This is a genomic window from Bordetella genomosp. 8, from assembly GCF_002119685.1.
In the GTDB taxonomy this organism is placed as follows: domain Bacteria; phylum Pseudomonadota; class Gammaproteobacteria; order Burkholderiales; family Burkholderiaceae_B; genus Bordetella_C.
Map to the genome: position 1 here is coordinate 4,040,547 of NZ_CP021108.1, position 55,788 is coordinate 4,096,334.

Consider the following 55,788-nt stretch of genomic DNA (forward strand, 5'->3'; position numbering starts at 1 on the left):
CCCGAGTTCATCTGTGAGGTATCTCGCCAATATGCGCGCCAATCCGTCCGTACCTCCGCCTGGCGTGAAGCCAATGACCAGGGTAACGGGACGCTCTGGATACGCACCCGGTGGTTCGGCGGCAAGCCCCGCCATTGGTAGTACACCGCCTACCAAAGAGAGAGCTGCCAATTCCCGTTTGCAAAAGTTCATGTCTGTCTCCATTTGCTCTCGTAGTCCTGCAATAGCTGAACGCGATCTTGCCGAAGGGGCTGGATCAGTGTCCTGTTAGGTACAGGCGTTCCTTTTGGAACGACATATGGCACAGACGTGTGTCCCTTACGCCGCCTATGGCGGGGGACGCGAAAAAAAAGCCTGCCGAGAGGCAGGCTTTGGGGAGCGAGGCGGCGCCGTTCAGGCAGCCGCGCGGGACATGCGCTTGCGCTCGTTTTCCGTCAGATAGCGCTTGCGCAGGCGGATCGACTTGGGGGTGACTTCCACCAGTTCGTCATCGTCGATGAACTCCACCGCGTATTCCAGCGACATCTGGATCGGCGGAACCAGGCGGACGGCTTCGTCGGTGCCCGACGCGCGGATATTGGTCAGCTGCTTGCCCTTGATGGGGTTGACGACCAGATCGTTGTCGCGGCTGTGGATGCCGATGATCATGCCTTCGTACAGCGCGTCGCCGGGGTTGACGAACATGCGGCCGCGGTCCTGCAGCTTCCACAGCGCGTAGGCCACGGCTTCGCCGTTGTCCTGGCTGATCAGCACGCCGTTGCGGCGTTCGCCGATGCTGCCTTCGCGGGCCGGCGCGTACTCGTCGAAGATGTGGCTCATCAGCCCCGTGCCGCGCGTCATCGTCAGGAACTCGTTCTGGAAGCCGATCAGGCCGCGCGCCGGAATGCGGTACTCCAGGCGGGTGCGGCCGCGTCCGTCGGGTTGCATGTCCAGCAGGTCGCCCTTGCGGCGGCCCAGTTCTTCCATGACGCCGCCCTGGTGCGCGTCTTCCACGTCCACGGTCAGCAGTTCGAAGGGCTCGTGGCGCACGCCGTCGATTTCCTTGAACACCACGCGCGGCCGCGAAACGGCCAGCTCGTAGCCTTCGCGGCGCATCGTTTCCAGCAGGATGGTCAGGTGCAGTTCGCCGCGGCCCGACACCTCGAATACGGTATCGTCGCCGGTATCGCGCACGCGCAGCGCGACGTTGGACTTCAGTTCGCGATCCAGGCGATCACGCAACTGGCGGCTGGTGACGAACTTGCCTTCCCGGCCGGCCAGCGGCGAGGTATTGACCATGAAGTTCATGGTCAGCGTGGGCTCGTCGATACGCAGCATGGGCAGCGCGTCTTCGGCGGGCGAGGACGCATCCATGACCGTGGCGCCGATACCGATGCCTTCGATGCCGTTGATCAGGACGATGTCGCCGGCTTCCGCCTCGCTGACCACTTCGCGCTCCAGGCCCTTGAATTTCAGAACCTGGTTGATGCGGCCCTTGCCGCTTTCGCCATCGGGGCCGAAACGGTACTGCACGTCCATGCCGCTGCGGATGCGGCCGCGGTTGACGCGGCCCACGCCGATCTTGCCGACGTAGCTGCTGTAGTCCAGCGAAATGATCTGCAGCTGCAAGGCGCCGTTGGGGTCATCGTTACGCTGCGGCACATGCTGCAGGATGGCTTCGAACAGCGGGCGCATATCGCCTTCGCGCACGTCGGCCGTCATGCCGGCATAGCCCGACAGGCCCGACGCGTAGATCACCGGGAAATCCAGCTGTTCCTCGGTCGCGCCCAGCTTGTCGAACAGTTCGAACGTCGCGTTGATGACGAAGTCCGGGCGCGCGCCCGGGCGGTCGATCTTGTTGACCACCACGATGGGCTTCAGTCCCAGGGCCAGGGCCTTGCGCGTGACGAAGATCGTCTGCGGCATCGGGCCTTCCACCGCATCGACCAGCAGCAGCACGCCGTCGACCATGGACAGCACGCGTTCGACCTCGCCGCCGAAGTCGGCGTGTCCCGGGGTATCCACGATATTGATGTGGGTGCCCTGGTATTCCACGGCGCAGTTCTTGGCCAGGATGGTGATGCCGCGTTCCTTTTCCAGGTCGTTCGAGTCCATGACGCGTTCGGTCAGGGCCTGGTTTTCGCGGAAGGTGCCCGATTGGCGCAGCAGCTGGTCGACCAGCGTGGTCTTGCCGTGGTCGACGTGGGCGATGATGGCGACGTTGCGCAAGGCGCGAGTCATAGAAGATCCTTTAAGGTGAGGCGGGCGCCAGGCCCGCCGGCAATTCATTCAGGGGCAGCAAGGCCCGCTTGGGGTCGGCCATGGCCTGCAGCGCATCCAGCGTGACCGCGCCATCCAGCGCGAACGGACCCACCTGGGTACGGCGCAGGGCCACCAGATGCGCATGGCAGCCCAGCGCCCGGCCGATGTCCTGGGCCAGGGTACGTATATAGGTGCCCTTGCTGCACAACACATCTATTTCCGCCGTCATGCCGTCGCAGCTCAGCAAGTCGACGCGATGCAAGGTCACCTGTCGGGCCTCGCGTTCCACTTCCACGCCGGCGCGCGCGTACTCGTACAAAGGCTTGCCGTCGCGTTTCAGGGCGGAATACATGGGCGGAATCTGCGTGATGGTGCCCAGGAAACGTGACAGCACATCGCGCAAGGCGGTCTCGTCCACCCCCGTGAAACCTTCCGGGGCCCGCGCCACGACGTTACCCGTCAGGTCGCCGGAGTCGGTTTCCTCTCCGAAGCGCAGCGTGGCCCGATAGCCCTTGTCCGCGCCCAGCATCACGCCGCACAGCTTGGTGCCCTTGCCCATGCAGCACACCAGCAGGCCCGTGGCGAACGGATCCAGCGTACCGGTATGGCCGGCCTTGGCGGCGTCCAGCGTGCGGCGCGCGCGCTGCAAGGCATGATTGCTCGACAAGCCTTCGGGCTTATCCAGCAGCAGGACACCGTCGAGCATCAGCCCGCGTCGTTTGGCCATCGTCTTATCCGAGAAAAACGCCGTGACGACAGCCCCTCAGGACTGGTCTTCCGGTTCGTCGGGCTCTGCCCGGTAGGAACCGGGCTGGTTAGCACGATCGATCAACTGCGACATTTCGATGCCGCGCGCGACCTGCTCGTCATGGAAGAACCGCAGCGTCGGCACGGTATGGATATGCAGCATGCGGTACAGCTGCGAATGCAGCCAGCCCGCCTTGTCATTGAGCAAGCCTTCGGCGACGGCCGGTTCGGCGCCCAGCACGGTGAAGTACACCTTGGCGTGCGCGTAATCGGGCGACAGCTCGACACCGGACAGCGTGATCAGCCCTGCCCGCGCGACGTCGAGTTCGCGCTGGATCAGTCCGGCCAGATCCTTCTGGATCTGGTCGGCCAGCCGCAGGTTGCGGCCGGGGATCGCTTTGGATTTATGACGGCTCATACTGAGCGCGCGATGCCTACAGCGTCCGCGCGATTTCCTTGATCTCGAAGACTTCCAGCTGGTCGCCCACCTGGATGTCGTTGTTGCCACGCAGCGTCAGGCCGCAATCGAAGCCGGCCTTGACTTCGCGCACGTCATCCTTGAAGCGGCGCAGCGAATCCAGGTGGCCGGTCCAGGTGACGACGTTGTTGCGCAACAGCCGTACCTGCGAATCGCGACGCACCACACCGTCGAGCACCATGCAGCCGGCGATGTTGCCGACGCGGGAAACCGTGTAGATCTCGCGGATTTCCACCAGGCCGATGATCTCTTCGCGCTTTTCCGGCGCCAGCATGCCCGACATGGCCGCCTTAACCTCATCCACGGCGTCGTAGATGATGTTGTAGTAGCGCAGGTCGATGCCGTTGCCTTCCGCCAGCTTCTTGGCGCTCTGGTCGGCGCGCACGTTGAAGCCGATGACGACCGCATTGGACGCGATGGCGAGGTTGACGTCGCTTTCCGAGATACCGCCGACCGCGGCGTGCACGACCTGCACGCGCACTTCTTCGGTGGACAGCTTCTGCAAGGCGTTGACCAGCGCTTCCTGCGAACCCTGCACGTCGGTCTTGACGATCAGCGCCAGGGTCTGCGTGCCTTCGCCCATGTTGTCGAACATGGATTCCAGCTTGGCGGCCTGCTGGCGAGCCAGCTTGACGTCGCGGAACTTGCCCTGGCGGAACAGGGCGATTTCGCGCGCCTTGCGTTCGTCGGTCAGCACCATGAGTTCGTCGCCGGCGGCCGGCACATCCGTCAGGCCCTGGATTTCGACAGGGATGGACGGACCCGCGGTCTGCACCTGCTTGGCGTTTTCGTCCAGCATGGCGCGCACGCGGCCGAAGCTGGCACCCGCCAGCACGACGTCGCCGCGCTTGAGCGTACCGCTCTGCACCAGGATGGTGGCCACCGGACCGCGGCCCTTGTCGAGGCGGGCTTCGATGACCAGGCCCTTGGCGTGGGCGTTGACGGGCGCCTTGAGCTCCAGGATTTCGGCCTGCAGCAGGACGTTTTCCAGCAGATCGTCGATGCCCGCGCCGGTCTTGGCCGACACGTTCACGAAAGGCACGTCGCCGCCGTATTCTTCCGGCACGACCTCTTCCGCGACCAGTTCCTGCTTGACGCGTTCCGGATTGGCGTCGGGCTTGTCGATCTTGTTCACCGCCACGACCAGCGGCACGCCGGCGGCCTTGGCATGGTGGATGGCTTCACGCGTCTGCGGCATCACGCCGTCGTCCGCGGCCACCACCAGGATGACGATGTCGGTGGCCTTGGCGCCGCGCGCACGCATGGCGGTAAAGGCCTCGTGACCCGGGGTGTCCAGGAAGGTGACCATGCCGCGATCGGTTTCGACGTGATAGGCGCCGATGTGCTGCGTGATCCCGCCGGCTTCCCCCGCGGCGACCTTGGCGCGGCGGATGTAATCCAGCAGCGAGGTCTTGCCGTGGTCGACGTGGCCCATGACGGTGACCACGGGCGCGCGCGGCAGCAGTTCAGCTTCCTCGCCTTCGGGCGCGGTCTCGTCCAGAAAGGCTTCCGGGTCGTCCAGCTTGGCGGCGATGGCCTTGTGGCCGAGCTCTTCGACCACGATCATGGCCGTTTCCTGGTCCAGCACCTGGTTGATGGTGACCATCTGGCCCAGCTTCATCAATTGCTTGATGACTTCCGCGGCCTTGACGGACATCTTGTGCGCCAGGTCGGCCACGGTGATGGTTTCGGGCACGTGGACTTCGCGCGCGATGAATTCCTGCGGCGTTTGTTCCACCGAGCCGCCGCGACGGTCGGATTGCTGGTTGCGGCCACCACGGCCGCCCGACTTGCCACCGGCCTTGCCACCCGCGCGCCAGCCATCACGGCTGGGCGCGCCAGCAGGCTTGTCGGCCGGCTTCTTGCGCGCGCTGTCGTCGGTCCAGGTGGACGAGACTTCGGCAGTCTTGATGGTCTTCTTGGTGCCGGTACCGGGCGCCGGCTTGGCGTCCTTCTTGGCGCCGACACCGGGCTTGGCCGCGGGCTTGTGCAGCGTGCCCGACAAGGCGGCAGCGGCCGCGGCGGGCTGTTCCGGCTCGGGCGCACGCAGCACCTTGCGCGGACGGTTCAGCATTTCGCGCAGCGCGGCGGCTTCGGCCTCGGCGGTACGGCGGGCTTCGTCGCGTTGTGCCGTGCTCATCGTCTGGGCGGGCGAGGCGGAGGGCGGCGGCCCACGGCGGGCGTCGCCAGGGCGCGGGCCCTTCGACACGGTGGGCTTCGGGGCGACGGGCATGCCCGGACGCTGGCGATCGTCCTGGCCGGCCGGCGACGGCGCGGCAGCGGGCGATGCCTTGGATGCAACGGGACTTTCGGTTTCGGGCTTTTCGGAAACCGCGGTGATATCTGACGTGTTCACGGACTCTTGCGGGACAGCTTCGACCGGCGGCTCGGCGGCGGGGCCGGCGGCGGCTGCCACGGGTGCCTCGTGTTCGGGTTCCGGCTGGATGGATACGGGCGCGGCCTGCGGTTCCTGCGCGGTCGCGGTTTGCTCGGCGACGTCCGGCTTGGCGGCGGAATCGTCCGCCGGCGCCGGCGTTGCCGCTTCGGCGACAGGCGCGGGCGCCTGGGGTTCGGTCGCGGCGGGCGCGCTGGCTTCGACGACCGGCTCGCTGGCTACGGGTTCCTGCGTCGCCACCGGCGTCTCGACGGTGGGCGCCGTCGGAGCGTCCGCCGTGGAAGCGGCCGCCGTGGAAACGGGCGCGGCATTGGCGGCCGGCGCGGCCGTTTCAGGCACGGGCGTGGCAGCGGGTGCGGTGGCCGAGGCGGGTTGCTCGGCCGCATCGCCCTGGCCGCGCGCGGCGGCGGCTTCGGCGGCGAGTTCGGCCGGATCGCGTTTCACGAACACACGCTTCTTGCGCACCTCGACCTGGATTGTGCGCGAACGCCCGGTGGCATCCGCCTGGCGGATTTCCGACGTCTGGCGACGCGTCAGCGTGATTTTCTTGCCCTCGGCGGCCCCGCCATGCGCGCGGCGCAGCGAGTCGAGCAGTTTCGCCTTGTCGCTGTCGGTGACGGCATCGTCCACCGATTTGAGGTCAACACCGGCCGAGCGCAGCTGGTCCAGCAGCACATTGGCAGGCATTTTCAGCTCGGTAGCGAACTGGGCGACGGTATTGCTCGACATTAGGCTTTCTTCCTGTGTACGGCGATATAACAATATGACTCGGCGCAATCCAAAAAAACAAGTTCGGGAAGGCCTCCTGGCTGGATCGCCAGGATGGGGCCTTCCCCCGGTACCACTACTTTTCCTCGTCGAACCAGTGCGCGCGTGCTCGCATGATGAGCTCGCTGGCCTGGCTTTCGTCGAGGCCCGAGATTTCGGCCAGCTCATCCGTGGAGAGCTCGGCCAGGTCGTCGCGGGTATGCACCTTACGCTCCGCCAGGCTCGCGGCCAGTTCGGGCGTCATGCCTTCAAGTTCGAGCAGGTCCTGGGCGGTTTCAATACGCTCTTCCTGGGCGATGGCTTCGGTCAGGAGGGCATTGCGCGCGCGGGTGCGCAACTCGTTGATGGTGTCTTCGTCGAACGCTTCGATTTCCAGCAGTTCCTGCATGGGCACGTAGGCGATTTCTTCGAGACCCGTAAAGCCTTCATCGATCAGGATGTCGGCCACTTCTTCGTCCACGTCCAGCTTGCTCATGAAAGTGCCACGCAAGGCGGAACGTTCGACTTCCTGCCGGTTCTGGCTTTCTTCCGGCGTCATGATGTTGATCTGCCAGCCTGTCAGCTCGGAAGCCAGGCGTACGTTCTGGCCCTTCGCGCCGATGGCCTTCGGCAGGTTTTCCTCGTCGACCACCACGTCCATGGCGTGCTTGTCTTCGTCCACCACAATGGACTCGACATTCGCCGGCGCCAGCGCGCCGATGACGAACTGCGCGGGATCCTCGGACCACAACACGATGTCCACCTGTTCGCCGCCGAGCTCATTGCGCACGGCGGTCACGCGCGAACCGCGCATGCCGACGCAGGTGCCGATCGGATCGATGCGCTTGTCGTAGGCGACGACGGCGATCTTGGCGCGCACACCGGGATCGCGCGCGGCGGCCTTGATCTCCAGCAGGCCCTGTTCGATTTCCGGCACTTCGTTTTCGAAGAGCTGGCGGATGAATTCCGGCGACGTGCGCGACAGGATCACCTGCTGGCCACGCGCCGCATGGTCGATGCGCAGCACGTAAGCCCGCACGCGATCACCCACGCGCATGTTTTCCTTCGGGATCATTTCCGAGCGCGGCAGGCGGGCTTCGATCTTGCCCGTTTCGATGATGGCGTCGCCCTTGTCCATGCGCTTGACGGTGCCGGACACGATGGTTTCGCCACGTTCCAGGAAGTCGTTCAGCACCTGTTCGCGTTCGGCATCGCGGATTTTCTGCAGGATCGCCTGCTTGGCCGCCTGCGCGCCGATACGACCGAACTCGATGGGTTCCAGTGGTTCTTCGATGTACTCGCCGACCTGGATATTGGGCACGGCTTCCCGCGCGTCGGAATACATTTCCTGCTTGTCGGGTTCCTGCAGCCCCGCTTCATCGGGCACGACGAGCCAGCGACGGAAACCTTCATGGCTGCCGCTGTCACGATCGATGGAAACACGGATGTCCGCGTCTTCCTTGAAGCGCTTTTTCATGGCCGAAGCCAGCGCGCTTTCCAGCGCTCCGAACACCACTTCGCGCGACACGTTCTTTTCGCGCGCCAGAGCGTCGACCAACAGAAGAATTTCGCGACTCATCGCTTTTTGCCTTTGAAATCCAGGACCGGATCCAGCTTGGCGCGCTCGACTTCGTCGAACGTAAAGTTCACCACCTGGATATCGTCCTTCTTTGCCTCAAATTCCACGCCGAAAACCGCCTTGCCCTGATCCTGCTCCGGCGCTTGCGCGGACGCGACCAGGGTGCCGGTAAAGACCTTGCGGTTTTCCACGGCCTGCCGCAGCTTGACTTCCACGCGCTGCCCCGCGAAGCGATTGAAATCGGCTTCGCTGCGCAATGGGCGATCCACGCCGGGCGAACCGACCTCCAATCGCTTGTAATCGATGTTTTCGACTTCGTAGACCCGCGACAACTGACGCGAAACCTGTTCGCAATCTTCGATGCGCACGCCTTCCGGGCGGTCGATCGTGACGCGCAGCAGGCCGAGCGCGGCCCGCTCGACGTCGACGAGTTCGACGTCCATGCCGGATAGCGCTTCCTGGGTCAATGCGAATAAATCAGCCATATACTCGAAAAAAATGGGCTGCAAGCCCAGCCCATTCTTGTTAATACTCTCGCGAAGATTTTCGCAAACACGTTCGCAAACGCGTTCACGAACACTCTCGCCGATGCTGTGATCACTTCTTTATTGCTTTTATCGCGCGGCGCGGTCGCCCCACGAAACCAGCAATCTTACCACAAATTGGGCAAAATTGCCTGATGCGTCCAGGGTTTACGTATTCGGGGCCGGACTGCTACCTACCTTGATCCGCGACCGCCCCTTCCACCGATGACGCCCAGGCGCGACTCGTGGGCCGCCGCGCCACGCGGCTGCCAGTCGTCGCCGCGGCCGCCGCCGCCGCCGCCGCCGCTACCGCTACCGCCGCCACCGCCGGGACGCGGCCCCTTGGCGTTGCCATTGCCCCGCTTCTTGCCGGGAGCGGCATTCTTTCCGGGTGCGGCATTCTTGCCCGGGCGGCCGCGCTGCGGCCCCTTGCCTGGCGCGCCAGGATGGCCCTGCCCGGCCTGCCCTTGTCCTGCGTGGTTGCCAGGATTCGCTCCCGCGGCATTCGCCGCCGCGCCGTTGCCGCCGCCTGGCTTGCCCTTGCGCCCGGACTTCCCGCGCGCCTGATGTTGCCCGCCGGGAGCATGGCCCGCGGCCTGCCCCGGCCCCTGGCCCTGCCCTTGTCCCGGACGCTTGCCCGGCCCGCGCCGTTGCTTGCCGCCGCGTGGCGCGCCATCATTGCCCATGGGATGTCCATTGGCATAGCCGCCGGTCACCAGCAGTCCGGTGCCGAAGGGATCGGATGGGTAGGACATGCCGCCCAGCGGATTCTTGGCCGCGCGGCCTCCGCCCTGAAGCTTGCCGCGGCGGCCGATGCGGGCGCCGTTCATGCCATTGTTCTGCAAGGTGCCGAAGCCGGGCGGCAACGCGCTGTCGTGCGATTGCGGCTGCTTGGGGCGCCGGCCGCTTTCGTCGTCGTCGCGCAGGAGGCCGAGCTGCACCATGAGCGCGGTGACCAGATTGGGATCGAGTTCTTCCCAGCGGCCGCGCCGCAGGTTGCGCGGCAGGACGACATCGCCGAAACGCGTCCGGATGAGCCGGCTGACCGTCACGCCTATCGCCTCGAACATGCGGCGCACTTCACGGTTGCGGCCTTCGTTCAGCGTGACGCGATACCAGCGGTTGCTGCCCTCGCCGCCCAGGTAGTCCAGCGATCCGAATGCGGCCTTGCCGTCATCCAGGTCTATGCCTTCGACCAGGGACGCGCGCTGCGCGGCGTCCATTTCACCCAGGACACGGACGGCGTATTCGCGTTCCGCGCCATAACGGGGGTGCATGATGCGATTCGCCATATCGCCCGACGTGGTGAAAATCAGCAGGCCTTCCGTATTCAGGTCCAGGCGACCCACCGACAGCCATTTGCCGGTGCGCAGCTTGGGCAGGCGCGCAAACACGCTGGCGCGTCCGCCCGGATCGTCATGGCTGACGATTTCGCCAGCGGGCTTGTGATACAGGATCACGCGCGGCGGCTTGCGGGTATTGACGCGCGTGATCAGCTTGCCGTTGACGCGCACCTGGTCGCCGGCGGCGACGCGCTGCCCGATATGGGCAGGCTCGCCGTTCACGGACACGCGTCCGGCGACGATCAGCTCTTCCATTTCGCGCCGCGAGCCCACGCCGGCGTCGGCCAGCACCTTGTGCAGCTTGGGCATCACGGCTTCGCTGTTCAGGTACTTGTTCAGGCGCTGCTCCATGCGGGCAGTCTTTTCGAGGTAGGCCAGGGCCTGTTCGGCTTCCCGTTCGTTACCCGGAGACACGGCTTCGGTATCTGCGGCGGAGCCATGGGGCTGCGTTGACGCGCCGGCCTCCGCCGTTGATTCCGCGCCCGACACGGCGTCGCCACGACGGCGACGGAAAGGCGTGCGCAGCTTGCGACCCTTGCCGCGGTTGCCCGGCACGGATGCGTCGCCATCCGGCGCGACGCTCATATTGGCCGATGCGGCGTCGGGCTGGCCTGATTGCGGCGCGGCATCATCATTGAAAGAAGCCGGCGCGTTGAAAGCAGCAGCCGACCCGCTTTCGGACCTGTAGGGCGCCAGGGCATCGTCGCGGGAGGTGGGCGGCGTGCCCGAAGGGGCGGCCGCGGCGCCGGCCGTGGAGGCCTGGAAGCCATCCCCGGCTTCGGCGGCTTCCGCTGTCTTGCGCCTGCGGGGCCGCTTGGGCGGCTCGGCTACCAACTGCTGCGCGGTCGCGGACGGCGCGGCGGTTTCGGCCGGAACGTCCAACGGCAGCGCGGCCTGGTCGGCGCCTGTCGAAGCACGCGGTTTGCGGGCCCGGACGCGGGGCGATCGCGTGGCAGCGGCATCGCCGGCGGCCTGCTCGGCCGCTGCGCCATGCGAGGCACCCTCGGCCGACGCTTGGGGCGCATCGCTGGGGATACCGGCGGCCGCATCGTCGGCCTTTGCGGCGCGCGGGGTCCGCGTGGAGACGCGGGTTGCCGTCTTGCGCGGGGTTTTCCGCGCGGGTGCCGTGGATTGCGCCTCACCCGCGGCTTCCAGCGGGGCGCCGGCCGGCTCCGCGCTGCCTGCCGCGTCGGCGACCGGCGTGGCCTCGTGAGGGGTGGCGGCGGGATCGGTCTTGGCGCGCGCCGGGCGGCGAGCGCGGGGACGCGGCGCCGGCGTGGCGTCCGCGGTGGCCGCGCCAGCGCCGGCATCCTGCGTGGGTGCGCCGGGCGTCGTAGCGCCGGGCGTCGTAACGCCGGGCGTGACTGCCCCGCCTTTATCACGCTGATCCATGACATCGTCCTGCACGTTCTTATTGATACTCACTGGGACTACTCCAGAATTCACTCTTTACGCGGCGCGCCGGGCGCGTCGTCATTGTCTTTGTCGGTCTGCCCAGGAGGGATCTCGGGCATCTGGCCGGGCACGGGCGGTTCGATTTCGGGCTTCGGATCGGTGGGTTCGATCTCGGGGCTTCCACCGGGCGGCTCGATTTCGGGGTGCTGGCCGGGCGGCGTGATTTCCGGGCGATGGCTGCCAGGCTCGATGGTGTCGTGGTCGGGGACGGGAATTTCGGGCTCCTCCGGCGTGGGGCCGGTGGCGGCCTGCACATCGGCCGCGGCGGTTTGCAGGCCTTCCGTATCAGCGTCGGCTTGAACAGGATCGGCTTGAGTTTCGGTTTCCGCGTCCGCTTGGGCAGCGTCCGCTTCGGTTTCGGTTTCGGTTTCGGCGTCGGCTTGGACGCCGTCCGCTTGGGTTTCGGCTGCAGCGTCGGCCTGGACAGCGTCCGCTTGGGTTTCAGGTTCGGCGTCGGCTTGCGCAGTGTCCGCTTGCGCTTTGGCCTGAGGGGCGGCCTGGTCATCCGCCTCGCCGTCGGCGGACTGTTGAACATCGGCCGCGACGGCGATGCCGCCGGTCAGGTCCAGCCCTTCCAGCGCGGCCATGGCGCCGCCCGGCTCCAGCGGCGGCAGCTCATCCAGCGCGCGCAGCCCGAGATCGTCGAGGAACTGGCGCGTCGTGCCGAACAGCGCCGGACGCCCCGGGGCGTCGCGGTGGCCGATGACTTCGATCCAGCCGCGGTCTTCCAGGGCCTTCACGATTTGCGACGACACCGTCACGCCGCGGATATCTTCGATATCGCCCCGCGTCACCGGCTGCCGCCATGCCACGATGGCCAGGGTTTCCAGTACGGCACGAGAATATTTGGGAGGCTTCTCAGGGCTGAGGCGTTCGAGATAGCGTTGCATGGCGGGACGGCTCTGGAAACGCCAGCCGCCGGCCAGCGATATCAATTCCAGTCCACGATCTCTCCACGCGGCTTGCAGGCTTTCCAGCAGGCTATCCAGACGGTCGTTATCGATGCCGTCATCGTCGGTAAACAGTCTGCGCAACTCGCCACGCGGCATGGGTTGCGGCGCGCACAACAGCGCCGTTTCTATCACCAGGGTTGCCTCGCTATCGTTCATCGATATGTCAATTCATCGTGGTTGGAAAGGCCTTCGACTTGCCAAGGCTGAAAAACTGAAGTAATATTTCTTTCTCCAGACGCGGGGTGGAGCAGTCTGGCAGCTCGTCGGGCTCATAACCCGAAGGTCGTAGGTTCAAATCCTGCCCCCGCAACCAAACAGTACGCAGACAAGGCTTGGCAAATCCGCCAAGCCTTTTTTGCTTTGCGGACCGAGTAAGCATTTCGGCATGCACAGCGGTTTCAGCACGCACGGCGCCGCCGGAATGGGCTTGACCATGGACGTGTCCATGACCACGGGCATATGCATGGGAAGAGTCGCGCGCGCTACTCTGCCATGTGGCACGAGCCTGCGCGACACCGATACACGTCTGTGCGTAAGCAGCCGCTGACCGCGGCTTGAACCTGAAAAACGCTAGCAAGAAAACCTCGGCCAAGAAGGCTGGTTTGCGATACCAAGCGGTGCCGAGGAATGCAAACGCAACCCCGAACCGGAAATGCCGAAAGGAACGAATTGGCAACGGAGACGGACGGACAGTATCCGCGTAGCCCTTGCGGGGATACCTGGTGCGGCATCTAAGAAGTGAACTGAGCCGTCCGGCATTACCCCGATTGTCGGAGCGTCTTTTTATTGCCGTTTTAACCCTGCGTGTCGACGGAGTGGCGAAAGCGGGGCGTGATACATGCGAAACACGCGAAACACCGCAACAGTCTACCGGGGCATGCCCATCTTTGGCCGTCTGTGATCAAGCCAACCGCCTGCAGGAACCCACAAATTATACCCGCATTAACGATTTCATAGGAGAAAAATCCCCGGGACCAGATGCTGTTGGATGCGCGCATCGAGCGCGGCGCCAGCGAGCCCCCGGGCGATGAAAACCAGGCGCGCGTCCTCCCTGCCCTCGGGCCATCCGGACAGGGGCACGATGGGATAGAGCTGGTCATGCACGCCATGCACCGCGCTAGGAGCGACATCGCCATCGAAGCGGACCAGCCCCTTCATGCGCAGCAGCGATTGGCCGAGTTCTGCTTGCAGGGCCGAGATCCCGCGCACGAACGCCGCGCGCGGCACCGATGGCCGCAGCGCCAGCGTCGCCACCGCGACATTGTGGGGCGTCCGCGCGGACATGGCGCCACCGCGCCGCTGGCCGCCGAAACCATGCCCCGCCAGCCACGACGCGCCCCCTGCCCCGCCAGCGGCTGGCGGACGCACGCGGTACGGGCGCTCCGCCAGCAATCCGTCAGGCAAGGCGCCGCCGGCGTCCAGCACGTGCACCCGGGCTGTCGGATTGACCTGCGACACGGCCAGGCGGGCCGCCTCCAGTTCGGCAGCGGACGCCAGGTCGGCCTTGCTGATGGTCACCTCGTCCGCCAGCGCAAGCTGTTGCGCGGCCTCGGCTTCATCGTCGATCTGCGCGGCGACCCGCTGCGCGTCCGCCACGGCGATGGTGCCGTTGTAGACGTACCGTTCAGCCAGGAATGGCTCGTGACGCAGCGTGAACAGGATGGGCGCGGGGCTGGCCAGGCCGCTGGTTTCGATCAGCACGTGCGGGAAAGGCCGGATGGCGCGACGCAGCGCCAGCAGGAACAGGTCGCGCAAGGTATCGACCAGGCCGCCGCGAACCACGCAGCAGATGCAGCCACCCGCCACGACCCGGACGTTGTCGCTCACATGGCGTACCAGGTGATGGTCCACGCCTATGCTGCCGAATTCATTGATGATCACGGCCGCCTGTGCGTACCGCGGGTCGCGCAGCATGCGGTTCAGCAGCGTAGTCTTGCCACTACCCAGGAACCCGGTCAAGACGGTGACGCCTATACGGGCGTCGGGCGTGCCCGCAGATGTCAAGGACAGACCGCGACCGCGTTCACTTCGATCAGCGCGCCGTAGTGCAGCGCCGTAGTGGGGACCACCGTACGCGCCGGCCGAGCGTCGCCCATCACCGACTCGTACACGGCATTGACCTCGCCCCAGAGCGAGACATCGGGAATGAAGACCTGCACGCTGACCAGATTGGACAGCGACGTGCCGGCCGCCTCCAGGATCGCGCGCACGTTTTCCAGGCACTGCCTGGCCTGGGCCGCGATGCCATCCGGCAGGATGCGTTCGCCGCCAGGCGCGTAGGGCAACTGGCCGGAGACGAAGACAAAGCCATTGGCCTTGATGGCTTGCGAGTAATGCCCGGCGGGCAGCGGCGCGTCGATGGTCTGGATGCGTTCGATCATGGTGGGTGACGGGTAGGGAAAGGGGCGTACCGCAGTGGATGTACCGCAGGGTGTATGGCCATCATACCGGGTTCACCCGTATGGATGGCCGCAACCGCGCGGCACCATCGCGGATCGCGATGGTGGTTTTCCCAAAAACCACGCCACGGCCCCGACGCAGCATGCATCATTACTCGCCGCGATGCCTGGCGTCGACGAGCAAATAAAAAACAGAAAGGAGACATACATGAAGAGCCTGTTGGCAGTGGCGCTGTGCGCCGCGATCGCCTGCGGCACGGCCGCCGCCCAGACGAAGACGCCCCCGGAAAAGAAGGAAATCAAGATAGGCGCGGCATCCACGGGCATTACCTACCTGCCCGCCATCATCGCCAGGCAGCTCGGTTACTTCCGCGATGAAGGACTGGATGTGACCATCGCGGCGTTCTCCGGCGGCTCCAAGGCGCTGGAAGCCATGCTGGGCGGCAGCACGGACATGACGGCGGGCGCCTACTCCAACACGCTGACGATGGCGGCCAAGGGCCAGAAACTGGTGACCATCGCGGCGCAGGTGGTCTGCCCCGGCTGGGTCTTCGGCGCATCGAAGAAGAACGTCGACAAAGTGAAGACGCCCGCCGACCTGAAAGGCATGCGGGTAGGCGTTAGCGCGCCCGGCTCCAGCACGCACATGGTCGTCAACTACATCCTGCACAAGGCCGGCCTGAAGCCCGACGACGTGTCCATCATAGGTGTGGGCCAGGCCGCCGGCGCGGTCGCGGCGGTGCGCGCGGGCCAGATCGACGCGCTGATCGTCAACGACCCCGTCGCCACGGTGCTGGTCGATGGCGGCGATCTCAAGCCTCTGGCGGAGATGCGCAGCGCCGACGGCAACAAGCAGGTCTTCGGCGCCGACTATCCGGAATCCAGCATCTACGCCACCAGATCCTTCGTCGACAAGAACCCGCGCACCGTGCAGGCGGTCGCCAACGCCATCGTGCGCGCCGAGCACTGGATGGCCAAGGCCACGCCGCAGCAGCTGGTGGAGACGGTGCCGGCCGAGTATGTCGTCGGCGACAAGGACCTGTATGCCAGGTCGTTCCAGAACAGCCGCCGCTGCCTGTCGACGGATGGCGTCATCACGGATGAAGGCGCGCGCACCGTGCGCGACGTACTGGCGGCCTTCGATCCGTCCATCGGCGCCGCGCATATCGACCTGGCGGCCACCTACGACAACCGCTACGTGAAGAAGGCCGGGGAAACACAGCAATGAGAGGAGCCATGCTGCGCAGTATCGACACATCCATGCATGCGACGTCCCGACAAGCGGCTCCCGTGCGCCAGGCGCTGCATTTCGATGGCGTGACCTGCACCTTCGCCAGCAACGAAGGCCGCGGCCAGACCTACACCGCGGTACGCGACGTCAACCTGGCAATACGCGACGGCGAGTTCGTTTCCGTGGTCGGTCCCACCGGCTGCGGCAAATCCACGTTGTTGAATGTCGCCGCCGGACTGATGCGGCCTTCGTCGGGCACCCTGAGCATCTTCGGCGAGCCCTTGGCGCAGGGGCTGAACAAGGACGCATCCTACCTGTTCCAGGTGGATGCCCTGATGCCCTGGAAAACCGCGGAAGACAACATCGCCGCGGGCCTGGTCTTTCACGGCACGCCGAAGGCGCAGGCGCTCCAGTCCGCGCGCGAATGGCTGGAGCGCGTCGGGCTCGCGGGCCACGGCAGGAAGTATCCCCACCAGATGTCCGGTGGCATGCGCAAGCGCGCCGGCCTGGCGCAGGCCTTGATACTGAACCCGCGCATCCTGCTGATGGACGAGCCCTTCAGCGCCCTGGATATCCAGACCCGCCACCTGATGGAGGACGAGCTGCTGCGCCTGTGGTCGGCCGACCGCAAGTCCGTGGTGTTCGTCACGCATGACCTGGAAGAAGCGATTTCGCTGTCCGACCGGGTCGTCGTGCTGTCGGCCGGCCCCGGCACACGCCCCATCGCGGAATTCGAGATCGACCTGGAGCGTCCGCGCGAAGTCGCCGAGATCCGCATGACGCAGCGCTTCCTGCAGCTGCATACCGAGATATGGGAAGTACTCAGAGGGGAGGTCCTGAAAAGCTATGCCAGCGCTCGCTCTTGATCCGAACAACCGTGTCCTGGTGCTCGCCACCCGGCTGTTGCTGCTGGCGGGCGCGGTCTTCCTGTGGTGGTTGGGGACCAGCCAGCAATGGCTGTCGCCCTTCTTCTTCGGCGATCCGCTGGGCGTGGCGCAGCGCATCGTGACCTGGTTCGCCAGCGGCTCGATCTTCATCCATCTGTACACCACGCTGATCGAAACGCTGCTGGCCTTCGCCATCGGGACGATACTCGGCCTGGGATGCGGATTGTGGCTGGCGCTGAACCCCTTCCTGGCGGTGGTGACCGACCCGTTCATCAAGGCCTTCAATTCCATGCCGCGGCTGATCTTCGCGCCCATTTTCGCCCTGTGGTTCGGCCTGGGCATCTGGTCCAAGATCGCGCTGGGCGTCACGCTGGTGTTCTTCGTCGTGTTCTTCAATGTGTTCCAGGGCGTGCGCGAAGTCAGCCCGGCGGTGTTGTCGAACACCCGCATGCTGGGCGCCAGCTCGCGGCAACTGATGCGGCACGTCTATATGCCGTCGGCGATGAGCTGGGTGTTCTCCAGCCTGCACAACGCCGTGGGCATCGCGTTTGTCGGCAGCGTCGTCGGCGAATACCTGGGATCGGAAAAAGGCGTCGGCTACCTGATCCTGCTGGCCGAAGGCGTCTTCGACATCAACTCCGTGATCGCCGGCATCCTGCTGTTGACCGTGTTCGCGCTGGTGCTGGACACCACGGTCTCGCTGTTCGAAGACCACTTCATGCGCTGGCGCCCCGTCGCTGGCCAGACCGTGGCCGCCAGCGCCTGACAGCCGCGCCGGGGCCACCTGCCCTCGCATTGGACATCCGTGGCGTAGCCCGCCGGGAACTATGTAAAACACAACAAAGGAAACGTATCTTGCAAACGAACTCGATCGCTTTGACCGGCCGCGTGGCCGTGGTGACCGGCGGCGCACAGGGCATAGGACTGACGGTGGTGCGTCGCTTCCTTGAGTCGGGCGCGCGCGTCGCCATCTGGGACGTCAACGCCGACGCGCTGGCCAAGGTGAAGCAGGAATTGGGCGGTGCCGGCCGCGAGGTGCACACCGAGCACGTGGACATCGCCGACTATGCCAGCGTGGAAGCCGGCGTGGCCAACACGCTGCGCGCGCTGGGCAAGCTGGAGATCCTGATCAACAACGCCGCCATCGTCGGGCCCAACACCACGCTGGCCGAGTATCCGCTGGACCAGTGGCGCAAGGTCATCGACATCGACATCAACGGCACGTTTTATTGCTGCCGTGCCGTGACCCCCATCATGATCGCGCAGAAGTACGGCCGCATCATCAACGTGGCGTCGATCGCCGGCAAGGAAGGCAATCCGAATGCGGCGGCCTACAGCTCGGCCAAGGCCGCGGTCATCGCCATGACCAAGTCGCTGGGCAAGGAACTGGCCGCGCACGACATCGCCGTCAATTGCGTGACACCGGCCGTGGCGCGCACGCCGGGCGCCATGGAACAGCAGTCGCCCGAGCACATCGCCTACATGCTGAGCCGCATCCCCCGCGGCCGCTTCCTGGAGCTGAACGAAGCCGCGGCGATGATCGCCTGGCTGGCCAGCGAGGAGAACTCCTTCACCACCGGCGCGGTCTTCGACCTGTCCGGCGGCCGCGCCACTTATTGAGCGGCCACCGCGCCGTACCGTGTTCTTCGCCGGCGGCACCTGGCCGCCAGGCGCTTTCCACGCACACAGGAGTTGAGAATGAAGTTGCTACGCTACGGCGCCAAGGGACAGGAAAAGCCGGGCCTGCTGGATGGGCAGGGCCGCATACGCGACCTGTCCGGGCACATCGCCGACGTCGGCGCCGCCGCGCTGTTGCCCGACACCCTGGATCGCTTGAAGAAGATCGACGCCGAATCCCTGCCCCTGGTGCCGGGCAAGCCGCGCTTCGGGCCCTGCGTCAGCGGCACGGGCAAGTTCATCTGCATAGGGCTGAACTACTCCGACCATGCGGCCGAGACCGGCGCGACGGTGCCGCCCGAGCCCATCATTTTCATGAAGGCGACCAGCGCCATCAGCGGGCCCGACGATCCCATCGAGATCCCCCGCAATTCGGAAAAGACCGACTGGGAAGTGGAACTGGGGGTGGTCATCGGCAAGCCGGCCAAATACGTGCCGGAAAGCGAGGCCATGGCGCACGTGGCCGGGTATTGCCTGATCAACGACGTATCGGAACGCGCCTTCCAGGCGGAACGCCAGGGTCAATGGACCAAGGGCAAGTCGGCCGACACCTTCGGCCCCATCGGTCCCTGGCTGGTCACGCCCGACGAGATCGCCGACCCGCAGGCCTTGCCGATGTGGCTGGAGGTGAACGGGCATCGATACCAGAACGGCAGCACGGCCACCATGGTGTACGGCGTGCGCTACCTGGTGTCGTACCTGTCGCAGTTCATGTCGCTGCAGCCGGGCGACATCATATCCACCGGCACGCCGCCGGGTGTCGGCCTGGGCCAGAATCCGCAGGTGTACCTGAAGGCCGGCGACGTGGTGACGTTGGGTATCGAAGGACTGGGCACGCAACGGCAGGACGTGATTCAAGGATAGGGAGAACGACATGATGATGCGCTACGCCGCGGCCGCCGTTTCGCTGGCATTGCTGGCCGGTACGCCACTGGCCGCCCAGGCCCAGAACGCACCGGAGAAGCCCAAGCTGCACCTGGCGGCGGCCGGCGTGGGCTTTCCCTATCTGCCCTTCGTCATCGCCAGCAGTCGCGGCTACTTCAAGCAGGCGGGGCTGGATGTCGATATCGGCGTGTATAGCGGCGGCGCCAAGGCGCTGCAGGCCCTGATGGGCGGCAGCGCGGATTTCGTCGCCGGTGCGTATTCGAACACCATCACGATGGCGGTCAAGGGCCAGAAGCTGGTGTCCTTCGCCATCCAGGCGAATTGTCCCGGCTTCGTCTTCGGCGTCACCAAGGGCAGCCGCGACAAGATCAAGTCCTATGCGGACCTGAAGGGCAAGCGCATCGGTGTCAGCTCGCCGGGATCCAGCTTTCACATGGGCGTGAACTACCTGCTGAGCCGCGCCGGCGTGAAGCCTGACGAGGTCTCCATCATCGGCGTCGGCTCGTCTTCCGGCGCGGTGGCGGCGGCCCGCGGTGGCCAGGTGGACGCCATGATGTCCAACGATCCGGTGGCCACCATCCTGCAGGACAGCGGCGATTTGTTTCCCCTGGCGGCGATGCGCAGCCCGGAGGCCACGCAAAAGACGCTGGGCGGCAACTATCCCGAAGCCGCCGTCTACGCGACCAAGGATTTCGTCGATAAGTATCCGAACACCGTGCAGGCGATCGCCACCGCCATCGTGCGCGCCGAACAATGGCTGGCGCAGGCCACGCCCGAACAGGTGGCAGCCGCCGTGCCGCCGGAATATGCCCTGGCGGACAAGGAGGTCTTCGCGCAGGCTTACACCAATATGCGCGCCTGCCTGTCGCAGGACGGCGTGATGACGGACGAAGCCGCGCGCACGGTACGCAATGTCCTGGCCGCCTTCGATCCCGCCATCGCATCGGCCAGGATCGACCTGGACGCGACCTACACCAATCGTTTCGTGCAGCAGGTGCCCAAGCAATGAGCCCGGCGACCGACGACTTCACGGTGATGGCCAGCGGGCTGATGTTTCCCGAAGGCCCGGTGGCGCGCGACGACGGTTCCGTGGTGCTGGTGGAAATCCAGCGCGAAACGATCAGCCGCGTCACGCCCGACGGCGATGTCCAAGTGCTGATCGAGACGGGCGGCGGCCCCAACGGCCTGGCCGTGGGCCCGGACGGGGCCTACTACATCGCCAACAACGGCGGCTTCCTGTTCCAGACCATCGCCGGCTACAACCGCACGCGGGCGGGCGTGCATCCCGGCTATACCAGCGGTCGCATCGAACGCTACGACCCGGATACGGGCGAGCTGCGCACGCTGTACGATCGCTGCGGCGATGCGCCGTTGTGCGGGCCGAACGACCTGGTGTTCGACAGCCAGGGCGGCTTCTATTTCACCGACTTCGGCAAGAACCGCAAGCGCGACCGGGACCATGCCGGGCTTTACTACGCGCTGGCCGACGGCTCCATGATCGTGGAAGTCGCGTATCCGCTGACCACCGCCAACGGCGTCGGCCTGTCCCCGGACGAACAGGTGGTGTACGTATCGGAGACCGAGACCGGCCGCGTCTGGGCATTCGACCTGGACGGACCGGGCCGGCCGCGCAAGCATCCCTACCCTTCTCCCAATGGCGGGCGCCTGCTGTGCGCCCTGCCAGGCTACCAGCGACTGGACAGCATGGCCGTGGACGCCCATGGCAACATCTGCGTGGGTACGCTGGTGACAGGTTGCATCACGGTGATCGCGCCGTCCGGCGAAATCCTGCGCCAGGTCATGCTGCCCGATCCCATGGTCACCAATATCTGCTTCGGCGGGCCGGATCACCGGACGGCCTACATTACCTTGTCGGGCACGGGCCAGTTGATCAGCATGGCGTGGCCCGACGCCGGGCTGCGCCTGCCCTACGGCTAGCGCGGCACGGGGATCGCGCGGCGCCCGCGCTAAGGGCGCGGTCTTTCGCTGTGTTCGCTCAGATGCTTGATCAGCGACTGCACGGGCGCCGGCAGCGTTTCCGCGTCGCGCACGCAGATCTTCCAGTGGCGCATGGCCCAATCCTCGTCCAGCGGCACGGCGACCAGCGGGCCGGACGATACATAGCGGGCGGCATGGTGCTCGGATACCAGGGCGATGCCCAGCCGCGCTTCCACCATGCTGCGGGCAGGCTCGAAACCGTTCACGCGGATGCGGAAGCGCAACGGGAAATCCAGGTCCGCCGCGGCCCGCAGGACCAGCGAGTTCAGATAGCTGCCGGGTTGCGGCCCGACCAGCTCATGTTCGGCGACCTGGCGGAACGTCAGCTTGCGCGCCTTGGCCAGCACGTGGTCGGCCGTCATGATAACGACGAGCCGGTCGCTGTGATATGGGTACACGCGCAGGCCGGGCACCAGGGCGTTGCCGCCGAAGATACCGATATCGGCGGCGTTCTCCGCGACAGCCCGGACCACTTCCGGACTCAGGCTTTCCTGCAGGTCGATGCGCAGCGCGGGATGCAGCGCCAGGAAGTCGCGGATGTCGTTCGCCAGGTACTGCACGATCGTCGAGAGGCTGGCGTGCAGGCGTATCTGTCCGCGCAGGCCTTCGGCGTGATCGAACAGCTCGCTTTCCATCTGCGACAGATCGCGCAGGATCACGCGCGCATGGTTCAGCAGCGAATGCGCGGCCGGCGTCAGCTCCAGCCCTTTGTTGCTGCGGAGGAACAGCGGCGTCGTGAGCATGTCCTCCATCTGCGAGATGCGCTTGCTGACCGCTGACGGCGCGATGTTTTCGGCCTCCGCGGCACGCGAGATGTTCAGGTGTTCGCAGACCGCCACGAACAGCTTGAGCGACAACAGGTCGAAACGCATCGGCCTCCTCCGACGACATGCCTCTACGGCCGGATGCCGCCGGGCGGAGCGCGGCCCTGCCGCCGCGCGCACCCGCTGTCCGACCTGGAGCTTAAAACGCGCTGACTCAGGGTGTGCCGCCAGGCGCGTCAGCACTATACAACGTGGACTGGCGGCACCGCGACGCACCACGTGCGTCCGGTCGCCGCGGGATCTGCTCCTACCGCCAAAAGCGCCATCCCTGCGCACTCCACCCGTGCCGGACAGGATTTCCTGGCGTACTGTTTGCGCTGCGCGCGGATAAGTCGCCCACGGGGAGCCGGCCAATGAACGATCCACACCAGCTGTACATCGATTTGCGCAAGACCGACAGGCTTATCGCCGAATGGCGACATCAGCTGGATTGCCAGTACCGCATGATCGCGACGCTGCGGCGCCAGCGCGCGCTGGCGTGGCGCGAGAAGCTGCGCGCCCGCGAAATGGAAAACCGGATCGCGGCGCTATCCGCGCATCGCGACGCGTTGATAAGAACGGCGGCGGCGTTGCAGCGTCACGGACCACAACCATAGCGGCATGGCGCCTATCGCCAGCAGGCTGCCCACCCAACCGGTGGATGTCCACCCGTACCCCGCCGCGATCGCCAGTCCACCCAGGAAAGGTCCCAGCGCATTGGCCGTGTTGAAGGCGGAATGATTCAGCGCGGCGGCCAGTCCCTGTGCGTGTTCGGCCACGTCCATCAGCCGGGTCTGCAGGACCGTCGCCAGCGCCCCGCCCAGGCCGATCAGGAAGACGCTCAACATCACCAGCCAGAGATTGCCGGCCATCAAGGGAAACAGCGCCAGCACCACGGCGGTCCACACCAGCAGCAAACCCGCGGTGCGCATGATGGCCCGGTCCGCATAGAGCGGCACCACCATATTGCCGACGGTGAGTCCAACGCCGAACACGCTCATCACCAGGGGCGCCATGGCCGGCGACACGTGGGTGACGGCGGTCAGCGTGTCCGCCAGGTAGGTATAAACGGCGAACAGGCCACCGAAACCGATGGCGCCTATCCCCAGCGTCAGCCACACCTGGCCGCGCCGCAGGGCCGTCAGTTCACGCAGTGGGCTGGCCGTGGGATCGGCCGGCGTGTGGGGTGCGAACAGGCGCACGCTGGTCATGGTCGCCACCGCCAGCAGCGAGACCAGCGCGAAGCTCCAGCGCCAGCCCACCGCCTGCCCCAGCCAGTTGGCCAGCGGCACGCCGACGATGGTGGCGAAGGTCAGGCCCAGGAACACCCGCCCCACCGCGACCGTGCGACGATTGGCCGGCACCAGCGAGCTGGCCAGCAGCGATGCGATGCCGAAGTAGGCGCCATGCGGCAGGCCGCTCAGGAAACGCGCCGCGAGCATCGCGTGATAGTTGGGCGCCAAGGCGCTCAAGCCGTTGCCGATCGCGAACAATCCCATCAACAGGATCAGCAGCGTACGCCTGGGCAGCCTCGCGCCCAGCACCGCCAGCACCGGCGCACCGACCACGACGCCCAGCGCATAGGCACTGATCACGTGGCCGGCGGTCGGCGCATCGATGCCCAGGCTGGCCGCGAAATACGGCAGCAGGCTCATGGTGGCGAATTCGGTGGTGCCGATGGCGAAACTGCCGACGGCGAGCGCGACGAGAACAAGGCCTAGCCGATGCGGCACGGCGGGCTGAGCGGTCATTTGAAGTGGTCCGGGTTGATGGTTCGGGCGACCGCAGGAAGAGACGGGGGCGCCCGTGGCAGCACGGAAGCAAGAATTGCTGCAATGCAACGAGTATTTTACGCGGGCTTTGCGCGATGCCAAGAACCGGGCGTTGCAACGGTCGATGTTTGCCTGGACGCAAAGCGAGTGCGAGCATCGCCGATGGCAAGACTGCCGACGGCGACAAGTACTCGAAAATGTTATCGACGATCCAGCAGTTCCGATCCGCTCTATTGCAATGTGCGAAGATAAAAGCGAAATTTCAGATTGGAGCGACATCATGAAAATCCATCCCCGTTGTTTCAGCAGCCATCTGCACGCCTTGGCATTTGCTGGAATCACGCTGATGACAATGACGACGGCAGCCCAGGCGGAACCGCACGTCTGTCCTGGCGGCGCGGGAAATGGTGAAGTTTTTCTCGGTATGGATCCAGGTGGACCGGGGGTTGCCCCTGCACCTCTTTGTGATTGGGCCAGCCAAGGACCGGCTGCGACACCCAAACCGCGGCGCGATCCCGAATACTGGGGAGACCCCAATCGCAAAACGGATCTGCCAAAGGGTTGGACCGCCTCCGTGGAAGGGATCGATAAACCTGTGCTTGGTGTTGCCAAGGGCAAGGCGAGCCGCGCTGAGGCGATCAAGGCCGCGATGGAAGACTGTCGGCGACAAGGCGCCACTCGGTGTGAGCTTCTGGCCGCAACCAGCTCGGACGAGTAAGCGCGGGAATCGCCCTCGCCCGACGCCGTATTCGCGGGTTTGGCCACAGGATTTGGTCACACCACACCGGGACGCCCAAAAGAAAAAACCGCCGGCAAGGGCGGTTTTAACTGATTGATCTTTAATTGATCACTGCTTGGTTCTCTAACTAGATTTGGCTCCCCGAGCTGGGCTCGAACCAGCGACCTGCGGATTAACAGTCCGTCGCTCTACCGACTGAGCTATCGGGGACCTGTTAGAGAAGCGAGACTATAGCACGATTTTTTTTGGGTGTGCAAATCGCGCTGCACTTACTGAAGAAGCGGAGCCATCGGTCGCCGGCTCCGCTTCGTTCGCCGTCACGCGCGCGGCGTGTCGCGCTTGACCTTGATGAACAGCAGCACGAGGATCGCGGCGCACAGCTCCATCAACCCGACGCTATACAGGCCGGACGCCAGGCTGCCGGTCCTGTCCTTCAGCCAACCCATCAGGTAAGGCGCGGCGAAGCCGGCCAGGTTGCCGACGGAGTTGATGAGGGCGATACCGCCTGCCGCCGCGGTGCCGGTCAGGAAGGCCGCGGGCAAGGACCAGAACACCGGGAAGGCCGCCAGGATGCCGATGGCGGCGAACGACAGCGCATACAGCGCGGTGACCGGGCTGCCCAGGAAGTAGCCGGTCGCGGCCAGGCCCGCCGCCGCCACGATGCTGGCCAGCACGCTGTGCATGCGGCGCTCGCCGGTGCGATCGGAATGGATGCCGTTCAGGACCATGGCGATGGTGCCCAGGATGAACGGAATCGCCGACACCAGGCCGATCTGGAAGTTGCCCTGCACGCCCAGTTCCTTGATGATGGACGGCGTCCAGAATGCGATGGTGGCGTTGCCGCTGACGATGCAGAAGTAGATCAGCGCGCACAGCCACACGCGGCCATTGAAAGCGTCGCGCAGCGACGAATGCTTGGCGGGATCGCGGCTTTCCTGCTCGAGCTCGCGCGTCACGAGCGTACGCTCGCTGTCGCTCAGCCACTTGGCGTTCGCGGGCTTTTCCGGCAGCCACGCGAGCACCGCGAAACCGGCCAGCACCGACGGGATGCCCTCGATCACGAACAGCCATTGCCAGTTCGCCAGCCCTTCGACACCCGACATCGCGCTCATGATGAAGCCGGCGATCGGCCCGCCCACCACGCCGGCGATGGCGAAGGACGTCATGAAGTAGCCATTGATGCGCGCGCGCCGATCGGCGGGAAACCAGTAGGTCAGGTACAGCACGACGCCGGGGAAGAAACCGGCTTCGAATACGCCCAGCAGGAAGCGCAGCACGTAGAACTGCGTCGGGGTCTTGACGAAGATCATCGCCATGGAGGCCAGGCCCCACAGGATGGTGATGCGCGCCAGCGTGCGGCGTGCGCCGATCTTTTCCAGCAGCAGGTTGCTGGGCACTTCGAACAGGAAGTAGCCGATGAAGAAGATGCCCGCGCCCAGTCCGTAGACGGTTTCGCTGAATTGCAGGTCCTGCAGCATCTGCAGCTTGGCGAAGCCGATGTTGACGCGGTCGATCCACGCCAGCACGAACAGGAATACCAGGAAAGGGATCAGGCGTACGGCGATCTTGCGATAGGCAAGCGCGCGCTCGGCCGGGAATGGCGCGCTGGCTGCTCCACCCGGCGCCGGGGTAACGGTGGACGACATGGGTATGCTCCGTAGGTAAGGAGATAAAAGCCCCGCCCCGCGGCGGGGGGTTTGAATCGAATCAGGTGCGACCGGCCAGGTGCGACCGGCCAGGTGCGGTCGGCTAGGTGCGGCCGGCTAGGTGCGGCCGGCCAGGCGCGGCCGCCAGAGTGCGAACTAGGCGGCCATCGCAGGCTCGATCGCGCCGGCCACTTGCAGCACCCGCGCGTCCGCGCCGCGCAGGCCGCAGACCGCCAGGCCGATACCGGGCTGCCCGGTCGGCAGCGACACCCCGCAGCCGTCCAGGAAATTGATCACGCTGGTATTGCGCAACACGAGGCCATTGACGGAAAAGAAAGCCTCATCCGCCTGCAGGTCGTCGACGCGCGGAGGCAGTACCGCGACCGTGGGCATCAACCACGCATCGGCGTCACGCAGGCGGTCCGCCGCCGCGGCCATGACGCGCGCGCGCTCGTCGATCAGCGTGATGTAGTCCGCCGCCGACTGCTTCTCGCCACGGCGGATGCGCATGGCGACGCGCTGGTCATACATCTCGCCCCGGCTGGACAGCAATTCACGATGCCAATGCCAGGCCTCGGCCGCGGTAAAGCCGCCGCCGCCGTTGATCGAGGGAATATCCTTCAGCTCCGGAAAATCGAAAGGCACTATTTGCGCGCCCAGGCCGGACAACCTTGCGACCGCTGCCTCGAAGGCCGAGACCACGGCGGCATCGGCGCCGTCGAAAACGAAATCGCGCGTGACGTACAGGCGCAGCCCCTTGAGCGGCGCCGGCCGCGCGTCCAGAGCCTCGCCGCTGAGGACGCGGTCCATGATGGCGCAGCAATCGACCGTGCGCGCCAGCGGCCCCGCCGAATCCAGCGTGCGCGAGAGCGGCACACCGCCCTGCAGCGACACGCGATGCGAGGTCGGCTTGAAGCCGGTCAGGCCGCAGAACGCCGCCGGAATGCGGATCGAGCCGCCGGTGTCCGTGCCCAGGGTGGCCACCGCCATGCCCTTGGCCACGCTCACCGCGCCGCCGGACGTGGAACCACCGGCCACGCGCGCTTCATCGTGTGGTGCGCGCGGCGTGCCGTAGTGCGGATTCAGGCCGAGCCCGGAAAAAGCGAACTCGCTCATATTGGTGCGGCCCAGCAGCACCGCGCCGGCGGCCCGCAGGCGCGCGACGGCGGCGGCGTCCTGCGTGGCGGGCGCGGCCCCCGCCAGCGCGCGCGAGCCCGCCGACGTCACCTGGCCCTGCACATCGAACAAGTCCTTGATGGAGACGGGCAAGCCCGCGATGGGCGATGGGACATTGCCCGCCCGGCGCGCGGCATCGCTGGCGCGCGCCGCCTGCAGCGCCGCTTCGGCATCCACGTGCAGATAGGCCGCGCCGCCCGCCTGGCGGTATGACTCGATAAGCGACAGCGACTGCTCGACGAGTTTTTCGCTGGTGATGCGGCCGGCCTGGAGATCGGCCTGCGCCTGCCTGATGGGCTTGATGGTCTGCATCATGGAGTCCTTTCCGGCACGGCCGGTTCAGTCGGTGACGGGCAGCACGCGCACCCGATAGGCATGGCGCAGCGTACGGTTCAACACGGGGTCGTGCAGTTCCATCTCGAACTGTTCGCCATAGCCCAGCTGGCCGATCACGGTCTGCGTGCCGCAATACATGGCGGTGCCCACGGGCAGCCCTTCCTTGCCGGCGTATTTTTCGGCCAGTTCGCGCGGATCGCGCAGGCTGGTCATCGGGCCTTCCTGGTACAGGGCACGCTCGCCGTCGCGCACGCGCCAGGTGCGTGAGATCAACTGGTCCCAATGGCCGGCGACTTCGTCGAAGCGCCACAGCTCGCGGCTGACCGGCTTGGCGCACATCTGCTTGGACACCGTGACGTCGTAGGCCTCGACCTTGCGGTCGGTGTGGTCCGATCCGATGCCGACCAGCAGGCCATCCTCGGTGGAGAACAGCACCGCTTCAACCTCGCCCGACGAATCTGCGCGTGGCACTTCGATTTCCTCGTCGGTGGTCAGCAGCGCGGCGGCCAGGGGGTAATAGCAAGGGACGGTGGAAGGCGGCTTGACGCCGATTTCCTGCAGTTCGCGGATATGGTGCTGCACCGCCGACTCATCGCGGCCCGCCCAACCCGCGATCACGAGGCGGTCGATCAGGACGGTGCGGTCGCCCAATCCGGCGACCTGGAAATTCAATTGCGGCATGGCGTTAAACCTCTTGTGATGCTGCGGCCCTCACGTCATGGGGCCGGCTCAAATGGAACGGATGATGTTCTTGCGGAATTCGTCGATGTGGTCGCGGATGGCTTCGCGCGCGGCGGGGATGTCGCGACGCTCCAGCGCATCCAGCACGGCCATGTGCTCCTGGTAGACATTGGCCAGGTGCACCGGATCCTGCAAGGAGAGAAACCAGAAACGCGCCTGCTTCTCGTGCAGCCCGCGCAGGAGTTCGGCCAGGACGCGATTGCGCGAGGCGGCCGAAATGGCGTTGTGGAACTTCAGGTCCAGCTGCATCAGGCCATTGATATCGCGGTGCTCCAGCAGCGCCGCCGAGCGTTCGACGATGTCCCGCATGGCCTGGATGTCGCTGCCGTGCGCGCGTTCCGCGGCCAGGGTGACGCACAGCAGCTCGTTGGTGAGGCGGACTTCGATCATGTCCAGCACTTCGTTCAACGACAACGGCGCGACCAGGACGCCCTTGCGCGGCAGGATGGATACCAGCCCGTCGCTTTCGAGGCGATGCAAGGCCTGGTGCACGGGGGTACGCCCCAGGCCCAGCAGCGTGCCGACCTGAGACTCGTTGATCGCCTCCCCGGGCCGGAATTCGCAGGAAATGATGCGCCGCTTGATCTCGGCATAGGCGAGTTCGCGCAGGGCCGCGCCGGACGACGGACGGCCCCCATCGGAACCGCGTATGGCGCCGTCGTCGGACGAGGTGGAAGTTATCGGGCTGGCCATCGTGATATCAAAGTAAAGCGCAAGTGATAATACTCTGATATATCACAGGCTCCATATCAGGGATTACCCCCGAGCCTCGCCGCGACCGGTCGTGTAGGATCGGCGGGGCCTGCTTTCCTTGTATCCAAAATTTCTGATATGATCTTGGTCTTTTCCGGGACAGGTAGCCCGGGAAATATGCAAGACAACTGCAAGACAAGAGGGCCGGCATAGCTCAGTTGGTAGAGCAGCGCATTCGTAATGCGAAGGTCGTAGGTTCGACTCCTATTGCCGGCACCAGAATATAAAAGGCCAACCCCATGGGGTTGGCCTTTGTGCTTTCTGGCCTTTGCAATTTCACATCCCCTTCTTCCTGATCACGCTGACCGAGCCGTCGGACTCCAGATAAGCCAGTTTCACCTGCGCCACGTCTTCGACGCCCTTCTGGCGTAGTTCACTTTCCAAATCTTCAAGCGTGATGCTTTCGCGCCGCATGGTGCGCAGTTGGACCTGCCCGTCCCTGACCAGGCAGAGTTTGCCGGGTTGCAGAAAAGGTCGCGTGGCGGGCCACGTATACGCCACCCTATCGATGAAGACGCTCCAGAGCACGATGGTGGCGACCAGCACCATTCCGTCGGGGACCGATTTGTATTCGCCCGCCATGGCGTTCTGGGCGGCGTCGGCGATCAGGACGACGACGAGCAGGTCCGCGATGCCCAGCGATCCGACGTCGCGGCGGCCGGCGATGCGCAGCAGGGTGAAGATGAACCAGTACGTCATGGTGCCGCGGATCACGATCTCCAGCGGCGACATGCTGAACTTGATGATGTTGTCCCACTGTATGTCCATGGGCGGCCTCCTTCCACGATGCTGCAACAGCCCATCAGTAAGCAATCGGCGCGCCCGGTCCGCCTGGGTCCGTCAGTTGCTTTGACTGCACCGGGAGGACGACATCATGAACGCCATCGACCGCGTCGCCATCTTCATGCGCGACAACCAACTGACGCTGGTGACCGCGGAATCGTGCACCGCCGGCTTGATTGCCAGCACGCTTGCCGACATCCCCGGCGCGGGGGCCTTGCTGGATTGTGCCTTCGTCGTATATTCGCCTGACGCCAAGCGGCGCTGCCTCGGGGTATCGCAGCGCACCCTGGATACGCACAACCTGACCAGCGAGGCTGTGGCCCGGGAGATGGCGCTGGGTGCCGCCGAGCGCAGTCCCGCCAACGTGGCGATCGCCAACACCGGCCTGGCCGATGGCAGCGATGGCGATATCCCGGCGGGAACGCAGTGCTACGCCTGGATATTCAAGGCCGGCCCGGCGGACGCGAATCCAGCCGTGTTCACGGAGACGCATCGCTTCGAAGGCGGACGCCACCAGATCCGCAAGGCCGCGGCGGCTTTCGCCTTGGAGAGGATGGCCGCGCTCTACGAAGAATGGCGCCGCGACGGCAGATAGGCCTACGCTGCCAACCGTACTCATCTATCTCCTTCGGAGCGGGTTCGCATCACCGTCAGCGCCCGGCGGGCATAACAGTTGCAGCCGCGCAGCCCGTTTCCCCCGGAGGTCGCATGAACCCCAAACCAGTCGATCCGGCGTCGCGCCGGCAGGTTCTGAAGGCAATCACCGTAGGATTGCCGGCCGCGGCGCTGACAGGGCGGATACAGCCTGCCCAGGCGCAGGCCGACAGCGCCGCCGCGCAGGCGGGCAGCGCCGCCGCGCACGCCGCCACCAATCCCACGTGGCGGTTCTTCAATACGGATGAGGCCGCGCTGATGGACGCCATCGTGGCGCGCCTGATACCCGCGGACGAGCTCGGCCCCGGCGCGCGCGAAGCGGGCGTGACGGTATTCATGGACCAGCAGCTGGCGGGCGCCTGGGGCGCCGGTGAACAGTTCTACCAGTCGGGACCGTTCGCGGCCGGCACGCCGCAGCAGGGCTACCAGCTCTCGTATACGCCGGCCCAGATGTTCCGCACCGGGCTCGCTCGCTTCGCCCAGGCAGTCGCGCAACGCCAGGGCGGGAAGGCCTTCGCCGACCTGGAACCGGCCGCGCAGGACGAGATGCTCAGGAACATGGAAACCGGCAAGCTCGATTTCTCGCCGCTGCCGTCCGCGGTCTTCTTCGCCGCATTGATGGACGCGACTGTCGAAGGCTTCTTCGGCGACCCCATACATGGCGGCAACCGCGACATGGTGGGATGGAAGCTGGTCCAGTTCCCCGGCGCCTACGCCAGCTACGCCAACGACATCGAACGGCACGGCGTCGCCTTCGTACGGGAACCGGTGTCCATCGCGAACAGCCCGATGCACGACATGCGGGTGGAAGGCCGGCCTGCCGGGGAGGCCGCATGACGCGCACCCTACCGGCGGTCGACGTCGCCATCGTCGGTGGCGGCTGGACCGGATCCATCATCGGCAAGGAGCTGGCGGCCAACGGCCAGAAGGTCGTCGTGCTGGAACGCGGCCAGCCGCGCTGGCCTTCGCCGGACTTCCAGGGCCCCATGGTGCACGACGAAATCAAATATGTGCGTCGCCATGCATTGCACCAGAACGCCGCCACCGAGACCTACACCTTCCGGAACAACATCAACCAGACCGCGCTGCCCATGCGCCGCTGGGCCTTCGCCTACCCCGGCACGCACCTGGGCGGCGCGGGCAATCACTGGTCAGGCGCGTACTATCGCTTCGACGAGGTCGAATTCAAGCTGCGATCGCACTACACGCAGAAGTACGGCGCCAAGATCTTCGACGAAGACATCACCGCGCAGGACTGGCCGGTCACGTACGAAGAACTCGAGCCCTACTACGATCGCTTCGACAGGCTGATCGGCGCATCCGGCTTTGCCGGCAACCTGAAGGGCCAGAAGCAGGAAGGCGGCAATCCATTCGAACCCTGGCGATCCAACCCCTACCCCAACCCGCCGATGAAAGTGCCTTACGCCCCCGCCCTGTTCGGCGAAGCCGCGCGCAAGCTGGGATACCACCCCTACGTGCAGCCATCGGCGCTATGCACCCGGCCTTACGTGAATACCGAAGGCCTGCACATGAATGCCTGCGTGTATTGCGGCTTCTGCTCGAACTACGGCTGCGAACATTTCGCCAAGGCGTCGCCACAGGTCTGCGTGCTGCCGGTGGCGATGAAGCTGGACACCTTCGAGATACGCACGGGAACGCATGTGCTGCGCGTGGAGCTGGACAAGGACAAAAAACGCGCAACCGGCGTGACCTACGTCGACGAAGCGGGCGAGGAAGTCTTCCAGCCGGCCGAACTGGTGTTCCTGTGCGCGTTCAGCATCAACAACGTGCGCCTGCTGCTCCTGTCCAATATCGGCAAGCCTTATGACCCAAAGGCCAACGAAGGCGTGGTGGGACGCAACTATACGCACCAGACCACCTCTGGCGTGGGCCTGTTCTTCGATGAGCAGACGCCCATCAATCCCTTCATGGGCGCCGGCGCGGTGGCGGTGACCATGGACGACTTCTGTACCGACAACTTCGACCACGGACCGCTGGGATTCGTCGGGGGCGCCTACATCCAGATCCAGGTGGTCAGCGGCACGCCGATCAGCAACCACCCGGTGCCATCGGGGACGCCGACCTGGGGCAGCGAATGGAAGAAAACGGTCAAGCGCTACTACAACCATGCGATCCCCATCACCATCACGGGATCGGCGCAACCGACCCGCGGCAGCTATCTGGACCTGGACCCGACGTACAAGGACGCCTGGGGACAGCCCCTGCTGCGCATCACCTACGATTTTCCCGACAACGATATTCGCATGTCGCGCTTCGTGACGGCGAAAGGCGATGAGATCGGCAAAGCGATGCGTGGGGTGATCCATACGGAACCGGCGCCGCGCACGCGTCCGTATTCGTCCGCCAGCTATCAGTCCACCCATCTGACCGGCGGCGCGGCGATGGGCGACGACCCGCGGACCAGCGTGGTGAATCGCTACGGCCAATGCTGGGATGTTCCCAACGTCTTCGTCACCGGCGCCTCCCTGTTTCCGCAGAACTCCTGCTACAACCCGACGGGCACGGTGGGCGCCACGGCGTACTGGATGGTCGACGCCATCAAGCGCGACTACCTGAAATCTCCCGGGCCGTTGGTGAAGACATGAATCACAACGTGGCCGCTCTCGTGAAAGGCGCCACGACGGTCGGCGGGTCGTTCGTCCTGCTCGTCGCGATCGTATCGGGGCTTTTTCATCTTCCGCCGCATCGCGAGAAACCGCCGGGCCCGCCCGCGGGAGGGGTGGCTGGATCATCGGCACCCGCGCCCGTGACGCCGCCGCAAGCGTCGGCGCCGGGCGCGCCTGCGCAGCAGGCAGCGGCGCCTGGAGCTCCCGGCGGCGCGGCGCAGGTGCCGCCTACGCCACCGCGCACGGCGACCGATTTCTCGTTTCCGCAGGCGCGCTGGGAACAACTGCTCGCGCAGAATGCCGGCACGCCTATCGATGCCTCGCTGGCCAATTCCGGCAAGCCCTCGGCCGGCGTGGCGGCCTGCGCTTCATGCCATGGCGCGCAGGGCGTGCCCGCGGCCGGCACACCTTTTCCCACCCTGGCCGGCGCCCCGCCCGCCTACGTTGCCAAGCAACTGCTCGACTATCGGGACGGGACCCGTCAGCATCCCATCATGACGGGCATTGCCAAAGGCCTGGACGACAAGGACATCGCGGCCGTGGCGCACTACTACGGCAGCCTGCCGCCGCCGGCGATCAAGGCGCCGGTCGCGAACCCGCAGGATCGCGGGCAGCGCCTGCACGGATTCGGCGACAACGCCCTGGCGTTGGCGGCATGCGCGAACTGCCACGGCGCCAACGGCGAAGGCGAAGCGCCCATGCTGCCTCGCCTGGCCGGCCAGCCCGAAGCCTTTGTCACGGGGCAGCTCGATGCTTTCCGCAACGGACAGCGCGCGAACGATGACCTGGGCACAATGCGCGACATCGCCAAACGCCTGAGCGCCGAGGACTCGGCCGCACTGGCCAGGTACTACGCGGGCATGCGGGCGCAATAGGACGTCGGTGTCGGATCAATGGCCGGGCCGGGTATCGGCGCCGCGATGGCCTGGCCCCTTGTCGCTGTTTGCCGCGCTGCCTTTGGCGCTCTCGCTGTTGCCGACGGTCCCCTTGACCGAGGAATCCTGTGTGCCGCTGCCGCGCGGCTGGGTGTCGTTGCCGTGATGCCCCTGCATATCGTTGGCGTTGCCGCCTGATTGGCCAGCGCCGGAACGCGATTTTGACGTGGAGGTCGCGTCACGGCCTTGCCCTTGGCCGTCACCCGGACCCGCGGCGCTCGAACCCGCGGGGTTGGTCGCGCCGGACTCGGGATGCTTGAACTGCCCACCTCCCGAACCACCCGTCTGCGCGCTGGAACCCTGCGTGGCCTGTGCGACCAATCGAGGCGTTTCATGCGCCTGCGCGGCGCAAACCGCCGCGCCCACCAGCGCGAGGCCGCAGATCCAGCCTGCGGCGGGGCCTCGCCCCCTGCCCGCGCCGCCGTGGGCGCGGCCCATCACCATGCGTACCGTCATATCGCTCTCCTCGATGCGTGCGTCCCAAGTTTTCAGGCCACGGGCGCCAGTTCGACCTTCATCCAGCCCGGCTGCCGCGTATCGAAAGCCTTGTATGCGTCCAGCACGGACGACAGCGGCTCACGCTTGGTCAGGATCGCCGAGGGATCGATGCGGCCCGAGCGCACCAGTTCGATCAGGACAGGGACGTATTTGCGATGATTGCAGTTGCCCATCCGGATCGTCAGGTTCTTGTTCATCGCCATGCCGATGGGAAAGATGTTGTCGTTCGGTGGATAGACCCCGATGATGGCCAAAGTGCCGGCCTTGGCCAGCGCCTGGACCGCCCAGTTCAGGGCCTGCGCCGGCGCGTCCCCGGGCACCCAGTTGCCGTCGTGCGGATGCGCATGTGGCGCGATCTCCCGCGACTGGGCTTCCATCGCCGCATTCTGTTCAGGCTGCGACGCCGGTCCTTCGTGCGCATGTACCGCATCCACGCCAACGGCATCGATGGCCCGATCGACGCCGATGCCGCCGGTCAGGCGCTTGATGGTCTCGACCGGATCTTCCGCATTGAAATCGATGGTCTCGGCACCCTGCGCCCGCGCCATCGCCAGCCGGTCCGGCACGGCATCGATGGCGAATATGCGGCCCGCGTGCATCAGCTTGGCCGACGCGATGGCGAACTGACCGACCGGACCGCAGCCGAAGACCGCGACCGTGCGTCCAGGCTCGATGTCGGCCAGGTCGGCGCCGAAGTAGCCCGTCGGGAAGATGTCGGAAATCATGATCGCCTGGTCGTTATCGATCTCGTCCGGCAGCTTGACCAGGTTCACGTGCGCATAGGGAATACGGGCCTTCTCGGCCTGCAGGCCGTTGAAGCCCCCGGCCTGGTCGGGACCGCCATAGAACGCCGTACCCGCTGACTTGCCGTGCGGATTCGCGTTGTCGCATTGGGCGTAATAACCGGCGCGGCAGTATGAACAGTAGCCGCATGCGATGGTGGACGGAATGACGACGCGGTCGCCGACCTGCAGATTGCGCACGCCCGGGCCGAGTTGCTCGACCACGCCCACGCCCTCATGCCCGAGTATCGTCCCGGGCTTCACGCCTTCCATGGTGCCGCGGATGAAATGCAGGTCGGTGCCGCAGATCGCGCTGGCCACGATACGCACAATGGCGTCGGTCTCTTCGCGCAGCTGGGGATCGGGCACGTCTTCCAGGCGAATGTCGCCGATGGCATGGAACACGACAGCTTTCATGTGGAACTCCTTCGAAACGGGATGGCGGCCGGGCCGAGGATCGGCATCTGGCGCGGGTGTGTGACATCCGCGCGATACGCGCATGGCGCGCGCCACGGCGCGCTGCTGAGCACCCGTAAATGGACTTGCAGGGATGCAGCAAGCGGCATGCGCGGCACAAGATGTGCTGAACCGAAGATGTGCTGAACCGGACTGGCGCCAGCGCTTCGGCTCGGGTACGTCGGCGGTAAGCCTTGCACGCTTGGGCACCGAACACCAATCTCCACCGGGAATGCCATGGACACGAATATGCACGACCCCGCGGAGGCGGCGCTGCGCATCCTCATGTACTTCATCATGCCGCTGTGGATAGCCGCGGGCACCGCCGACTACCTATGCCATCGGCGGACCCACATCGCGCGTACGGCCGGCCCGAAAGAATCGCTGCTGCACCTGCTGATGTTCGCGGAGATCGGCATCCCTTTGCTGGCCTGCCTGTTCCTGGAAATCAATGCGCTGGTATTCCTGGTGATGATCGTGGCATTCATCGCGCACGAAGCCACCGCGCTATGGGACGTGAGCTATGCCGCCAGCCGGCGCCGCGTCGGCCCGTTCGAACAGCACGTGCATAGCTTCCTGGAATTGCTGCCCTTGGCCGCGGGTATGCTGGTCGCCGTCCTGCACTGGCCGCAGTTCCTGGCGCTGTTCGGGCTGGGGCAGGAACCGGCCCGCTGGGAATTGCGCCTGAAAGCGCGGGCGCTGCCCACGGCCTACGTGGCCTTTGTCCTGCTGGCCGCGATCGTGCTGGAATTCCTGCCCTACGTGGAAGAACTGCTGCGCGGGCTGAAGGCACGCAGGTCGGGCATGGGTCCGCCTTCCAACGCGTGGCCTCGCGGCAACGGATAATTCGCCCAGGCGGCGCCCTGGAATGTATTCATATAAATCATATATATAATGCCGACCAGAGGGTTTTGGCCCGCGCGCGGGCCTGTAATCCCGCGCGATCATCCTGGAAGCAATATGAATCATCCGCCGTCGTCGGCCGTACCGCTGGGCAGTCCTCTTTACGAGCAGATCAAGCAGGCCATCCTGGGCGCCCTGGCCCATGGAGAATGGAAACAGGGCGAAGCCATCCCGCCCGAAAAAGTGCTGGCCGAACGGTTCGGCGTGTCCATAGGAACGCTGCGCAAGGCCGTGGACGAACTGGCGGCCGAGAATATCCTGATCCGGCACCAGGGCCGCGGCACCTATGTCGCCGTGCACACGCGCAATTCGCACTTCTTCAAGTTCTTCCGCATCGTGCGGCAGGATGGCGAGAAATCCTATCCCACGACCGAGCTGATGCGCTTCCGCCGCACCCGGGCTTCCGCCCTGGCCCGCGAAAAGCTGGGCCTGCCGTCGGGCAGCCACGTCTTCGAGTTCAACAACGTGCTGTCGCTGCACGGCGAGGTCGTGATGGTAGATGAAGTCAGCCTGCCGGAAAACCTTTTTCCCGGGATGACCGAACGCCACCTGCGCGAACGCCCGAGCACCTTGTATAGTCTGTACCAGGACATGTTCGGCGTGAACGTCATCGCAACCGACGAACGCCTGCGCACCTGCCGCGCCAGCGCCACGCACGCGCCCTGGCTGGGCGTGCCGGAAGGCGAACCCCTGCTGCAGATCCGCCGCGTGGCCTATTCCTATCACCGCCAGCCGGTGGAATGGCGTGTTTCCCATGTGAATACCGAAGCCTACGAATACCTGGGCCAGGAGTACACGGGCGGCGCCTGACCGGCGGCACGCCTGCCTGGGACATCGTCATGGATATCGGATTTATCGGTTTGGGCAATATGGGCCGCGCGATCGCGGCCAACCTGATCAAGGGCGGCCACGCCCTGACTGTGTGGAACAGATCGCCGCAAGCCGCGGCGCCCCTGCGCGAATTGGGTGCGCGCATCGCCGACGATCCATCGCAGGCCTGCGAGGCCGATGTCGTCTTCAGCATGCTGGCCGACGACCAGGCAGTCGCCCAGGTGTTCCTGGACGGCGGCGCGCTGTCGCGCATGCGCAAGGGATCGGTGCACGTCAACATGGCCACCATCTCGATCCCTGCCGCGCGGCGGCTGGCCGATGCCCATGCCGCGCAAGGCGTGGGCTACGTCGCCGCGCCGGTAATGGGACGCCCCGACGCCGCGGCCGCCGCCAAACTCACCCTGCTGGTCGCGGGCGAGCCGGATGCGGTACGTATCGCCGAACCCCTGTTCGGCCTGGTCGGACACAAGACGGTCATGCTGGGCGAGGCGCCCTACAAGGCCAACGCCCTGAAGCTGACGGTGAACTTCATCCTGACCAGCGCGGTGGAAGCGCTGGCGGAAGGCACCGCGCTGGCCAAGGCGTACGGCATAGAGACAGGCACGGTGGTGGACCTGCTGACCAGCACCATCCTGCCCGGGCCGTTGCATACCGGCTATGGCGCCCTGATGACCAAGGGCAGCTATGAACCCGCCAGCTTCCGCGCCCGCCTGGGCCTGAAAGACGTGCTGCTGGCGCAGGAGGCCGCGCGCGAAGCGGGCGCCGCCCTGCCGCTGTCCGAGGTCGTGGCCGCCAGCATGCGCGAGGCCGTCGACCAGGGCTTGGGCGACCATGACCTCGCGGTACTGGGGCAGGTGGCGCTGAACCGCATCAAGCGGTGAGCGCGCGCCTTACTGTGCGCCCAGTTTCCTGATCAGGGCATCCAGCGCGCCGCTTTCCTCTTCGTTCAGATCGGTCAGTGGCGCGCGCACGGGGCCGGCATCCCGGCCGACCAGGCGGGCGCCGGCCTTGACGATACTTACCGCATAGCCCGCGCGGCGGTTGCGGATTTCCAGGTACGGCAGGAAGAATTCGTCCAGCAGCTTGCCGACGGTGGCGTGGTCGTCGCTGGCGATGGCGCGATAGAACTGCATCGCCGTCCTGGGAATGAAGTTGAACACGGCCGACGAATACACCGGCACGCCCAGGGCCTTGTAGGCCGCGGCGTAGACCTCGGCGGTGGGCAGGCCGCCCAGATAGGCGAAACGGTCGCCCATGGCACGGCGCACGCGCACCATGTTTTCGATATCGCCCACGCCGTCCTTGAAGCCGATCAGGTTGGGGCAGCGATCGGCGACGCGCCGCAGGTGGTCCGGTCCGAGCCGCGAATTCGCGCGGTTGTAGACGATCACCCCTATCTTCAAGGACTTGCAGACCTGCTCCACGTGCGCGGCGATGCCGTCGGCGCTGGCTTCGGTCAGGTAATGCGGCATCAGCAGGATGCCCTTGGCCCCCAGGCGTTCGGCTTCCTGTGCATAGGCGATCGCGGTACGCGTGGGGCCGCCGGCCCCGGCCAGGATGGGAACCTTGCCCGCGCAGGTCTCGACCGCGGTCCGGATGACGTCGGCGTACTCCGCCGGCGCCAGCGAAAAGTATTCGCCCGTGCCACCCGCCGCGAACAGCGCGCTGGCGCCGTAGGGCGCCAGCCATTCCAGGCGTTCGATATAGGTCTTGGGGCGGAAATCGCCCTGCTCGTCGAAATCCGTGATGGGAAACGACAGCAGGCCCTGCGAGATGATTTGCTTGAGTTCTAGCGGCGTGGTCATGGGTGCGCGTACCGGGACAGTTGGCGGGGCGGTTGATAGTTATACGTTATCGTACAACACCAAGGGCCTGGCGGCAATCGTGTACATGCCCACTCACACATTCGCTGGGCGCCGTCACTTGGCTGACAAGTTTGCCCACCTCGTTGTACGATGACAAACATGCGCCCCGCATGACTGCTCCCGAACCGCCATGTCCGAACTACGCGTTTCCCCAGACTCCCTCGCGCCTCTTTACATCCGCATCCATGACGACGACAACGTCGCCATCGTGGTCAATGACGGTGGCCTGCCGGCGGGCAGCGCCTTCAGCGATGGCCTGGTCCTGCGCGAAGCGGTGCCGCAAGGCCATAAGGTCGCGCTGCGCGACCTGGGCGAAGGCGACGCCATCGTCCGCTATGGCGTGATCATCGGCTACGCGTCGCGGGCCCTGCCCCGCGGCAGCTGGGTGAACGAACGCGTCACCACCCTGCCCGCCCCGCCCGCGCTGGACGCGCTGCCCATCTCCACCCGCGTGCCGCCCGCGCCCGAGCCGCTGGAAGGCTACACCTTCATGGGATATCGCAATGCCGATGGCTCCGTCGGCACACGCAATATCCTGGCCATCACCACCACCGTGCAGTGCGTCTCCGGCGTGGTCGAGCACGCCGTGCGGCGCATACGCGCCGAGTTGCTGCCGCGCTATCCGAACGTGGATGACGTGGTCGGGCTGGAGCACACCTACGGCTGCGGCGTGGCCATCGACGCGCCCGACGCCATCATTCCGATCCGCACGCTGCGCAATATCGCCCTCAACCCGAATTTCGGCGGTACCGCGATGATGGTCAGCCTGGGCTGTGAAAAGCTGCAGCCCGACCGGCTGATGCCGCCGGGCAGCATTCCGATCGCGGGCGGCGGCAACCGCGTCGATACCGTCACGCTGCAGGATGACGCCCACGTCGGCTTCGAATCCATGGTGACATCCATCATGGACACCGCCGAGCGCCACCTGGCGATACTGGATGCGCGCCGCCGGGTCGTATGCCCGGTGTCGGACCTGGTGGTGGGGGTGCAATGCGGCGGCAGCGATGCGTTTTCCGGCATCACGGCGAATCCGGCCGTGGGCTATGCCAGCGACCTGCTGGTACGCGCCGGTGCCACCGTCATGTTCTCGGAAAATACCGAAGTGCGCGACGGCATCGCGCAGTTGACGGCGCGCGCCGCCACGCCAGAAGTGGCGCAAGCCCTGATACGCGAAATGGCCTGGTACGACGCCTACCTCGCGCGCGGCAATGCGGATCGCAGCGCCAACACATCCCCTGGCAACAAGAAAGGCGGGCTGTCGAACATCGTCGAGAAAGCCATGGGATCGATCGCGAAGTCCGGACGTTCGGCGATTTCCGGCGTACTGGCGCCAGGCGAAAAGCTGGCGACCCGCGGCCTGGTGTACACGGCCACGCCCGCCAGCGACTTCATCTGCGGCACGCTGCAGCTGGCGGCGGGCATGAACCTGCACGTGTTCACGACGGGACGCGGCACGCCTTACGGGCTGGCCGAGGTACCGGTCATCAAGGTGGCCACGCGCAACGACCTGGCGCGGCGCTGGCACGACCTGATGGACGTGAACGCCGGCCGCATCGCGACCGGCGAGGCGACGATTGCCGACATCGGCTGGGAACTCTTCAACACCATGCTGGACGTGGCCAGCGGCCGCAAGAAAAGCCGCGCGGAAGCGCTGCGGCTGCATAATGCGCTGGCCTTGTTCAATCCGGCGCCGGTGACCTGAAGCGGGCGGGCCGACGCCGGCGCCAGGGCCGGCCGGTGCCCTGAAACCAGCGGGCCTAGGCTGCGTCCGGTTGCGCGTCTGGCGCGGCTTGCGCGAACGCCGGCAGGGCCAGGCAGGCGGCGTCGATGCGCACGATGGTGGGCATGGCGGAAAGGTCGCAATCCAGCCGGCGCGCGTTGTAGACCTGCGGCACCAGGCAGGCATCGGCCAGCGTGGGCGCATCGCCATGGCAGAAAGCACCGGTGTCCGGCGAATCCGCCAACATGCGCTCCAGCGCCAGCAGGCCGCTTTCCACCCAATGCCGATACCAGGTGTCGCGCGCCTGGTCCGGCAGATCGAGTTCGCGCTTGAGATAACGCAGCACGCGCAGATTGTTCAGCGGATGGATGTCGCAGGCGATGCCCTGGGCCAGCGCGCGCACCCGGGCGCGGGCGATGGGCGTGTCCGGCAGCAGCGGCGGCTGGGGATGGGTTTCATCCAGGTATTCGATGATGGCCATCGATTGCGTCAGCACGGCGTCGCCATCGACCAGCGTCGGCACCAGCGCCTGCGGATTCAGCCGCGTGTATTCCGGCTTGAGCTGCTGCCCGCCATCCTTGACCAGATGCACCGGAACGTATTCATACGGCAATCCCTTCAGGTTCAGCGCGATGCGCACGCGATAGGCGGCCGAACTGCGGAAGTAGCTGTATAGCTGCATGCGGACTCCTGGCGTCGATGTTCGTGCGGGCTCGTTCAACCTGCCGGCCGCGACGGCGGAACCGCGTCGGCGGTCTTGCGGGACAGGCCCTTGGGCAACGGGAAGGCGACGTTCTCTTCCAGCCCCGGCATGGTCCTGACCGACACCGCGCCCAATTCCCTTACCCGGTCGATCACCTGGCGCACCAGCACTTCCGGCGCCGACGCCCCGGCGGTGATGCCGATGCGCTCGCGCCCCCGCAGCCAGGCCGGATCGATGCCTTCGGCGCCGTCGACCAGATACGCGGTGACGCCCTTGCGTTCCGCGACTTCACGCAGGCGATTGGAATTCGAGCTGTTGGGACTACCCACCACCAGCACCAGATCGCACTCCGGCGCCAGCACCTTGACGGCATCCTGGCGGTTCTGCGTCGCGTAGCAGATATCGCTCTTGCGCGGTTCGACGATGGCGGGGAAGCGCGCCTTGAGCGCCGCGGCCACGGCCGCCGCGTCGTCCACAGACAAGGTGGTCTGCGTGACGAAGGCCAGCTGTTCGGGGTCGGTCACGCGCAAGGCCTGCACGTCTTCGACCGTTTCGACCAGGTACATGCCGTCGCGCGACTGGCCCAGCGTGCCTTCGACTTCAGGATGGCCCTTGTGGCCGATCATGATGATCTCGCGTCCCGCGGCCCGCATGCGGGCGACCTCGACGTGCACCTTGGTGACGAGCGGGCACGTGGCATCGAAAACCTGCAGGCCGCGCCGCTCGGCCTCGGCCCGTATGGCTTTGGATACGCCGTGCGCCGAGAACACCACGATTGCGCCGGGAGGCGCATCGTCGAGCTCGTCGATGAAGACGGCGCCCTTGCGCCGCAGGTCTTCGACCACGTAGCGGTTATGGACGATCTCATGCCGCACGTAGATTGGCGCACCATGCAGTTCCAGCGCCCGCTCGACGATGTCGATGGCACGATCGACGCCGGCACAGAAGCCGCGCGGCTGCGCCAGCAGAACCTCGGCCCCCGGCGCGGTGACGGTATCGACGGTGCCGCTCATCACAGGACTCCCAGGATCTGGACATCCACCCGCAGGGCGGTGCCCGCCAGCGGGTGATTGAAATCGAACAGCGCGCCGTCATCGTCCAGCGACTTCAGCACACCCGAGTAGCGACCGCCATTGGGCGCCTGGAATTCGACCAGGTCGCCCGGCTCGAAGGCGGCGTCGGCGCCGGCGTGTTCGGCCAGCATGGCGCGGCTGACGCGCTGGATCAGTTCGGGATTGCGGTCGCCGTAGGCCTGCGTGGGCGGCAGGGTCACGCTGAACTCGCTGCCTTCGGGCTGGTCCAGCAGCGCGGCTTCCATGCCGGGCGCCCACTGGCCCATGCCCAGCTGCAACGTGGCCGGGCGGCCGGTAAAGGTATCCGCGAAGACCGAACCTTCGCCCGGCCCGGAGGCAAGGACGATGCGGTAATGCAGGGTCAGGTAGGAATCCGGACGGACAAAAACGTTCGTGCTGGGCGTAGCGGTGCTCAAGATATGCCACCGTAATGGGGTGAATCCGCCATTTTAGTCTTAGCGCGCCAGCCCGCCCGCCAGGAGCCCATCCATGCCTGCTTCCAAGCCGTCCGTCCCCGACGCCGAACGCCCTCGCGAACGCCTGCTGCGCCACGGCGCCGCCGTGTTGACCGACGCCGAACTGCTGTCGGTCGTCCTGCGCACCGGCACGCCGGGCCGGCCGGTGGTCGCGCTGGCGCATGAAATCCTCGCCCATTTCGACGGCCTGCGCGGCCTGCTCGGGGCAAGCGCCGACGCCCTGGTGCGTATCCGCGGCCTGGGGCTGGCCAAGGCCTGCCAATTGCAGAGCGTGCTGGAGCTGGCGCGCCGTGCCATGCACGAAGAGCTTACGGAAAGCTGCGCGCTGGATCAGCCCGGGCGTGTCAAGCAATACTGCGTGGCGATGCTCGGGCACCATGAAGTCGAGCATTGCATCGCCCTGTATCTGGACAACCGCCTGCGCCTGATCGCGACCGGCGAGGTGGCGCGCGGCACCCTGGCTCATGCCTCGGTCTACCCGCGCGAGGTCGTGCGGGACGCGCTGCGGCACCACGCGGCGGCGCTGATACTGGCGCACAACCATCCCTCCGGACTGGCGGTGCCCAGCGATGCCGACGAACGCCTGACCCGCCATCTCCGGCAGGCGCTGGCACTGGTCGACGTACGCCTGCTGGATCACCTGATCGTCGCCGGCGGCGCCGCGCTGTCGATGGCCGAACAGGGACGGATGTAACGCCCAGGGCGGCGCGGCGCCCACTTCTTGCGGATTTGGCGGAATCCGGGCTAGAATGCCGAGTTCTCTCTGGATACGTGGTGGATGCTCGGGACCGATCCCGACCAAGACTAGGCCAAGGACCAAGGACCAAGGACCAAGGGCCAAGACCCAGGACCAAGGGCCAAGACCCAGGACCAAGGGCCAAGACCCAGGACCAAGGCCAAGATCGCTGATCTCGGTCACAGCCCTTGATCACACCCACCGGCGACCCGCACTCTCAGGAAATAGCCATGAAGCAGAATACCCATCCCGAATACCGCGAAGTGGTATTCATGGACGTCCAGACCGGCGACAAGTTCGTCATCGGTTCCACCGTCACGACCCGCGAAACCATTGACCTGGACGGCAAGACCTACCCGCTGTTCAAGTGCGACGTGTCGTCCAAGTCGCACCCCTTCTATACCGGCGCGCAGACCCGCATCGTCGAAACCGGCCGCGTTGAAAAATTCCGCGCCCGTTTCGCCCGCACCACCGGCGCCGCCAAGACCGCCGGCTGATCCGTTCGGACCGTTCGGCGCGTACGAAAAAGCAGCCTGCGGGCTGCTTTTTTTTGCCGCCGCTTTTCGACTCGCCATACATCCCGAGACAGAACCACGGCCATCTATCCGGTACATTACGCTCCGTGTCCCCCTTATCCCGCACCACACCTGCCCGGCTGACCGCGCCGGCGACCGTCAAACTGCCCCGGCTGGTACTGCTGGGGCTGGCGATCGCCTACATCGTATTCGGCCTGTTCATGCGGGATCCATGGAAGACCGACGACGTGGTGGGCCTGGCGACAATGCTGACGGCCCTGCGCGACGGCGGACACACCTGGCTGCTGCCGCAGGTCGGCCATCTGGCCCATGCGGAAGAAGGCCCGCTCATCACCTGGGTGGGCGCCGCGTCGATGTGGCTGTTCGGTCCGGCCATCGGCGACATCACGGCGGGACGCCTGCCCAACCTTTTGTGGTTTTTCATCACCACCGCATCGCTGTGGTACGGCACCTATCTGCTGGGTAGGCGCCCCGAAGCCCAACCGCTGGCCCTGCCCTTCGGCGGAGAACCCACCGTGCGCGACTACGGCCGCATGCTGGCGGACGCCGCCCTGCTGTTGCTGCTGGCCACGGTCGGCATCCTTCAGCGCGTCCATGAAACCTCGGAAATTCCCGCGATCATGGCGACGCAGGCGTTTGCCTTCTATTCCCTGGCACGCATGCTCGATCGGCCGCGCCTGGGCGCGGTCAGCCTAGGCGTGGCGCTGGCCGCCAGTTTCCTGGTGCGCGGCTGGGTCGGCGCGCTGCCCATCATGCTGGGCGCGCTGGTGGCCTTCCACCCCAAAAGCATACTGTGGGCCCGGCGCCGCTGGCTGCTGCTGGCCGCCGCCCTGTGCGCGGCGATCATGCTGGCATGGTGGATACCCGCCACGCTGGTCAGCGAATACTGGATCCGCAACTGGAAGCTGTGGAATATCGACAACTACGCGTTGCCGGAACTGGGCGACCTGCTGCGCACGCTGCGCGACCTGCCCTGGTACCTGTGGCCGACCTGGCCCTTGGCGCTGCTGGCTTTGTGGCGTTGGCGCGCATGGCGCTACGCGCCGCACGTCTGGCTGCCGCTGGCCCTGCTGGTGTGCCCGCTGATCATGATCGTCTTCACCGACGAACCCTCTGAAGCCGAGTTCACTTTGCTGGTCATTCCCTGCGCGGTGCTGGCGGCGTTTTCGCTGCCGACGCTGCGCCGCGCGGTGATCAATACCCTGGACTGGTTCGCGGTGATGTGCTTTTCCCTGACCGCCGCCACGGTATGGCTGGGATGGGTGGCCCTGAACTTCGGCTTTCCGGCCAAGATCGCCCGCAACATCCAGCGCCAGACCACCGGCTACGTGCCCGAGATATCCTGGATCGCGGTCGCGTTGGCGCTGGCGGTAAGCGTGGGCTGGATCTTGCTGGTGGCGTGGCGCCTGCGCGTGCGGCCGACCGCCTTGTGGCGCGGCACGGTCATGTCGGCCGCCGGCCTGGCCGCCACCTGGATCCTGCTGGTGCTGCTGTGGCAGCCGCCCGTCGACTACGCACGCAGCTACCGCAAGGTGTCCGGCGAGCTGGCCGAGGCACTGGCGCGCAACATGCGCCCCGGCGAATGCGTACGCGGCCTGGGCCTGGGCAATGGCCAGCGGGCATCGTTCCTGGTCTTCGACGACCTGAATTTCCCCTACGACAACCGCTGCACGCTCGTGCTGCAACAGACGTCGCGCAGCAGCCTGCGCGACGGCACCGCCGCCTACAGCGACGGGGCCGACGTGCTGTGGCAAGGCGGACGCCTGTCCGACCGCACCGAGGTATTCCGCCTGCTGCGCGTCCCGCCCACCCAGCGATGACCCATACGCTGCCTACCGAAGCGCCTTTCGGCGCCGCCGTGCGCGCCATCGCGCGCCAGGCTTGGCCGGTACTGATCAGCCAATGGGCCGGCATCGCCTTCGGCGTGCTGGATACCGCCATGACGGGCCACGCCAGCCCGGACGACCTGGCGGCCATGTCGCTGTCGGCCTCGGTCTACATCACCGTCTTCGTCGGGCTGATGGGCGTCATCCATGCCTTGATTCCCATCCTGGCGCAGGAATACGGCGCGGGACGCATGCGGGAAGTCGGCGTCATGTGGGGCCAGGGCGTGTGGCTGGCCATCGGCCTGTCCGTGGTGGGTGGCGCGCTGATGCTGTTTCCCGACGTTTGGCTATCGATGTCGGGCGACGTCGCGCCCGACGTGCGCGCGCGCGTGGCCAGCTATCTGCAGGCACTGACCCTGGCGCTGCCCGCATCGCTGGTGTTCCGCACCATCTACGCCTTGGGCACCGCGGTGTCGCGGCCGAAACTGGTCATGGGCATCAACCTGGCCGCCATCGTGTTCAAGGCCTTGTTCAACTGGGTGTTCATCTACGGCAAGCTGGGCCTGCCGGCGATGGGCGCCACCGGCGCCGGCCTGGCGTCCGCCGTCGTCTCGTGGATGAGCCTGGGCGGGGGCCTGTGGATCGTCAGCCGCGACCGCTTCTACAAGCGTTTCCAGCTGCGCATCGGCCGGCCGGCCTGGGCGGCGCAGAAGGAATTGCTGCGCCTGGGACTGCCCATGGGCGGCTCGTACCTGGTGGAGGTCTGCGCCTTTACCTTCATGGCCCTGCTGGTGGCGCGCGAAGGCACCTTCGTGATCGGCGGGCATCAGATCATGTCCAACCTGGCCGCGCTGTGCTACATGATGCCCATGGCGATCGGCGTGGCCAGCGCGTCGCTGACCGCCCAGGCGATCGGCGCCGGGCAGCCTCGCCTCGCCCATCGGACCGGCATGGCGGGCCTGGCGCTGGGACTGGCGGGCGCCGCCTTGACGGCCGTCATCCTCTGGACCGGCAAGCCGCTGATCCTGCGCGCCTACACGGACAACCTGGAGGTCGCGGCCGTGGCGGCCACACTGCTCCAGGTGATCCCGCTGTTCCATCTTTGCGATGCCATGCAGTGCATCAACTCGTACCTGCTGCGCGCCTACAAGGTGGCGGTGGTGCCGCTGGTGCTGCAGATCGCGGCGCTCGGGCTGTTCGGGCTGGGCGGAGGCTGGCTGTTCGGCTTCGGGCCGGCACGCGGCGACCTGGACGGCCTGCGCACGCTGCTGCTGCCGGGTTCGCCGGTGGGCGCCGGCACCATGTGGCTGATGGCGATTTTCGGGCTGGGCCTGTCCGCCATCCTGCTGCATGTATGGTATCGGCGCATCGTGCGCCGCACCCTGGACTGACAAGCTCCCGCTACCTGGGCCGCTTGTCGATCACCCGGCGCGCCTTGCCGGTCAGGGTCCGTTCCACTTGTCCGCATTCCAGCACGCGCACCGCGGCGCTGACGCCGATGTGAGCCTTGACGGCATGCGCCAGCTGCCGAGCCAGCTCGGCCCTTTCACCATCCGCCATGCCTTCCAGCTCGGGCCGGGGCTCAGCGAGGATTTCCAGCTCGTCCATGGCGCCGCTGCGCGTCAGCACGAGCTGGTAATGCGATGCCAGGCTGCCGGTCTTCAGGACCAGTTCTTCGACTTGCGTGGGGAACAGGTTGACGCCGCGCACGATCAGCATATCGTCGCTGCGGCCGGTGATCTTGCCCATGCGCCGCATGCTGCGCGCCGTGGGCGGCAGCAGGCGCGTCAGGTCCCGGGTGCGGTAGCGGATGACGGGCATGGCCTGCTTGGTCAGCGACGTGAACACCAGTTCGCCCGGTTCGCCATCGGCCACGGGCAGGCCGGTATCGGGGTCGACGATTTCCGGATAGAAATGGTCTTCCCAGATCACCGGGCCGTCCTTGGTCTCCACGCATTCGTTCGCCACGCCGGGCCCCATCACTTCGGACAAGCCATAGATGTCCACGGCGTCGATGCCGGCGCGAACCTCGATCTCTTCGCGCAACCGGCCCGTCCATGGCTCGGCGCCGAAAATGCCGATCCGCAGCGAGGACGCCCGCGGATCCAGGCCCTGCCGCTCCATTTCTTCCAGTACGCAGCAGAAATAGGAAGGCGTGACCATGATGATGTCCGGCTTGAAGTCCTGGATCAGCTGTACCTGCTTTTCCGTCTGGCCGCCGGACATGGGGATGACCGTGCAGCCCAGGCGCTCGGCGCCGTAGTGGGCGCCCAGGCCGCCGGTAAACAGGCCATAGCCGTACGCCACATGCACCACGTCGCCCGGCCGTCCGCCGGACGCGCGGATGGAGCGCGCCACCAGGTTGGCCCAGTTGTCCAGGTCTTCGCGCGTGTAACCCACCACGGTCGGCTTGCCCGTCGTGCCGCTGGACGCATGCACCCGCGCGATCTGGTCGCGCGGCACCGCGAACATGCCGAAAGGATAGTTGTCGCGCAGATGCTGCTTGGTCGTGAAGGGAAACCGGGCCAGGTCGGCCAGCTCTTTCATGTCGTCGGGATGCACTCCCGCCGCGTCGAAAGCCTGGCGGTAATGCGGCACGTTGGCGTAGGCGTGCGCCAGCGTCCACCGCAGGCGCCGCAGCTGCAGGGCCTGGATCTCGTCGCGGCTGGCGTGTTCGATGGGATCGAGTCCCGGCTTGCTGAGCGTGGCCATGATGTTGTCTCCATTATCTGTTTTATATGCACGACGGATCGTCGACGATCTGCCCCTTGATGCGGTATGAGCGGCCGCGAAACAGCGCAACCGCCTGGCCGTCCTGCTTGCTGACGGCAACGTCGTAGACGCCCGTGCGGCCCGCCAGCGAGCGTTCCTGGGCATGGGCGGTCAGCACGTCGCCTTCGCGCGCGGGCGCCAGGAAATCGATGGTGCAGCCGGACGCCACCGTGCTGACGTTGCGCGAATTGCAGGCGAAGGCGAATGCGCTGTCGGCCAGGGAAAAGATGAAGCCGCCATGGCAGGTGCGATGGCCATTCAACATGTCGCCGCGCACCGGCATGGTCAGCGTGGCGTGGCCGGGGCCGACCGCGTCCAGGCGCATGCCCAGCGCCCGCGTTGCCGCGTCGGCGGCGTACATGGCGTCGGCGACGGCGACGGCCAGGGCCTGTGGATCGGCGGCAGCCGCCGGCGCCTCGGGATGCGTGTCCTTCATCATCGTCCCTTGAAGCGCGGCTCGCGCTTGTCGAGGAAGGCCGCGACGCCTTCGGCGTAGTCCTCGCTGCGGCCCAGCTCGCGCATCATCCGCACTTCCAGCGCCAGCTGTTCATCCAGGGTGTTGTCCAGGCTGGCATGCAGCGCCTGCTTCGTATAGGCCAGCCCCTTGGTCGGCGCGCTGGCGAAATGACGGACCAGGCGCTCCAGGGTCTCGTCGAAGGCGTCGTCGGCGACGCATTGCCAGATCATGCCCCACTGCTCCGCCTGGCGCGCGCTGATGCGGTCTCCCAGCAAGGCCATGCCCAGGGCGCGCGCGCGTCCCACCAGCCGCGGCAACACATAGGTGCCGCCGGTATCTGGAATCAGGCCCAGCCGGCAGAAGGCCTCGATGAAGCTGGCGGACTCCCGGGCGATCACGATATCGCCGGCGAGCGCCAGGTTGGCGCCCGCCCCCGCCGCCACGCCGTTGACGCCGACGATCACTGGCAGCGGCATGGCGTGCAGGCGCCGGACCAGCGGCGCGTAATAGGTTTCGACGGTCTCGCCCAGGTCGACCGGCGCCCCGCCCGGCGCGGCGCGGCGTTCGCTCAAGTCCTGGCCGGCGCAGAAGCCGCGGCCCGCACCGGTGAGCAGCAGGACCCGGGCGTTGCCGCGCTCCACCTGGTCCAGCGCATGCGCGACTTCGCCATGCATGCGGGCAGTGAAGCTGTTGAGCTTGTCCGGGCGGTTCAGGGTAAGTCGCGCGATGCCTTCCTGCAGCGAGAATTGGATGTCTTCGTACGAGGTCATGGTATTCCTTGGCGAGTGTGTCCGCGGCGGTGTCCGTTCATTGTCGCGCGACGCGTGACGCGTGATCGCGCGCCCGTTCACACATGCCAGCGCGCCTGCACCACGCGGAAGCGGTTGGCCACGTAGGCGCTATCGCACAGCGCCGCGTTGGCCGCCGGATTCGCGCCGGTGCCATGGAAATCACTGAAGCTCGCCGACTGGTTGACGAAGATGCCGCCGGTCAGGTTCAGCGACAAGGCCACGCCGCCCTCTTCCGAGGCATCGCGTATCGCGCGGGCCGTGTCCGCGTCGGTCGTGTATGCCGACATGGTCAGCGCGCCGTGCTCGATGGCGCTGTCGCGCGCCAGCGCGATGCTTTGCCGGGTGTCCTCCGTTTCTATCACGAAGGCGATGGGACCGAACCATTCATGCTGGATGGCGGGATGCTGCACGCCGGCGCGCAGCAGCAAGGGCGTGCGGATGCGCGCCCCGGCGAACTGCGGGTGATCGATCGCGCGGCTGGGCGCCAGCACGGGCAGGCCCAGGCCGAGCGCTTCTTCGATGCGCGCCATCGTGGCGTCGCTCTGGATCCCGCCCAGCAGGTCGGCGGCCTTGGCCGGGTCGGCCGTCATGGCTTGCAACGCGTCGGCGATGGCGCCGGCGACCTCGCCGAAGCTGGCGCGGCCCTGCGCCGTGCGGATGCCGTCGCGCGGCACGAAGATATTCTGCGGCGCCGTGCACATCTGCCCGCTGTAGAGCGTCAAGGAAAACGCCAGGTTGCGCGCCACGGACTTCAGGTCGTCGACCGAGTCGACGATGACGGTGTTGATCCCGGACTTCTCGGTATACACCTGCGCCTGGCGGGCGTGCTGTTCCAGCCATTCGCCATTGGCCTTGCTGCCCGTGAAATCGACGATCTTCACGCGCGGATGGGTGGCCAGCACCTGGGCGGTATCGTCGCCCAGCGCGTGCGGCGCCAGCAGCACCGTGTCCGGGTCGAAGCCGGCCTCGGCCAGGACTTCGCGCGCGATGCGCACGGTGATCGCCAGCGGCAGGATGGCCGTGGGATGGGGCTTGACGATGACCGTATTGCCGGTCGCCAGGCTGGCGAACAGGCCGGGGTAGCCATTCCAGGTCGGGAAGGTGGAGCAGCCGATGACCAGAGCGATGCCGCGCGGCACGAGGGTGAAATGCTTTTCCATGCGCAGCGGATCCTGCTTGCCCTGCGGCTTCTCCCAGAGCACCTGTTCCGGGATGCGCGACATTTCCTGCCAGGCATAGGCCACCGCTTCCAGGCCGCGGTCCTGCGCATGCGGCCCACCGGCCTGGAAGGCCATCATGTACCCCTGGCCCGTCGTGTGCTGCACCGCGTGGGCGATCTCGAAGCTGGCGCGGTTCAGGCGCTGCAGGATCTCCAGCGACACGCCCACCCAGGCGCGCGGACCGGCATGGCGCCAGGTTTCCAGCGCACGGCCGGAAGCCGCCACCAGTTGCTCGGGATTCAGGCGGGGATAGCTGATGTGCAGGTCGAAGCCGAAGGGCGAACGCTCTCCGCCCGCCATGCGGTCCGCGCCGGCGACCCGCAGCGGGAAATCGGCGCCGCGCAGGGATTCGAAAGCCTGCCGGCCCGCATCGCCGGCGGTCTCGCCATAATTGCGTGGACTGGGCGATTCCGGATACGGCGTCCAGTATTCGCGGGTCGCGGCGGCGTGCACGGCACGGTCGAGCAGCTCGCGGTGGCGTTCGAAAAAGTCTGTGGTGCTGGTGGCGTTCAGATCCGGGGTTGCAGCGGCGGTCACGGTAGTCTCCTCGATAATTTTCCAGCGGCGCGGCGCCCCATGGCGCGCGGCCGATCCGGCTTCAGCCGGCGCGCTCAGGTTTCCTGGTCGAAATCCAGTACCAGCGTGTCGCTGACCGGATAACTCTGGCAACTCAATACAAAGCCCCGGGCGACTTCATAGTCTTCCAGCGCAAAATTCGCATCCATATCGACTTCGCCTTCCACCACCTTGCAGCGGCAGGTGGAACAGACCCCGCCCTTGCAGGAATAAGGCAGCTCTATCCCCTGCGCCAACGCGGCGTCCAGCACGCTGTCGCGGTTCTTGTCGATGGTGAAGCCGCGGCTGTGGCCGTCCTGTATCACGGTGACGCGGCACTGCGCCTGCCCGGGAGCCGCCGCGCGCGACCGCGGCCCCTGCGCCGCGCGCGGCGCGCCGAACAACTCGAACTTGATGCGCTCGCGCGGAAAGCCCAGGCGCTGCAGCGTGGGAACGACGTCTTCCACCATGGCTTGCGGCCCGCACAGGAAAACATAATCGACGTCGCGCAGGCGCAACCACTGGGTCAGCAGGCTTTCCACCTTGGCGCCGTCGAGCCTGCCGTTGAACAGCTCGATGTCCTGGGCTTCGCGGCTCATGACGTGGCATAGCGAGAAGCGCGCCATATAGGTGTTCTTCAGGTCCTCCAGCGCCTCGCGAAACAGCACGGACGATGACGCGCGGTTGCCATAGAACAGGGTGAAACGGCTGTCCGGCTCCGTGGCCAGCGCGGTCTTGACCAGCGAATACACCGGCGTGATCCCGCTGCCCACCGCGAACGCGACGTAGTGCCGGGCGTTCCGCGGCGCGAACTCGACCGTGAATTCACCGTCGGGCGGCATCACGTCGAGCACGGCTCCCGCTTGCAGCTCGCGGTTCGCCCAACTGGAAAATGCGCCGTCATCCACGCGCTTGATGGCCACCCGCAAGGCACCGTCGCCCGGGGAGGAGCAGATCGAATACGAGCGCCGCAGCTCTTCTCCGGCCACCCGCGTGCGCAGGGTCAGGTACTGGCCGGGGCGGAATGCGAAGTCCTGCGCCAGCGGCGCGGGCAGGTCGAAGGTCAGGACCACCGCGTCGCGCGTATCGCGCGCCACGTCGATGACCTTGAGCGGATGGAAGGAACTGGCCATGGCGTCCGGGCCTTCAATGGGACTTGAAATAATCGAATGGTTCGCGGCACGCGTTGCAGCGGTACAGCGCGCGGCAGGACGTCGCGCCGAAGCCGCTGAGCATGCGCGTGTCGGCGGATCCGCAATGCGGACACGGTACGGCGGGCGCCGCGCGCCGTGCGATGCCGGAGACGTCGATGGCGCGCTCCACCGGCGGCGCGATGCCTTCGGCCAGCAAGGCCAGGCGCCCCCGCTCGGTCAGCCAGTCTGTGGTCCAGGCCGGTGCCAGCCGCGTGCGCACCGCCACGGCGGCAATGCCCTGCCCATGCAGGGCGCGTTCGATATCCTGCGTGATCTCACGCATGGCCGGACAGCCCGAATAGGTGGGCGTGATGGTGACGACGCAGACGGGCGCCTCGTCCGGCCCTTCCCAGGCGATGTCGCGCACGATGCCCAGGTCCATGATGGACACGGCCGGCATCTCCGGATCGCGCACGGCGTCCAGGCAACGGGCGATACGGTCCAGCGCTATCCTGTCTGCCGTCGCTACCATGTGGCCCCCGGGTAGGCGCGCTGCAGGAACTGCATTTCCGCCAACAGCGGCCCCAGGGCCTCGCTGTGCCGGCCCTGGCGTCCACCGCGATAGGCCGGGTGGCCGGCCAGATCCTCGCGCGGCACGGTGAGCGTGGCTTCTTCCAGCACCGCTTGCACCTGGGCCAGCCAAGGTGCGCGCAATTCCGCCAGGGTACAGGCGATGCCGCGGCGGGCCGCCTCCGCGTCGACATCGTCGTCGACGAAGAGTTCGCCGGTGTATGGCCAAACGCGGTCCACCGCGGCCTGCATGCGTTCATGGCTTTCATCGGTGCCGTCGCCCAGGCGCACGACGATATCGGCCGAACGGCGCGCGTGATAGGCCGCTTCCTTAACCGATTTCTCGGCGATCGCGGCCACGCGCGGCTCCGAGGATTTCACCAGCCGCTCCAGCAGGAAGTAATGCCAGGCATCGAAGAAGAACTGGCGCGCCATGGTGTCGGCGTAGTCGCCGTTGGGCCGCTCCACCAGCAGCGCGTTGCGGAAATCGTGCGCGTCTCGCAGATAGGCCAGCTGGTCCTCGTCGCGGCCGGCGCCTTCGGCCTCGCCGGCCAGCGTCAGCCACAGGCGCGCCTGGCCCAGCAGGTCCAGCGCCGTGTTGGTCAGGGCCAGGTCCTCTTCCAGGATGGGACCATGGCCGCACCAGGCGGACAGCCGCTGCGACAGTATCAACGTGGTGTCGCCCATGCGCAATGCGAAATCGAACAGGCAGCGATCCATGGCGTGGCCTACATATGCTTGACTTCGTCAGGCATCGGAAAGAAGGTCGGATGCCGGTAGACCTTGCCGCGCGCGGGATCGAACAAGGCCTGCTTGTCGTCCGGATCGCTCGCCACGATGTCCGTCGCCCGCACCACCCAGATGCTGGTGCCCTCGTTGCGGCGGGTGTAGACGTCGCGCGCGTTCATCAGGGCCATTTCGGCGTCCGGCGCGTGCAGGCTGCCGACGTGCTTGTGGGCCAAGCCGTGCTGGCCGCGAATGAAGACTTCCCACAAAGGCCAGTGCTTGTCGTCCATATGCGTGCTCACTTCGGGTTGCAGGGCGGCGCGCCGTCAGGCGGCCTTGCGTTGGCGCTGTTTTTCGGCGTGGGCGACCATGGCGTCGCGTACCCAGGCGCCCTCTTCGTGGGCGCGCACGCGCGCCTGCAGGCGTTCGCGATTGCAGGGCCCGTGGCCGTCCAGCACCTCTCGGAACTCGGCCCAATCGATTTCGCCGAAGTCGTAATGGCCGCGCTCCGCATTCCAGCGCAGGGCGGGATCGGGGACAGTCAAGCCCAGGTATTCCGCCTGCGGCACCGTCTGGTCCACCATCTTCTGGCGTAACTCGTCGTTGGAAAACAGCTTGATGCGCCAGCGCATCGAGCGCGCGCTATTGGTCGATT

The 55,788-nt window shown here is 66.3% G+C and carries 54 protein-coding genes and 3 tRNA genes (2 of these 57 running past the window's edge); 23 read left to right on the forward strand and 34 right to left on the reverse strand.

Features of this window, described 5'->3' with window-relative positions; translation table 11 throughout:
* From CAL12_RS18410 to scpB, 9 genes are all read right to left on the reverse strand, one after another.
* Window positions 1–192 carry the 5' portion of a Bug family tripartite tricarboxylate transporter substrate binding protein gene (locus CAL12_RS18410; RefSeq protein ID WP_086065954.1) on the reverse strand. It extends 798 nt beyond the left edge of the window, so 192 of the gene's 990 nt are visible here — the first part of the coding sequence; it begins with the start codon at window positions 190–192; its stop codon lies off the left edge, out of view.
* A gap of 201 nt (window positions 193–393) precedes the next feature.
* Window positions 394–2,220, reverse strand: a complete 1,827-nt coding sequence (gene typA, locus CAL12_RS18415) for a translational GTPase TypA (protein WP_086065955.1) — start codon at window positions 2,218–2,220, stop codon at window positions 394–396.
* A gap of 10 nt (window positions 2,221–2,230) precedes the next feature.
* Window positions 2,231–2,968: a tRNA pseudouridine(55) synthase TruB gene (gene truB / locus CAL12_RS18420; protein ID WP_086065956.1), complete on the reverse strand. Its 738-nt coding sequence runs from the start codon at window positions 2,966–2,968 to the stop codon at window positions 2,231–2,233.
* 36 nt (window positions 2,969–3,004) lie between these two features.
* Window positions 3,005–3,406, reverse strand: coding sequence for a 30S ribosome-binding factor RbfA (rbfA, locus tag CAL12_RS18425; RefSeq protein ID WP_086065957.1), 402 nt, complete (start codon window positions 3,404–3,406; stop codon window positions 3,005–3,007).
* Between the two features lie 16 nt (window positions 3,407–3,422).
* Window positions 3,423–6,590, reverse strand: coding sequence for a translation initiation factor IF-2 (gene infB, locus CAL12_RS18430; protein ID WP_086065958.1), 3,168 nt, complete (start codon window positions 6,588–6,590; stop codon window positions 3,423–3,425).
* Window positions 6,591–6,705: 115 nt separating this feature from the next.
* Complete coding sequence (nusA, locus tag CAL12_RS18435) at window positions 6,706–8,187, reverse strand: transcription termination factor NusA (RefSeq protein WP_086065959.1); 1,482 nt, start codon at window positions 8,185–8,187, stop codon at window positions 6,706–6,708.
* On the reverse strand, window positions 8,184–8,672 hold the full coding sequence (gene rimP / locus CAL12_RS18440) for a ribosome maturation factor RimP (protein ID WP_086067974.1): 489 nt from the start codon (window positions 8,670–8,672) through the stop codon (window positions 8,184–8,186). The genes nusA and rimP overlap by 4 nt, the downstream gene beginning before the upstream one ends.
* Before the next feature lie 233 nt (window positions 8,673–8,905).
* Window positions 8,906–10,750 carry a 23S rRNA pseudouridine(2605) synthase RluB gene (gene rluB / locus CAL12_RS18445; protein WP_420042795.1) on the reverse strand — a complete coding sequence of 615 codons (1,845 nt, stop codon included), beginning with the start codon at window positions 10,748–10,750 and terminating at the stop codon, window positions 8,906–8,908.
* Between the two features lie 746 nt (window positions 10,751–11,496).
* Window positions 11,497–12,618, reverse strand: a complete 1,122-nt coding sequence (gene scpB, locus CAL12_RS18450) for an SMC-Scp complex subunit ScpB (RefSeq protein WP_086065960.1) — start codon at window positions 12,616–12,618, stop codon at window positions 11,497–11,499.
* An 80-nt stretch (window positions 12,619–12,698) separates the two neighbouring features.
* On the opposite strand from scpB, the gene CAL12_RS18455 reads away from it, so the two are divergent.
* Window positions 12,699–12,775, forward strand: a tRNA-Met gene (locus tag CAL12_RS18455).
* A 638-nt stretch (window positions 12,776–13,413) separates the two neighbouring features.
* Here the strand turns inward: CAL12_RS18455 and CAL12_RS18460 are convergent.
* Window positions 13,414–14,421 (reverse strand): CobW family GTP-binding protein, encoded by a 1,008-nt coding sequence (locus tag CAL12_RS18460; protein WP_232464565.1) that lies wholly within the window; start codon window positions 14,419–14,421, stop codon window positions 13,414–13,416.
* Window positions 14,422–14,462: 41 nt separating this feature from the next.
* Complete coding sequence (locus CAL12_RS18465; RefSeq protein ID WP_086065961.1) at window positions 14,463–14,843, reverse strand: RidA family protein; 381 nt, start codon at window positions 14,841–14,843, stop codon at window positions 14,463–14,465.
* A 226-nt stretch (window positions 14,844–15,069) separates the two neighbouring features.
* Here CAL12_RS18465 and CAL12_RS18470 point away from each other — a divergent pair, with 226 nt between their 5' ends.
* From CAL12_RS18470 to CAL12_RS18500, 7 genes are all read left to right on the forward strand, one after another.
* Window positions 15,070–16,089 (forward strand): ABC transporter substrate-binding protein, encoded by a 1,020-nt coding sequence (locus tag CAL12_RS18470; RefSeq protein ID WP_086065962.1) that lies wholly within the window; start codon window positions 15,070–15,072, stop codon window positions 16,087–16,089.
* Window positions 16,090–16,121: 32 nt separating this feature from the next.
* Window positions 16,122–16,958 carry an ABC transporter ATP-binding protein gene (locus CAL12_RS18475; protein ID WP_086067976.1) on the forward strand — a complete coding sequence of 279 codons (837 nt, stop codon included), beginning with the start codon at window positions 16,122–16,124 and terminating at the stop codon, window positions 16,956–16,958.
* A complete protein-coding gene (locus CAL12_RS18480; RefSeq protein ID WP_086065963.1) occupies window positions 16,939–17,745 on the forward strand; it encodes an ABC transporter permease in 807 nt (268 codons plus the stop codon). Before CAL12_RS18475 ends, CAL12_RS18480 begins: the two co-directional genes overlap by 20 nt.
* 89 nt (window positions 17,746–17,834) lie before the next feature.
* Window positions 17,835–18,599 (forward strand): SDR family NAD(P)-dependent oxidoreductase, encoded by a 765-nt coding sequence (locus CAL12_RS18485; protein ID WP_086065964.1) that lies wholly within the window; start codon window positions 17,835–17,837, stop codon window positions 18,597–18,599.
* 78 nt (window positions 18,600–18,677) lie between these two features.
* Window positions 18,678–19,520, forward strand: coding sequence for a fumarylacetoacetate hydrolase family protein (locus CAL12_RS18490; protein WP_086065965.1), 843 nt, complete (start codon window positions 18,678–18,680; stop codon window positions 19,518–19,520).
* A 13-nt stretch (window positions 19,521–19,533) separates the two neighbouring features.
* Window positions 19,534–20,550, forward strand: coding sequence for an ABC transporter substrate-binding protein (locus CAL12_RS18495; protein WP_420042796.1), 1,017 nt, complete (start codon window positions 19,534–19,536; stop codon window positions 20,548–20,550).
* A complete protein-coding gene (locus tag CAL12_RS18500) occupies window positions 20,547–21,479 on the forward strand; it encodes an SMP-30/gluconolactonase/LRE family protein (protein ID WP_086065967.1) in 933 nt (310 codons plus the stop codon). The genes CAL12_RS18495 and CAL12_RS18500 overlap by 4 nt, the downstream gene beginning before the upstream one ends.
* A gap of 29 nt (window positions 21,480–21,508) precedes the next feature.
* On the opposite strand, the gene CAL12_RS18505 is transcribed toward CAL12_RS18500, so the two are convergent.
* Entirely contained in the window at window positions 21,509–22,411 is a 903-nt protein-coding gene (locus tag CAL12_RS18505; RefSeq protein ID WP_086065968.1) for a LysR family transcriptional regulator, read from the reverse strand.
* 305 nt (window positions 22,412–22,716) lie between these two features.
* Here CAL12_RS18505 and CAL12_RS18510 point away from each other — a divergent pair, with 305 nt between their 5' ends.
* On the forward strand, window positions 22,717–22,959 hold the full coding sequence (locus tag CAL12_RS18510) for a hypothetical protein (protein ID WP_086065969.1): 243 nt from the start codon (window positions 22,717–22,719) through the stop codon (window positions 22,957–22,959).
* Here the strand turns inward: CAL12_RS18510 and CAL12_RS18515 are convergent.
* Window positions 22,891–24,093, reverse strand: coding sequence for an MFS transporter (locus CAL12_RS18515; RefSeq protein ID WP_086065970.1), 1,203 nt, complete (start codon window positions 24,091–24,093; stop codon window positions 22,891–22,893). The two genes, CAL12_RS18510 and CAL12_RS18515, sit on opposite strands and share 69 nt — an antisense overlap.
* 55 nt (window positions 24,094–24,148) lie before the next feature.
* Here CAL12_RS18515 and CAL12_RS28120 point away from each other — a divergent pair, with 55 nt between their 5' ends.
* Window positions 24,149–24,832 carry a hypothetical protein gene (locus CAL12_RS28120; RefSeq protein ID WP_157793029.1) on the forward strand — a complete coding sequence of 228 codons (684 nt, stop codon included), beginning with the start codon at window positions 24,149–24,151 and terminating at the stop codon, window positions 24,830–24,832.
* Between the two features lie 155 nt (window positions 24,833–24,987).
* Here CAL12_RS28120 and CAL12_RS18520 read toward each other — a convergent pair.
* The 5 genes from CAL12_RS18520 to CAL12_RS18540 all read right to left on the reverse strand — a co-directional run bounded on the left by CAL12_RS18520 (window position 24,988) and on the right by CAL12_RS18540 (window position 29,445).
* Window positions 24,988–25,063, reverse strand: a tRNA-Asn gene (locus tag CAL12_RS18520).
* 107 nt (window positions 25,064–25,170) lie between these two features.
* The gene (locus CAL12_RS18525) at window positions 25,171–26,499 is read right to left on the reverse strand and encodes an MFS transporter (protein ID WP_086065971.1); all 1,329 of its coding nucleotides are present in this window, start codon (window positions 26,497–26,499) and stop codon (window positions 25,171–25,173) included.
* A gap of 156 nt (window positions 26,500–26,655) precedes the next feature.
* Entirely contained in the window at window positions 26,656–27,987 is a 1,332-nt protein-coding gene (locus CAL12_RS18530) for an amidase (protein WP_086067977.1), read from the reverse strand.
* Between the two features lie 27 nt (window positions 27,988–28,014).
* Entirely contained in the window at window positions 28,015–28,692 is a 678-nt protein-coding gene (locus tag CAL12_RS18535; RefSeq protein WP_086065972.1) for a DUF2848 domain-containing protein, read from the reverse strand.
* 48 nt (window positions 28,693–28,740) lie between these two features.
* Complete coding sequence (locus CAL12_RS18540; protein WP_086065973.1) at window positions 28,741–29,445, reverse strand: GntR family transcriptional regulator; 705 nt, start codon at window positions 29,443–29,445, stop codon at window positions 28,741–28,743.
* Between the two features lie 203 nt (window positions 29,446–29,648).
* Here CAL12_RS18540 and CAL12_RS18545 point away from each other — a divergent pair.
* Window positions 29,649–29,724 (forward strand) — tRNA-Thr (locus tag CAL12_RS18545).
* Between the two features lie 57 nt (window positions 29,725–29,781).
* Here CAL12_RS18545 and CAL12_RS18550 read toward each other — a convergent pair.
* Complete coding sequence (locus tag CAL12_RS18550; RefSeq protein WP_086065974.1) at window positions 29,782–30,273, reverse strand: DUF421 domain-containing protein; 492 nt, start codon at window positions 30,271–30,273, stop codon at window positions 29,782–29,784.
* Between the two features lie 106 nt (window positions 30,274–30,379).
* Between CAL12_RS18550 and CAL12_RS18555 the strand changes: the two genes are divergently transcribed.
* The 4 genes from CAL12_RS18555 (at window position 30,380) to CAL12_RS18570 (ending at window position 34,444) form a co-directional block, all read left to right on the forward strand.
* Window positions 30,380–30,883: a CinA family protein gene (locus tag CAL12_RS18555; RefSeq protein ID WP_086065975.1), complete on the forward strand. Its 504-nt coding sequence runs from the start codon at window positions 30,380–30,382 to the stop codon at window positions 30,881–30,883.
* Window positions 30,884–30,996: 113 nt separating this feature from the next.
* Entirely contained in the window at window positions 30,997–31,779 is a 783-nt protein-coding gene (locus CAL12_RS18560; RefSeq protein WP_086065976.1) for a gluconate 2-dehydrogenase subunit 3 family protein, read from the forward strand.
* The gene (locus CAL12_RS18565; RefSeq protein WP_086065977.1) at window positions 31,776–33,548 is read left to right on the forward strand and encodes a GMC family oxidoreductase; all 1,773 of its coding nucleotides are present in this window, start codon (window positions 31,776–31,778) and stop codon (window positions 33,546–33,548) included. The genes CAL12_RS18560 and CAL12_RS18565 overlap by 4 nt, the downstream gene beginning before the upstream one ends.
* Complete coding sequence (locus tag CAL12_RS18570) at window positions 33,545–34,444, forward strand: c-type cytochrome (RefSeq protein ID WP_086065978.1); 900 nt, start codon at window positions 33,545–33,547, stop codon at window positions 34,442–34,444. Before CAL12_RS18565 ends, CAL12_RS18570 begins: the two co-directional genes overlap by 4 nt.
* 15 nt (window positions 34,445–34,459) lie before the next feature.
* On the opposite strand, the gene CAL12_RS18575 is transcribed toward CAL12_RS18570, so the two are convergent.
* Window positions 34,460–34,960: a hypothetical protein gene (locus CAL12_RS18575; protein ID WP_086065979.1), complete on the reverse strand. Its 501-nt coding sequence runs from the start codon at window positions 34,958–34,960 to the stop codon at window positions 34,460–34,462.
* A gap of 32 nt (window positions 34,961–34,992) precedes the next feature.
* Window positions 34,993–36,201: a zinc-dependent alcohol dehydrogenase gene (locus CAL12_RS18580; RefSeq protein ID WP_086065980.1), complete on the reverse strand. Its 1,209-nt coding sequence runs from the start codon at window positions 36,199–36,201 to the stop codon at window positions 34,993–34,995.
* 288 nt (window positions 36,202–36,489) lie between these two features.
* Between CAL12_RS18580 and CAL12_RS18585 the strand changes: the two genes are divergently transcribed.
* From CAL12_RS18585 to CAL12_RS18595, 3 genes are all read left to right on the forward strand, one after another.
* Window positions 36,490–37,086 (forward strand): diguanylate cyclase, encoded by a 597-nt coding sequence (locus CAL12_RS18585; RefSeq protein ID WP_086067978.1) that lies wholly within the window; start codon window positions 36,490–36,492, stop codon window positions 37,084–37,086.
* A 114-nt stretch (window positions 37,087–37,200) separates the two neighbouring features.
* Window positions 37,201–37,953: a GntR family transcriptional regulator gene (locus CAL12_RS18590; RefSeq protein ID WP_086065981.1), complete on the forward strand. Its 753-nt coding sequence runs from the start codon at window positions 37,201–37,203 to the stop codon at window positions 37,951–37,953.
* Window positions 37,954–37,982: 29 nt separating this feature from the next.
* A complete protein-coding gene (locus tag CAL12_RS18595; RefSeq protein ID WP_086065982.1) occupies window positions 37,983–38,855 on the forward strand; it encodes an NAD(P)-dependent oxidoreductase in 873 nt (290 codons plus the stop codon).
* Window positions 38,856–38,864: 9 nt separating this feature from the next.
* Here CAL12_RS18595 and kdgD read toward each other — a convergent pair whose 3' ends face one another.
* Window positions 38,865–39,779, reverse strand: coding sequence for a 5-dehydro-4-deoxyglucarate dehydratase (gene kdgD, locus CAL12_RS18600; RefSeq protein WP_086065983.1), 915 nt, complete (start codon window positions 39,777–39,779; stop codon window positions 38,865–38,867).
* Between the two features lie 190 nt (window positions 39,780–39,969).
* Between kdgD and garD the strand changes: the two genes are divergently transcribed.
* Window positions 39,970–41,541, forward strand: a complete 1,572-nt coding sequence (gene garD, locus CAL12_RS18605) for a galactarate dehydratase (protein WP_086065984.1) — start codon at window positions 39,970–39,972, stop codon at window positions 41,539–41,541.
* Window positions 41,542–41,596: 55 nt separating this feature from the next.
* Here the strand turns inward: garD and maiA are convergent, their stop codons facing one another.
* The 3 genes from maiA to CAL12_RS18620 are packed head-to-tail and all read right to left on the reverse strand — an operon-like array spanning window position 41,597 to window position 43,751.
* Window positions 41,597–42,241, reverse strand: coding sequence for a maleylacetoacetate isomerase (maiA, locus tag CAL12_RS18610; RefSeq protein WP_086065985.1), 645 nt, complete (start codon window positions 42,239–42,241; stop codon window positions 41,597–41,599).
* A 35-nt stretch (window positions 42,242–42,276) separates the two neighbouring features.
* On the reverse strand, window positions 42,277–43,275 hold the full coding sequence (gene ispH, locus CAL12_RS18615) for a 4-hydroxy-3-methylbut-2-enyl diphosphate reductase (protein ID WP_086065986.1): 999 nt from the start codon (window positions 43,273–43,275) through the stop codon (window positions 42,277–42,279).
* Complete coding sequence (locus CAL12_RS18620) at window positions 43,275–43,751, reverse strand: FKBP-type peptidyl-prolyl cis-trans isomerase (RefSeq protein ID WP_086065987.1); 477 nt, start codon at window positions 43,749–43,751, stop codon at window positions 43,275–43,277. The genes ispH and CAL12_RS18620 overlap by 1 nt, the downstream gene beginning before the upstream one ends.
* Window positions 43,752–43,824: 73 nt before the next feature.
* Between CAL12_RS18620 and radC the strand changes: the two genes are divergently transcribed.
* From radC to CAL12_RS18640, 4 genes are all read left to right on the forward strand, one after another.
* On the forward strand, window positions 43,825–44,505 hold the full coding sequence (gene radC, locus CAL12_RS18625) for a RadC family protein (RefSeq protein ID WP_086065988.1): 681 nt from the start codon (window positions 43,825–43,827) through the stop codon (window positions 44,503–44,505).
* 272 nt (window positions 44,506–44,777) lie between these two features.
* Window positions 44,778–45,044, forward strand: coding sequence for a type B 50S ribosomal protein L31 (locus CAL12_RS18630; protein ID WP_086065989.1), 267 nt, complete (start codon window positions 44,778–44,780; stop codon window positions 45,042–45,044).
* Window positions 45,045–45,169: 125 nt separating this feature from the next.
* Window positions 45,170–46,903 carry an ArnT family glycosyltransferase gene (locus CAL12_RS18635; RefSeq protein ID WP_086065990.1) on the forward strand — a complete coding sequence of 578 codons (1,734 nt, stop codon included), beginning with the start codon at window positions 45,170–45,172 and terminating at the stop codon, window positions 46,901–46,903.
* Window positions 46,900–48,300, forward strand: a complete 1,401-nt coding sequence (locus CAL12_RS18640; RefSeq protein ID WP_086065991.1) for an MATE family efflux transporter — start codon at window positions 46,900–46,902, stop codon at window positions 48,298–48,300. Before CAL12_RS18635 ends, CAL12_RS18640 begins: the two co-directional genes overlap by 4 nt.
* 10 nt (window positions 48,301–48,310) lie before the next feature.
* Here CAL12_RS18640 and paaK read toward each other — a convergent pair whose 3' ends face one another.
* The 9 genes from paaK to paaA form a co-directional block, all read right to left on the reverse strand.
* Entirely contained in the window at window positions 48,311–49,624 is a 1,314-nt protein-coding gene (gene paaK, locus CAL12_RS18645) for a phenylacetate--CoA ligase PaaK (RefSeq protein WP_086067979.1), read from the reverse strand.
* 19 nt (window positions 49,625–49,643) lie between these two features.
* Window positions 49,644–50,120 carry a hydroxyphenylacetyl-CoA thioesterase PaaI gene (gene paaI / locus CAL12_RS18650; protein ID WP_420042729.1) on the reverse strand — a complete coding sequence of 159 codons (477 nt, stop codon included), beginning with the start codon at window positions 50,118–50,120 and terminating at the stop codon, window positions 49,644–49,646.
* Window positions 50,117–50,908: a 2-(1,2-epoxy-1,2-dihydrophenyl)acetyl-CoA isomerase PaaG gene (gene paaG / locus CAL12_RS18655; protein WP_086065993.1), complete on the reverse strand. Its 792-nt coding sequence runs from the start codon at window positions 50,906–50,908 to the stop codon at window positions 50,117–50,119. Before paaG ends, paaI begins: the two co-directional genes overlap by 4 nt.
* A gap of 77 nt (window positions 50,909–50,985) precedes the next feature.
* A complete protein-coding gene (paaN, locus tag CAL12_RS18660; RefSeq protein WP_232464566.1) occupies window positions 50,986–52,686 on the reverse strand; it encodes a phenylacetic acid degradation protein PaaN in 1,701 nt (566 codons plus the stop codon).
* A 74-nt stretch (window positions 52,687–52,760) separates the two neighbouring features.
* Window positions 52,761–53,837, reverse strand: a complete 1,077-nt coding sequence (gene paaE, locus CAL12_RS18665) for a 1,2-phenylacetyl-CoA epoxidase subunit PaaE (protein WP_086065994.1) — start codon at window positions 53,835–53,837, stop codon at window positions 52,761–52,763.
* Window positions 53,838–53,850: 13 nt separating this feature from the next.
* Window positions 53,851–54,369 carry a 1,2-phenylacetyl-CoA epoxidase subunit PaaD gene (paaD, locus tag CAL12_RS18670; protein ID WP_086065995.1) on the reverse strand — a complete coding sequence of 173 codons (519 nt, stop codon included), beginning with the start codon at window positions 54,367–54,369 and terminating at the stop codon, window positions 53,851–53,853.
* Window positions 54,363–55,127 carry a 1,2-phenylacetyl-CoA epoxidase subunit PaaC gene (gene paaC / locus CAL12_RS18675; protein ID WP_086065996.1) on the reverse strand — a complete coding sequence of 255 codons (765 nt, stop codon included), beginning with the start codon at window positions 55,125–55,127 and terminating at the stop codon, window positions 54,363–54,365. Before paaC ends, paaD begins: the two co-directional genes overlap by 7 nt.
* An 8-nt stretch (window positions 55,128–55,135) precedes the next feature.
* A complete protein-coding gene (gene paaB, locus CAL12_RS18680) occupies window positions 55,136–55,423 on the reverse strand; it encodes a 1,2-phenylacetyl-CoA epoxidase subunit PaaB (protein WP_086065997.1) in 288 nt (95 codons plus the stop codon).
* Window positions 55,424–55,459: 36 nt separating this feature from the next.
* Window positions 55,460–55,788, reverse strand: the 3' portion of a protein-coding gene (paaA, locus tag CAL12_RS18685) for a 1,2-phenylacetyl-CoA epoxidase subunit PaaA (protein ID WP_232464921.1). The gene runs 628 nt beyond the window's last position; 329 of the gene's 957 nt are visible here — the last part of the coding sequence; its start codon lies off the right edge, out of view; its stop codon occupies window positions 55,460–55,462.

What these genes read in the sequence shown, in the direction of transcription:
- typA (WP_086065955.1), bottom strand. Translation starts at nt 2,220, where the DNA reads ATGACTCGCGCCTTGCGCAACGTCGCCATCATCGCCCACGTCGACCAC.
- truB (WP_086065956.1), bottom strand. Translation starts at nt 2,968, where the DNA reads ATGGCCAAACGACGCGGGCTGATGCTCGACGGTGTCCTGCTGCTGGAT.
- rbfA (WP_086065957.1), bottom strand. Translation starts at nt 3,406, where the DNA reads ATGAGCCGTCATAAATCCAAAGCGATCCCCGGCCGCAACCTGCGGCTG.
- infB (WP_086065958.1), bottom strand. Translation starts at nt 6,590, where the DNA reads ATGTCGAGCAATACCGTCGCCCAGTTCGCTACCGAGCTGAAAATGCCT.
- nusA (WP_086065959.1), bottom strand. Translation starts at nt 8,187, where the DNA reads ATGAGTCGCGAAATTCTTCTGTTGGTCGACGCTCTGGCGCGCGAAAAG.
- rimP (WP_086067974.1), bottom strand. Translation starts at nt 8,672, where the DNA reads ATGGCTGATTTATTCGCATTGACCCAGGAAGCGCTATCCGGCATGGAC.
- scpB (WP_086065960.1), bottom strand. Translation starts at nt 12,618, where the DNA reads ATGAACGATAGCGAGGCAACCCTGGTGATAGAAACGGCGCTGTTGTGC.
- CAL12_RS18465 (WP_086065961.1), bottom strand. Translation starts at nt 14,843, where the DNA reads ATGATCGAACGCATCCAGACCATCGACGCGCCGCTGCCCGCCGGGCAT.
- CAL12_RS18470 (WP_086065962.1), top strand. Translation starts at nt 15,070, where the DNA reads ATGAAGAGCCTGTTGGCAGTGGCGCTGTGCGCCGCGATCGCCTGCGGC.
- CAL12_RS18475 (WP_086067976.1), top strand. Translation starts at nt 16,122, where the DNA reads ATGCATGCGACGTCCCGACAAGCGGCTCCCGTGCGCCAGGCGCTGCAT.
- CAL12_RS18480 (WP_086065963.1), top strand. Translation starts at nt 16,939, where the DNA reads ATGCCAGCGCTCGCTCTTGATCCGAACAACCGTGTCCTGGTGCTCGCC.
- CAL12_RS18490 (WP_086065965.1), top strand. Translation starts at nt 18,678, where the DNA reads ATGAAGTTGCTACGCTACGGCGCCAAGGGACAGGAAAAGCCGGGCCTG.
- CAL12_RS18495 (WP_420042796.1), top strand. Translation starts at nt 19,534, where the DNA reads ATGATGCGCTACGCCGCGGCCGCCGTTTCGCTGGCATTGCTGGCCGGT.
- CAL12_RS18500 (WP_086065967.1), top strand. Translation starts at nt 20,547, where the DNA reads ATGAGCCCGGCGACCGACGACTTCACGGTGATGGCCAGCGGGCTGATG.
- CAL12_RS18505 (WP_086065968.1), bottom strand. Translation starts at nt 22,411, where the DNA reads ATGCGTTTCGACCTGTTGTCGCTCAAGCTGTTCGTGGCGGTCTGCGAA.
- CAL12_RS18510 (WP_086065969.1), top strand. Translation starts at nt 22,717, where the DNA reads ATGAACGATCCACACCAGCTGTACATCGATTTGCGCAAGACCGACAGG.
- CAL12_RS18515 (WP_086065970.1), bottom strand. Translation starts at nt 24,093, where the DNA reads ATGACCGCTCAGCCCGCCGTGCCGCATCGGCTAGGCCTTGTTCTCGTC.
- CAL12_RS18525 (WP_086065971.1), bottom strand. Translation starts at nt 26,499, where the DNA reads ATGTCGTCCACCGTTACCCCGGCGCCGGGTGGAGCAGCCAGCGCGCCA.
- CAL12_RS18530 (WP_086067977.1), bottom strand. Translation starts at nt 27,987, where the DNA reads ATGCAGACCATCAAGCCCATCAGGCAGGCGCAGGCCGATCTCCAGGCC.
- CAL12_RS18535 (WP_086065972.1), bottom strand. Translation starts at nt 28,692, where the DNA reads ATGCCGCAATTGAATTTCCAGGTCGCCGGATTGGGCGACCGCACCGTC.
- CAL12_RS18540 (WP_086065973.1), bottom strand. Translation starts at nt 29,445, where the DNA reads ATGGCCAGCCCGATAACTTCCACCTCGTCCGACGACGGCGCCATACGC.
- CAL12_RS18550 (WP_086065974.1), bottom strand. Translation starts at nt 30,273, where the DNA reads ATGGACATACAGTGGGACAACATCATCAAGTTCAGCATGTCGCCGCTG.
- CAL12_RS18555 (WP_086065975.1), top strand. Translation starts at nt 30,380, where the DNA reads ATGAACGCCATCGACCGCGTCGCCATCTTCATGCGCGACAACCAACTG.
- CAL12_RS18560 (WP_086065976.1), top strand. Translation starts at nt 30,997, where the DNA reads ATGAACCCCAAACCAGTCGATCCGGCGTCGCGCCGGCAGGTTCTGAAG.
- CAL12_RS18565 (WP_086065977.1), top strand. Translation starts at nt 31,776, where the DNA reads ATGACGCGCACCCTACCGGCGGTCGACGTCGCCATCGTCGGTGGCGGC.
- CAL12_RS18570 (WP_086065978.1), top strand. Translation starts at nt 33,545, where the DNA reads ATGAATCACAACGTGGCCGCTCTCGTGAAAGGCGCCACGACGGTCGGC.
- CAL12_RS18575 (WP_086065979.1), bottom strand. Translation starts at nt 34,960, where the DNA reads ATGACGGTACGCATGGTGATGGGCCGCGCCCACGGCGGCGCGGGCAGG.
- CAL12_RS18580 (WP_086065980.1), bottom strand. Translation starts at nt 36,201, where the DNA reads ATGAAAGCTGTCGTGTTCCATGCCATCGGCGACATTCGCCTGGAAGAC.
- CAL12_RS18585 (WP_086067978.1), top strand. Translation starts at nt 36,490, where the DNA reads ATGCACGACCCCGCGGAGGCGGCGCTGCGCATCCTCATGTACTTCATC.
- CAL12_RS18590 (WP_086065981.1), top strand. Translation starts at nt 37,201, where the DNA reads ATGAATCATCCGCCGTCGTCGGCCGTACCGCTGGGCAGTCCTCTTTAC.
- CAL12_RS18595 (WP_086065982.1), top strand. Translation starts at nt 37,983, where the DNA reads ATGGATATCGGATTTATCGGTTTGGGCAATATGGGCCGCGCGATCGCG.
- kdgD (WP_086065983.1), bottom strand. Translation starts at nt 39,779, where the DNA reads ATGACCACGCCGCTAGAACTCAAGCAAATCATCTCGCAGGGCCTGCTG.
- garD (WP_086065984.1), top strand. Translation starts at nt 39,970, where the DNA reads ATGTCCGAACTACGCGTTTCCCCAGACTCCCTCGCGCCTCTTTACATC.
- maiA (WP_086065985.1), bottom strand. Translation starts at nt 42,241, where the DNA reads ATGCAGCTATACAGCTACTTCCGCAGTTCGGCCGCCTATCGCGTGCGC.
- ispH (WP_086065986.1), bottom strand. Translation starts at nt 43,275, where the DNA reads ATGAGCGGCACCGTCGATACCGTCACCGCGCCGGGGGCCGAGGTTCTG.
- radC (WP_086065988.1), top strand. Translation starts at nt 43,825, where the DNA reads ATGCCTGCTTCCAAGCCGTCCGTCCCCGACGCCGAACGCCCTCGCGAA.
- CAL12_RS18630 (WP_086065989.1), top strand. Translation starts at nt 44,778, where the DNA reads ATGAAGCAGAATACCCATCCCGAATACCGCGAAGTGGTATTCATGGAC.
- CAL12_RS18640 (WP_086065991.1), top strand. Translation starts at nt 46,900, where the DNA reads ATGACCCATACGCTGCCTACCGAAGCGCCTTTCGGCGCCGCCGTGCGC.
- paaI (WP_420042729.1), bottom strand. Translation starts at nt 50,120, where the DNA reads ATGATGAAGGACACGCATCCCGAGGCGCCGGCGGCTGCCGCCGATCCA.
- paaG (WP_086065993.1), bottom strand. Translation starts at nt 50,908, where the DNA reads ATGACCTCGTACGAAGACATCCAATTCTCGCTGCAGGAAGGCATCGCG.
- paaE (WP_086065994.1), bottom strand. Translation starts at nt 53,837, where the DNA reads ATGGCCAGTTCCTTCCATCCGCTCAAGGTCATCGACGTGGCGCGCGAT.
- paaD (WP_086065995.1), bottom strand. Translation starts at nt 54,369, where the DNA reads ATGGTAGCGACGGCAGACAGGATAGCGCTGGACCGTATCGCCCGTTGC.
- paaC (WP_086065996.1), bottom strand. Translation starts at nt 55,127, where the DNA reads ATGGATCGCTGCCTGTTCGATTTCGCATTGCGCATGGGCGACACCACG.
- paaB (WP_086065997.1), bottom strand. Translation starts at nt 55,423, where the DNA reads ATGGACGACAAGCACTGGCCTTTGTGGGAAGTCTTCATTCGCGGCCAG.